This window comes from Haemophilus sp. SZY H35 (assembly GCF_018829705.1).
Classification (GTDB): Bacteria; Pseudomonadota; Gammaproteobacteria; order Enterobacterales; family Pasteurellaceae; genus Haemophilus; species Haemophilus haemolyticus_K.
Genome location: NZ_JAHKJZ010000001.1, coordinates 519,045 through 576,715 on the forward strand (window position 1 = coordinate 519,045; position 57,671 = coordinate 576,715).

A 57,671-nucleotide genomic window follows, 5' to 3' on the forward strand; every position below is an offset into this window, starting at 1 on the left:
CCAATCCATGGGTTATAATCTACAGAGCTGTTGTTAGTTGTTTGAGTACGGTATTTACCTACACGAGTTAACCATTGATATTCTAAACGAACTGCTAATTCTGGTAATACTGCATATTCTGCACCGACTGCGAATAAACCAGAGGTACGTAAGCTGTGACGACCTGCTTTGTGATCACGAGCGCCATTTTCTGTATTATAGAATTTATAGTCAGAACGTACTAAAGCAACGCCTGCTTTACCGTAAACATCTAAACCATTTAACACTTCATAGCTACCTTTTAAGCTTAAGTGAGTACCGTGGTTAGTGTGTTTTGCTGCTACTTTACCAGCCTCTTTGAATTTAACACGACCGAAATCATCGTAACCTAATTCAACCGCTAAACCTAAGTTATCACGATTTAAGATTTGGTAACCACCAAATACACCATAAGTGAAAGAATTACGGTTATAACCATAATCATTAACACCTAATAATTTGTCAGCGATAACACGGTTTTTGCTAATACCATCGTGGAAAGATGCTTGACCAGCTTTAACACCTGCATAGAAAGTGTTTTCTTGTGGAGCTGCTTGAGCTACTGAAGCTGCTGCTAAACCAGCAACTACTAATGCGATTGCAGTTTTTTTCATTTTGATGTCCTCTATTTAGTCATCGAATAGTAATAAAAAAAGTGTCCTTGTTTATACTGAACTTTTAATTAAAGTTACATTCTAAACAGTCGCTTAACTAGGGTTTTGAATTTGCCCTACTTTTTACCTTTTGACAAATTCAATTCCTTTGTTTACGCCAAAGGAACGTTCAAAAGTGCGCCTATTATCCTATAAAAATTGAAAAGATCAAATCCTTTTGAACTTTTTGTTTATTTTTTATCCAAAAACACGCTTTTCTTGACTAATTTACTCCATAAAACGCATCTTAAAAACGCTCAAAATCTAATTCGACATTGTGCGCACCTTAAGATATTATCGAGAACATCCAGCTATTTATGCCTTTAAATGAGTTAAATGCTATGTTGCCAAGTCTAAATCGCACGCCACAAATTGAACAAGATGTCCTTAACTATCTCCAAGCACTTAAAAAACAACATTTTGAAGGAGATATCGCTACAAATTATGCAGATAGATTAAGTCTTGCTACGGATAACAGCGTTTACCAACAGCTTCCTCAAGCAATTCTTTTTCCGAAAACTGTTGCTGATATAGTGCGTATAACAAAATTGGCAAATTTACCTGAATATCAATCGCTCAGCTTTACACCTCGCGGTGGAGGTACTGGCACAAATGGACAATCTATCAATAACAATATAATAGTAGATCTTTCTCGCCATATGACTGCTATTTTAGAACTCAATGTAAAAGAACGTTGGGTTCGAGTACAATCAGGCGTAGTAAAAGATCAACTTAATCAATTTTTAAAACCACATGGTTTGTTCTTTGCCCCAGAGTTATCCACCAGCAATCGAGCGACTTTAGGTGGAATGATTAACACCGATGCCTCTGGACAAGGTTCATTGCAATACGGTAAAACCTCTAATCACGTTTTGGCATTACGCGCAGTATTAATGAACGGTGAAATTTTAGATACAAGTGCGGTCAATTCTGTTGATGTTTTAGAAAACATCAATGCGCTTGAATTAAGTGAGAGTAGCAAAAGACTCCATCAAACCATTGCGCAACACTGTAAAGAAAAAAGACTGGCTATCATTAAAGATCTGCCACAACTTAACCGTTTTTTAACAGGATACGATCTGAAAAATGTATTTAATGAAGATGAAAGTGAATTTAATCTCACTAGAATTCTCACTGGTTCTGAAGGTTCTCTCGCATTTATTTGTGAAGCTAAACTCAATCTTCTGCCAATTCCTCAGTATCGCATACTTATCAATATTAAATATCGTTCTTTTGATGCAGCATTACGCAATGCCCCTTTTATGGTGAAAGCCAATGCGCTTTCTGTGGAAACCGTTGATTCCAAAGTCTTAAACTTAGCCAAACAAGATATTATTTGGCACTCTGTAAATGAACTTCTTACAGAAAATGAAGAAGATCCAATTCTTGGTTTAAATATTGTGGAATTCTCTGGTAACAATAAAGAAAAAATAGACAGCCAAGTTACCGATCTTTGTCGCTCACTTGATGAAAAAATTGAACACAATCAAGCTCACATTATTGGGTATCAAGTTTGTTCGGATTTACTTTCTATTGAACGTATTTATGCAATGCGAAAAAAAGCCGTGGGCTTACTTGGTAATGCAAAAGGTGCAGCCAAACCAATTCCTTTTGTAGAAGATACTTGTGTCCCCCCAGAAAATCTTGCGGATTACATCAGTGAATTTCGTGCTTTATTAGACAAACACAATTTACAATATGGCATGTTTGGGCACGTCGATGCAGGCGTGTTGCACGTTCGCCCTGCGCTTGATTTATGTGATAAAGAACAAGTGAAATTATTCAAACAAATTTCAGATGAAGTCGCAGAACTTACGATTAAATATGGTGGATTACTCTGGGGAGAACATGGAAAAGGCGTGCGTTCCCATTACGGCGAAAAATTCTTTACGCCAGAACTCTGGTACGAACTTCGTTATATCAAAACCTTATTCGACCCAAACAATCGCTTAAATCCCGGAAAAATCTGTACGCCTTTAGATTCCAAAGATGAACTTTATTCTATTCTTTCGCCGATGCGGGCTGATAACGATCGTCAAATTCCTATCCAAATACGAGATGAATTTAAGGGTGCAATGAACTGCAATGGAAACGGATTATGTTTCAATTTTGATGAACACAGCATTATGTGCCCATCGATGAAAGTCAGTAAAAACCGTGTATTTTCTCCGAAAGGTCGCGCAGCCATGGTTCGAGAATGGCTTCGATTGATGGCAAATGAAAATGTTTCCCCCGCACAATTAGACTTCCGTAAAACAGAAATAAAACTAACCGCACTTGTGAAAAAAGTAAGCAATACGGTTCAAAAATGGCGAGGGGATTATGATTTTTCTCACGAAGTGAAAGCTGCAATGGATACTTGCCTTGCTTGTAAAGCCTGCGCGAGTCAATGCCCGATTAAAATTGATGTACCAAATTTCCGCGCGAAATTCTTTCATTTTTATCACAGCCGCTACTTACGACCAGCAAAAGATCACATTGTCGCAAATTTAGAAATCACTGCGCCTTATATGGCAAAACAGGCAAAACTCTTTAATTATTTTACCAAGCTAAAAGTCACGCAAACATTAGTGGAAAAAACGCTAGGCATGACCGATTTGCCCTTGCTTTCTGAACCCAATTTGCAACAACAGCTAGTAGAAATTCATTATCAAGGCAAATCTTTGGAAGAATTGGAAGGTCTAAGTGCGGTAGAAAAAAACGATATTTTATTTATTGTGCAAGATCCTTATACTTCTTACTATGATGCAAAAGTGGTACGCGATTTTGTTATGCTTACGCAGAAATTAGGCTTCACACCAATTCTGTTGCCATTTAAACCAAACGGCAAAGCAATGCACATTAAAGGTTTCTTAAAACGCTTTAGCAAAACAGCACAAAACCAAGCCGAGTTTTTAAATCGAATGGCAAAATTAGGCATTCCACTTGTAGGCGTTGATCCAGCCATCGTGCTGTCTTATCGAGACGAATACAAGGAAGCGCTACAAGAAAAACGTGGTGACTTTCACGTTCTCACCGCACACGAATGGTTAAAACAAAGATTACAAAATGTGGCATTACAAGATAGACTGAAAAACATCGCCAAAACTGACCGCACTTCCGATTGGTATTTATTCCCGCATTGTACGGAATCTACTTTTATGCCGAACAGTCTAAAAGAATGGCAAGAAATTTTTGGAAGATTTGGACAACAACTTAATGTGGAAAAAGTCGGATGTTGCGGTATGGCTGGTGTATTTGGGCATGAAGTGCAAAATCAAAAAATGAGCCGAGAAATCTACGATGTATCGTGGCATAAAAAACTGCATGGAAAAGATCCACACTTTTGTTTAGCAACTGGTTATTCTTGTCGCAGTCAGGTAAAACGTTATGAACATGTGGTGCTAAAACACCCTGTGCAGGCATTATTAGAAATTTTAGCGTAATGAAAGGAACATCATGATTTGGCAAAAAAACTTCACGCTCGAAAACTTAAATCAACTTTGCTCCAACAGTGCAGTTAGCCATCTTGGCATTGAAATTTCTGCTTTTGGTGAAGATTGGATTGAAGCGACAATGCCTGTAGATCATCGCACAACTCAACCTTTTGGTCTATTACATGGCGGGATTTCTGTTGCTTTAGCAGAAACGATAGGTTCATTGGCGGGATACCTTGCAATAGAAGAAAATAAAATTTCAGTGGGACTTGATATTAATGCCCATCACCTACGTTCAGTAAAGCAAGGCATTGTTACAGCAAAGGCTACGCCTATTAGTTTAAATAGAAATATCCACGTATGGCAAATTGACATTCGTGATGAACAAGATAAACTTTGCTGCGTTTCTCGACTTACACTTTCTATTCTAAACTTATGATAGCAAATCAAAAAATAGGGATTATTTTAGCCAATTTAGGGACACCCGATGCGCCCACCTCATCTGCTATATCCCGTTATTTATGGAAATTTTTAACCGACCCAAGAGTAGTCGATTTATCTCCTTACAAATGGTATCCATTACTCAAGGCTGTTATTTTGCCATTACGTTCAAAACGTATCGCTAAAAATTACCAAGCAATTTGGACAGAGCAAGGTTCGCCTTTACTTGCCATTTCACGACAACAAAAAGATGCATTACAAGCTTATTTAGATAAGCTAAATATTGATGCTCAAGTAGAAATTGCAATGACATACGGCAACCCATCAATGCAAAGTGCGGTGAAAAATTTACTTAAAAATAAAGCTGAACGAATTATTATACTCCCCCTTTACCCACAATATTCTAGTACAACAACAGGCGCACTATTTGATTCCTTTGCTCATGCCCTTAAAGAAGAGCGGGGAATGGTGCCGTTTGATTTTATTCATTCTTATCATGTTGATAAAAATTACATTAACGCCTTAGCCGATTCCATAAAAGTGCGGTTGAAATCCGATGAATTTTTGCTATTTTCTTATCATGGTATCCCTTTACGTTATGAAAATATGGGCGATTACTACCGTGAACACTGCAAACAAACAACGCTTGCTGTTGTAGACAAATTGGGATTGACCGAAAACCAATGGGGAATAACCTTCCAATCACGTTTTGGACGAGAAGAATGGTTACAACCTTACACGGATAAATTTCTCCAAAATGCAGCATCACAAGGCATTCATAAAGTAGCCGTCATTTGCCCAGGTTTTTCGGTTGATTGTTTAGAAACTATTGAAGAAATTGATGAGGAAAACCGCGAGAATTTTCTCACTAATGGCGGACAATCTTACCAATATATTCCTGCACTCAATGCAGAACCGCAACATATTGAAATGATGGGAAAACTGCTCCTGACAAAAATCTTTCCCCCATTGAAAGAGTAAAACATTTCTAAAATCGACCGCACTTTGTTAAAATCAGCCATTATTTTTTCACAAGGATAAAACATGGCTGATTTTCCTTTTATCGTTGACATCAACGAACAAAATCTTACTGAAATACTGCAACAATCCTTAGAAAAACCACTTGTCATCAATTTTTATGCTCCAACGCATAAAGAGTCATCAGATTTCTTGGCTCTACTTGAGCTAGTTGCAGAACAATATCAAGGACAATTTGTTCTTGGAAAAGTAAATTGTGAAAAAGAGCAAATGATTGCCGCACAATTCCGCATCCAAGCATTGCCAACTACCTATTTGTTTAAAGAAGCCCAGGCATTAGATGCATTTCCAGGTGCGCTTGATAAAGCGTCATTAATCCAACGATTAAGCATTATTTTACCGAAAGAAGAAGATTTAAAATTCCAACAAGCATTAGATTTCTTGCAAGTAGAAAATTATGAGGCTGCATTGCCATTATTGAAAGACGCATGGGAACTTTCTGATAAGAAAAATAGTGATGTCGCCCTGCTCTACGCTGAAACCTATATTGCAATGAAAAAAACGGAGCCAGCACAGGAAATTCTAAAACAAATTCCATTGCAAGATCGTGATAGTCGTTGGCACGGATTACAAGCACAAATTGAGCTACAAATTCAAGCAGCCAATACACCTGAAATCCAACAATTACAGGACGATTATGCTAAAAACCCAACAGCTGAAATTGCAATAAAACTTGCTGTACAACTTCATCAAGCTGGACGAAATGAAGAAGCGCTGACACTACTTTTCGGTATTTTAAAAACTGACTTAGGCGCGCAGAATGGTGAAGTTAAACAACAATTTTTATCCATTTTAAGTGCAATGGGCAATGCTGATCCGTTAACAAATAAATTTCGCCGATTGCTTTATTCACTGCTCTATTAATCGAAAAGTTTATAATTGATAAGGTGTATGGAACAATTTCATACATAGCAATCATTAGAATAGGCTTGAATTTAATTAATTCTCTCTTTACGAAAAACAAGGATTCTTTATGTCAAATATCAAACACGCAAAACTTTTAATTTTAGGCTCAGGTCCTGCTGGTTATACAGCTGCCATTTATGCGGCACGTGCAAACTTAAAACCAGTATTGGTGACGGGTTTGCAACAAGGCGGCCAACTTACTACCACAGATGAAATCGAAAACTGGCCGGGTGATTTTGAGATGACTACCGGTTCAGGTTTAATGCAACGTATGTTGCAACATGCAGAAAAATTTGAGACAGAAATCGTCTTCGATCATATCAATCGCGTAGATTTATCTTCTCGTCCATTCAAACTTTTTGGCGATGTACAAAATTTCACTTGTGATGCGTTAATTATCGCAACAGGCGCCTCTGCACGCTATATTGGCTTACCTTCAGAAGAAAACTACAAAGGTCGTGGGGTTTCTGCTTGTGCAACCTGTGATGGTTTCTTTTATCGTAATAAGCCGGTTGGTGTCATTGGTGGTGGAAATACTGCGGTAGAAGAAGCGCTTTACTTAGCCAATATTGCAAGTACAGTGCATTTAATCCACCGTCGCGATAGCTTCCGTGCGGAAAAAATTCTTATCGAGCGTTTATACAAAAAAGTAGAAGAAGGAAAAATAGTTCTGCATACTGACCGCACTTTAGATGAAGTGTTGGGTGACAACATGGGCGTAACCGGATTACGTTTAGTCAACACAAAAACTGGGGAGAAAGAAGAACTCAAATTAGATGGCTTATTCGTAGCGATTGGTCACTCGCCAAATACGGAAATTTTCCAAGGGCAACTAGAATTAAATAATGGCTATATCGTTGTAAAATCTGGTCTTGAAGGAAATGCAACAGCCACCTCTGTGGAAGGCGTATTCGCAGCAGGCGATGTAATGGATCACAATTATCGCCAAGCCATTACCTCTGCGGGGACTGGTTGTATGGCAGCATTGGATGCAGAACGCTATTTAGATGCTCAAGAAGCATAAATTCTCTAACTAATTCCCCTCTTTTTAAAAGAGGGGAACTTTTTCTATATCACGATAAAACTATGAACAAACTTCGCCAAAAATATTTACAAAAATGGCTTCGCGCACAACAAGAACCTATCAAAAAATTAATGCGCGCAAACATTGTCCTAGCTACGCTTTCTGCACTCATTTTAGTCGCGCAAACTTATTTTCTTGCAACTTTGCTCGATAAACTGATTATGCAAAATGTGCCTCGTGATGAACTCATTCCTTATTTTCTCGGGCTAATTATCGGCTTCGGGATGCGTGCTATTATTTTATGGGCAAGAGAAAAAATTGGTTTCCGAAGCGGACAATTATTGCGCAACCATATTCGTCAAAAAATTCTGGATAAAATCCATCTTGTCGGCCCCGCAACAATCAATCAAAAACCAGCTGGAAGTTGGGCAAGCATTATGTTGGAACAAGTTGAAAATTTACATAATTTCTATGCCCGTTTTCTGCCACAACAAAGTCTTTCAGCCATTGTTCCAGTCGTTATTTTAATTGCTGTATTTCCGTTGAACTGGGCTGCAGGCTTAATCTTAATGATTACCGCACCGCTTGTTCCCGTCTTTATGATCCTTGTTGGTATCGCTGCAGCAGACAGTAGCCAAAAAAATATGGAAACACTGGCTCATTTAAGTGCACAATTTCTAGATCGATTACGTGGTCTTGAAACCTTACGTCTTTTTAACCGCACTTCTGAACAAACGGAGCATATTGAAAATGCCACTGAAGATTTCCGTGAAACCACAATGGATGTGCTAAAACTCGCTTTTCTCTCTTCTGCTGTATTAGAATTTTTTACCTCTATTTCCATTGCCCTCATGGCGGTCTATTTTGGTTTTAGCTACTTAGGTCAAATTGAATTTGGTACCTATAATGCACCGCTTACACTTTTCACAGGTTTCTTTTGTTTAATTCTTGCACCTGAATTTTATCAACCCTTACGCGATCTCGGCGCTTATTACCACGACCGCGCAGCGGGTATTGGTGCCGCAGATGCCATTGTTGATTTCTTAGAATCCGATTATTTAACCGTTCATCAAAATGAAAAAACAATTTCTTTGGAAAGTGCGGTTGAAATTTCTGCCGAAAATTTAGTGGTACTTTCGACACAGGGTTCTGCATTAACCAAGCCGTTAAATTTCCAAATTCCAGCAAATCACAATGTTGCACTTGTAGGACAAAGTGGCGCAGGGAAAACCTCATTAATGAATGTAATTTTAGGCTTTTTACCTTATGAGGGCTCTCTCAAAATTAATGGTCAAGAACTTCGCGAAAGCAATCTAGCTGACTGGCGCAAACATATTGCCTGGGTGGGACAAAATCCATTGTTATTACAAGGTACAATTAAAGAAAATCTTCTGCTTGGTGATATTCAAACAAGCGATGAGAAAATTCACCACGCTTTAAGCCAAGCCCAAGCCACCGAATTTACAGATAAACTCGGTTTAGATTATGAAATTAAAGATGGAGGATTAGGCATCTCTGTTGGGCAAGCCCAACGTCTTGCTATTGCACGTGCATTATTACGCAAGGGTAGCCTACTATTGCTTGATGAGCCAACAGCCAGTCTCGATGCCCAATCTGAAAATCTCGTCCTTCAAGCATTAAATGAAATGAGTTGTTACCAAACAACATTAATGATTACACACCGCATTGAAGATTTAAAACAATGTGAGCAAATTTTTGTCATGCAGCAGGGCGAAATTGTCCAACGGGGGATTTTTGCTGAATTACAAAATGAAGGTTTCTTTGGAGAACTTCTTGCACAACGAAAACAGGATATCCAATAATGCGCACATTACTTCCGTTTATACGTTTATTTAAATTCGCCAAATTTCCTCTTATTTTAGGCTTGGTGCTGATGATTTTAGGTTTGGGCTCCAGCATGGGCTTGCTTACCGTTTCAGGATGGTTTTTAGCCGCTACCGCCATTGCAGGACTAGGAACGCTATTTAACTTTTTCTACCCATCAGCCAGCGTGCGAGGTTTAGCTATCGGACGAACTGTCATGCGCTATTTTGAAAAAATAGTGACGCATGATGCAACATTCCGCATTTTGTCCAAATTACGCGTACAAGTATTTGAAAAAATCATTCCTTTAAGCCCAGCGGTATTAAATCGTTATCGCAACAGCGATTTGTTAAATCGTTTAGTGTCCGATGTGGATACACTTGATAGCCTCTATTTACGTTTACTTGCGCCATTTTTCACCGCTGCATTTGTAATCATTGCCATGACAATTGGACTTAGCTTTGTCAATATTCCACTCGCACTTGGTTTAGGTTTATTTTTGTTAATTTTATTAATGATTATCCCAACTGTTTTTTATCGACTAGGGCAGGATTTTGGCGAACAGTTAATCCAAGCACGCGCGACCTATCGAACCCAGTTTTTAGAATTTATCCAAGCACAAGCCGAGCTTTTATTATTTAATGCAGAGGATAAATTAAAAGAGAACATGTCAGCCACAGAAAAAACATGGCAGGAAGATCAAGCCAAAGAAGCAAAATTAAGCGGATTTTCTACCGCGCTTGTTCTGTTTTTAAATGGTTTGTTGATTTCTGGCATGCTATGGTTTGCAAGTAACGCCGATTTTGGCACAGATGAATACCGCACGGCTTATATTGCACTGTTCACTTTTGCTGCGCTTGCCGCCTTTGAGATCATCATGCCATTGGGTGCTGCATTTTTACATATAGGTCAAGTGATTGCTGCAGCAGAGCGTGTAACCGAAATCATTGAGCAAAAACCGCTTGTTGAGTTTAATGGTAACGAGGAATTTGAAACAAAAGTGCGGTTGATTTCTGCGAAGGATTTAAGTTTTTCCTATCCAGGGCAAGAAACGCTTGTATTAAAAAATCTTACATTAGATTTAGAACAAGGCCAAAAAATTGCTATTTTAGGCAAAACTGGAAGTGGGAAATCTTCACTTCTTCAACTTTTAGTTCGTAATTATGATGCGAATCAAGGTGAGCTTTTATTGGCAGAAAAACCCATTTCTGCCTATTCAGAAGAGGCATTACGCCGCCAAATTTGTTTTTTAACTCAACGTGTTCACGTATTTAGCGATACGCTTCGTCAAAATTTACAATTTGCAAGTACGGATGAAATTTCTGATGAACAAATGATTAAAGTGCTACATCAAGTTGGTTTAAGCAAATTACTTGAGCAAGAAGGGAAAGGTTTAAATCTTTGGCTTGGGGATGGCGGCCGTCCGCTTTCCGGTGGGGAACAACGCCGTTTAGGTTTAGCACGTATTTTACTCAATAATGCGCCAATTTTATTGTTAGATGAACCAACAGAAGGTTTAGATCGCGAAACTGAACGTCAAATTTTACGTTTAATTCTACAACATGCCGAAAATAAAACCCTAATTATGGTCACTCACCGTCTAAGTTCAATTGAACAATTCGATAAAATTTGTGTAATTGATAACGGAAGATTAATCGAAGAAGGCGATTACAATAGTTTAATCACCAAAGAAAATGGTTTCTTTAAAAGATTGATTGAGCGAGTATAAGAAAAGGAAGTTGGGCGGAAACCTTCCCAGCTTCTTCTCGGCACACAGTAATTCCGACTTTGGCTGCTTCCTTCCGGACCTGACCGAGTAAACCAGACACCGTTGCGAGAGACCGAGAAGGTTTCCATTGATATCGCAATGCGATTGCGCGCTATTATGCAGAAATTACTGCCGTATTGCAAAGACTAATTCAAAAGTGCGGTGAATTTGGCGAGAATTTAAGCCACATTTTCAGGATTTTTATGAAATGAACTACCTACAATACTATCCGACCGATGTGATCAATGGCGAAGGCACAAGATGTACACTTTTCGTCAGTGGATGTACGCATGCTTGCAAAGGTTGCTATAACCAAAAAAGTTGGTCATTTTCAGCAGGTGTATTATTTGATGAAGCAATGGAGCAACAAATCATCAATGATTTAAAAGACACACGCATTAAACGCCAAGGGTTGACGCTTTCAGGTGGCGATCCACTTCATCCCCTCAACGTAGAAACATTATTGCCATTTGTGCAACGCGTAAAACGAGAATGTCCCGATAAAGACATTTGGGTTTGGACGGGTTATAAGCTGGATGAACTAGACGAACAACAACGTGCTATGTTGCCTTATATTGATGTGTTAATTGATGGGAAATTTATTCAAGAACAGGCTGACCCAAGTTTAGTTTGGCGGGGTTCAGCAAATCAGGTTATTCATCGATTTAAACTATAATATTACCGATACGCCATTATTGCGTCTTTTTATTTCGCTCTAAAGATTTATGCTGAATCTGCACTATTTTTCCTTTTGCCTGAAAATATTCTCCAAGTTGTTGTGCTATATAAACAGAGCGATGTTTCCCACCAGTGCATCCAATAGCAATAGTTAAGTAACTTCTATTATTTTTTTCTAAAAGCGGCAACCATGTTTCTATATAATTTCGTGTAAGATAAATAAATTCATTCACTTCTGTATGACTATTTAAAAATGCCGCCACAGGCGCATCTAATCCTGTCATTGGGCGAAGTGCCGGATCCCAATGTGGATTGGGTAAGAATCGCACATCAAAAACATAATCTGCATCAAGCGGAATACCATATTTAAACCCAAAAGATTCTATAATAATTTTAAGTTCTTTTTCGCCATACCCACAAATAAACTCTCGTAATTTTTCTGCAAGCGTATGTGTCGAAAGATGTGTCGTATCAAGAATGAAATTAGCATGTTGGATTAGTGGCTCTAAATATTGATATTCTGCATCAATCGCAACTTCAAGGGACAGATCTTGAACAGAAAGTGGGTGTAAACGCCGAGAATCACTATATCGACGAATCAACGTACTGCGATCCGCCTCTAAGAAAATAATCTTAACCTGATGATGATTTTGTAATGTTGAAAGTGTTTGCTCTAACGTCGTCGCAGAATTTGGAATATTACGAATATCTAGACTAATCGCTACTGAAGATTGTGACTGAGAAAGAATCTGAGTTAATTGAGGTAGTAAATCAAAAGGGATATTATCCACACAATAATAGCCCATATCCTCCAAAGCGCGTAGTGCCACAGACTTTCCCGCACCAGAACGTCCGCTAATAATGATAATATCCATATGCCCTCCCACTCTTTATTTCTTATTCATTATTCTCAAAAGAGATATTTTCTGAGCTATCTGAAATTTCAAAAACCTGCCAAATTTCCTCTGCACTTTTTGCTGAACGTAACTGCTTCAAAAGATTTTTATCCGTTAGTCTTTCAGTTAAGAAAGATAAAATTGGCATATAGGTTGCGCACTGATTTTCAGGTACCAATACCGCAAATACAAGATCAACAAATTTACCATCTGATGAATCGTAATCAATCGGTGTATCTAATTGCATAAATACAGCTATTGCTTTGTCTGATAATGTTACAGGAATTTTAGCTTTAGGCATGGCGATACCATTTCCTAAACCTGAATTACCTAATTTTTCCCGTTCAAAAAGACATTCCAAACAAACTTGTTCACCTTTCTCATCATTAACTTGCTCAATGACAAAATGCGCAATAGATTCAAATAATCGTTTTTTACTGGAAAAACTTACCCCCTGACGAATATTCTCAGGGCTTAATAACTCGGTAACGTTCATCTTTATAACTTAAACTGATCACCAAGATAAACACGTTTAACATGCTCATCATTCATAACAGCCTCAGGCGTACCTGTCGCAATAATTTTACCTTCTCCAACAATATAAGCGCGTTCACACACATCTAAAGTTTCACGTACATTATGATCAGTAATTAGCACACCTAATCCGCGATTACGTAAATCAGTAATAATTTTCTTAATATCAGATACTGAAATAGGGTCAACACCAGCAAAAGGTTCATCTAATAAAATAAATTTAGGATTAGCGGCTAATGCTCGAGCAATTTCTACACGACGACGTTCCCCACCAGATAAAGATTGGCCGAGACTATCTCTAATATGACTAATATTAAATTCTTCGATTAATTCATCCGCTCTTTCACGGCGTTGCTCAGCGGTTAAATCTTTACGAATTTCTAAAACGGCCATCAAATTTTCATAGACGGTTAAACGGCGAAAAATAGACGCCTCTTGGGGTAAATACCCAATACCTCGCTGGGCGCGATTATGCATTGGAAGTAAACTAATATCCTCACCATCAATCACAATCTTACCTTGATCTTGGCGAACGAGTCCCACCACCATGTAAAAAGTCGTCGTTTTTCCCGCACCATTCGGCCCAAGTAATCCCACAATTTCATTTGAATTAACTTGAAGACTAACATCAGATACCACTTTACGGCTTTTATAGCTTTTCGCTAAATTCTCAGCAATCAAAACTGACATGATTACTTCCCTTTCGCTTTTTGTAATTGAGACGGAATTAACACTGTAGTCACTCGTGATTTCGCACCGCCATTTGCTCTAAGTTGCTGTTTCTTCACATCATAAGTGATAAGTTCACCATTAATTTTGCTATCTAATTGTTTCAACTCAGCATTGCCTGTCAATGTTAAAAACTCCGTACCAAGATCATAGTGCACCTTGTTAGCCTTTCCATCAACCGGTTTCCCATCGTCAAGTAATTGATGAAATGTAACAGGGCTACCAAAAGCATCAACAGTTTCTTTTTTACCTGAGTTTTCTGGTGGACGTGTAATCACAACCTTGCTTGCTTTAATTAAAATCGACCCTTGAGTTATCACAACATTATCCGTAAAAGTCACTACACTCTTTTCCATATCCAACGCTTGATTATCCGAAACGATATTAATCGGTTGATTTGTATCATCTTTAAGCGCAAAAGCCGATATGGATGTCATCATTAACGTTGTGAGTAAAAATATTTTATTATTTACGAACTTCATAATATGTTTTCACCTGTTCTTTTAAAGTAGCAACTTGTTGACGTAAATTGCCAACCATTTTTAATCCTGTTGAACTAAAATTTTGTCCATTAATCTTGACCATTGAGTCTGATGTCATATCCTGTGTTTTCAAATTGACAATTGCCATCTGAGTTTCTACACGCTGCAAATGAGAAGTTGGTTCCAAACTTTCCGCCACAACATCTCCCTCTAAATACAGCATTTCATCTTTTGTGAGCTTGGCTTTTTTAGCACTCAATTTCCAACTCTGTGATACCAAAGCATGAGCAACATCCTTTGCTTGACTAGTATTAGATGAATTAACATCGAATAAATAGACTAATGGCATCTCAAAATCAGTATGTCCATCTACAGTATAATGTTTCACATTATCCGCAAGAGAAACATATTGTTTTTTCCCTTCTGGTGAAAACACTGTTGTTTCCATTTTATTGCCAATATAATCGGGGCTATCTGGCTTTTTCACCAAATTTGATAAATCAGGTGCATCCCGATTCAGTGAATAAAACCAACCTAGTAAACAAAAAGCAATAATACTTAAAATTACATTCCAACGAATATTCATTTTTTCTACTTTATTATCTGGATAAGTGCGGTTAAAAACGTTGATAGCACTTGCTTGAGTCTCACAAAGCTAATCTTCCAGCATCAATGATTTCAGCATTTGATAAATATCTCGATATGCTTTCGAAGGTTTATTTTGTTCCCGCTCTTTCTGTGCAGAACGAATCAAATTACGTAATTTCTGGCGATCAGCTTCTGGATAATTATTTAATAAATTCGTCAATGCTATATCACCATTTTCGATCAACTCATCACGAATTTTTTCAATTTTATGTAACATCGCTTGCTGCTGATTATGCTTATTTTCGATTTTATCTAACGCTTCACGAATTGGGGCAATATCAATACCACGAAATAATTTTCCAATATATTGTAACTGACGACGGCGCGCCTCTTTTTGTAAACGCTGAGCAAGCTCAATGGCATCAAGCAAAGATTCATCAAGGGGAATTTTAGCTAAATTTGCTTTGGTTAAATTCACAATTTTTTCGCCAAGTTGCTTTAAATCTTCCGCATCTCGCTTAATTTCACTTTTACTTACCCAAATAATTTCTTCTTGCGCCTCATCTCCCCAATCAAAAGCTTCTTTTTTCTTACGTTTCGCCATTTTTTGTCCTTTATAAAAATTGGGGCGCATTTTACCATAAACTTTGAAAATAAGATAAAATGTTGCAAATTTTTAACAGGAAAAAACAATGAAAGCACCCGAAAATCAAACCGCACTTTTAAAAGCGCAGGAGCAAGGATTACGTCACGCTGTTAGTTTTGCAGTTGAATTAGCCCAAAAAGCTGGAGCCAGTGCAGAGGTGGCTGTAACCAAAGTAAGCGGCTTATCTGTTTTAACACGATTGCAAGATATTGAAAATGTGGAATTTACCAATGATGGAGCACTAGGTATTTCCGTTTATTTAGGACAACAAAAAGGTAATGCTTCTACCTCTGATTTAAGTGAAAATGCCATTAAAAATACTGTAGAAGCGGCACTTTCTATCGCAAAATATACATCACCCGATGATTGTACAGGACTTGCTGATGAGCAATTAATGGCCTTTGATGCGCCTGACTTAGCACTTTACCATCCTGCTAATATTGATGTAGAAAAAGCAACAGAACTTGCTCTCCGTACAGAAAAATCTGCTCTTGAAGCAGATAAACGAATCGTAAATAGCAATGGTGCAAGCTTTAATTCTCACACAGGTGTAAAAGTATATGGTAATACCTACGGTATGTTACAAAGCTATTTATCTAGTCGCTATTCATTATCTTGCTCAGTCATTGGGGGCGTAGAAGGTGCATTAGAAAATGACTACGAATATACAATTTCCCGTGAGTTTGATCGACTTCAATCACCGACTTGGGTCGGTGAAACTTGCGCGAGAAAAGTAGTTTCACGCCTAAACCCACAAAAGCTTAATACATGTGAAGTACCCGTCATTTTTTTAAATGATGTTGCAACTAGTATTATTTCGCATTTAGCGGCATCAATAAGTGGCGGTAGTTTATACCGAAAATCAAGTTTTTTACTTGATAGACTAGGAACATCCGTCTTACCTGAATGGTTTAATATCAGCGAACGCCCCCATTTATTACGTGCACTTGCTTCAACGCCTTTTGATAGCGAAGGAGTCCGCACACAAAATCGTGAAATTGTTGAGAATGGTATATTACAAACCTATTTATTGACCAGTTACAGTGGAAAAAAACTCGGAATGCCAAGCACAGGTCATGCAGGCGGGATTCACAATTGGCTTATTCAACCAAATTTAACGGGAGGATTAACCGCACTCTTACGTAAAATGGATAGAGGTCTATTAGTAACGGATGTTATGGGACAAGGAGTAAACCTTGTGACTGGTGATTATTCTCGAGGCGCATCAGGATTCTGGGTTGAAAACGGTGAAATTCAGTACCCTGTCGCTGAAATTACAATTGCAGGTCAATTACAAGATATGTTGAAAAACATTGTTGCTGTATCAGATGATATAGAACATCGTTCAAACATACAAACCGGCTCAATTTTATTAGAAAAGATGAAAATTTCTGGAAATTAAAAAATATTTAATATTGATAATTATTCTTATTGACAGAAATTAAAATTCTGATAAGATACCTGCCATCTGTTAAGCGATTGCAGGTTGCTCCAACAGGTAGAGTAGAAAGTAAATTCGTTAGGGTTCAAAAGGCTGAAGATTAATCTTCAGCCTTTTTTATATTTCATCTTCCATCTCTAAATCTATCTTAAAAGAATTCAAGTTATTTATATTGAAATATGGAATAACACTCAGCGAGAAATTCTGATACACATGGCATAACGATCAATTTTTTTGTAGAATGGCAAACGATTACATTCCTTTTAAATTCACAAGGACATTTTATGAAAAAACACCATGTTGATGTTTTAATTGCAGAAAGCGATGTTCACTCTCGTATTGCAGAGCTTGGGGCCGAAATAACAAAACATTATCAAGAAAAACAAGTCAATAACCTTGTTGTTATCGGACTTTTACGTGGCTCATTTATGTTTATGGCTGATATTGTACGCCACATTCATTTACCTGTAGAAATTGAGTTTATGACTACTTCCAGTTATGGAACAGGGATGACAACAAATCATGATGTGCGTATCACAAAAGATCTTGATGGCGATATTAAAGGTAAACACGTATTAATCATAGAAGATATTATTGACACGGGTTACACGCTTGAAAAAGTACGTGATATTTTGAATTTACGTGATCCTGCAAGTCTTGCTATCTGTACCTTGCTTGATAAACCCTCTCGTCGCGAGGTTGAGGTGCCGGTAGAATGGATAGGTTTTGAAATTCCAGATGAATTTGTGGTGGGATATGGTATCGATTATGCACAACATCACCGTAATTTAGGCTATATTGGCAAAGTGGTTTTAGAAGAGTAATGCTCATCAAACAAGTGCGGTCAAAATTTATAATGAATTTTGACCGCACTTGTTTTTAACGTTTCGCTTTCTTAATAAACTTCATCAAACGTTTACGCTTACGCAATTGGTTTGGAGTAAGTTTATTTTTACGCCCTGCAAATGGGTTCGAACCTTCTTGGAAAAGAAGACGAATTGGTGAGCCAATAATTTTCAAACTCTTACGATAATAATTAGATAAATAACGTTTATAAGAATCGGGTAATTTATCCATTTGGTTACCGTGAACCACGATAATCGGCGGATTATAACCACCCGGATGGGCATATTTTAATTTAATTCGACGACCGCCAATCATCGGAGGTTGGTGCTCATCGGTTGCCATTTGCAAAATACGAGTTAAAAGCGAGGTCGTCATTTTCTGAGTCGCACAAGCATAGGCTTCTTTAATCGAATCAAAAAGATTACCCACACCACTACCATGCAATGCGGAAATAAAATGCACACGAGCAAAATCAATAAAATCTAAACGACGGTCAAGTTCAGATTTAACGCGGTCTTTCACATCTTGATCTAAACCATCCCATTTATTCACGACGATCACTAAAGAACGACCTGAATTTAAAATAAAGCCGAGTAAAGATAAATCCTGATCAGAAATGTTCTCTCTCGCATCAATAGTCAGTAATACAACATTAGCATCTTGAATCGCTTGCAAGGTTTTAATCACGGAGAATTTTTCCACAGCTAAATGCACCTTACCGCGTTTACGCACACCAGCCGTATCAATCAACGTATATTGCTGCCCATCACGCTCCATTGGAATATAAATACTGTCGCGTGTCGTGCCCGGCATATCGTAAACCACCACACGATCTTCACCTAAAATACGATTGGTTAAGGTGGATTTACCCACATTTGGGCGGCCAACAATGGCAATCTTAATATTTTTATCTTGCTCTTCTTCCGATTCCTCTAACGCCTCATCAAGTAAGGCTGTATCTTCTTCTGAATCAAAATCGAATTCTTGTTCCCATTCGTCTTGTTCTTCCTCAGAAGTACGGTCATTTTCATCGGAGTTTTCCATTTGTTCCGCAAAAGGCGCAAGAACTTGTTCCATTAACTGAGTGACACCACGACCTTGTGAAGCAGCGATTTGCTCAATTTCCCCTAAGCCTAATTGATAAAATTCAGCACAATGAGAATCCGCATCAATACCATCGGTTTTATTTGCCACCACAATCGTCGTTTTGTTTTGACGTTGACGTAAGTAATTAGCAATACCAATATCAGCTGCAGTTAAACCCGCTCTAGCATCCACAAGGAAAAGAACAATATCGGCTTCATCAATAGCAAGCAAAGATTGCTCCGCCATTTTTTCTTCTACGCCCTCTTCTGTTCCATCAATACCGCCAGTATCAATAACAATAAACTCATAGCCAGCAATATGAGCATGGCCGTATTTTCTATCACGAGTTAGACCAGGAAAATCAGCGACTAACGCATCTCTTGTACGAGTAAGGCGATTAAATAATGTGGATTTTCCCACATTCGGGCGACCAACAAGGGCCACAACTGGAGTTGCCATAAAAAATCTCTTATTTTGTCAAAAATGACGGCCATTATATCGGAAGTTAAAGGATTGGTAAAAAATGATTTCAACAAGGAAAAGAAAAAGCCACAGGATACAATCCTATGGCTTTCTAAACACTGTTTATTTATATATAACTTATACGTTATAATAATCTCGCTTTCAAGGATTCAGCTTGAAAGCGAGTGTTGCGCTTTTTCGCAACGTTTGAAGAGGATAAGAAAATGATTAAACTCATTATCCTTGTCGTACTACTATTATTAGTGAGTTTACCGGCTTACTAATAACACGACATACTAGGGAGTGACAGATCCCTAGTTCTTCAAATCTTAAAAGTTTACTTTATTTTTGTCAAGGATGAAGCAAATTTCACATACAAAAAAAGCACCCTTAGGTGCTATCTTTATTTATCTTAATTGGCGGAATGGACGGGACTCGAACCCGCGACCCCCTGCGTGACAGGCAGGTATTCTAACCAGCTGAACTACCACTCCGAGATAAGATATTAATTTTAAATTGGCGGAATGGACGGGACTCGAACCCGCGACCCCCTGCGTGACAGGCAGGTATTCTAACCAGCTGAACTACCACTCCGCTAAGTGGTGCGTATCATAATGACGAACATAAATCTCGTCAATCTTTTTTTATAATTTTTTTATTGTATGATTAAATCCTAAACGATTAGTGAATACCCTCTTTGTCTAAACGTTTATCCCATAAACAATTATCACCGCTTTTTTTATTAATCATTTTAATAAATTCTAAATGCGCCAATAATTCATCTTCACTCGGTTGTAATACTTTCAAATTATGCGAAACATTCACCGCACTTCGTAAAGCTGAATCTTTATTACCTGACATGGTTCGAATAAAATGTGATTCATTCACATCATTTTCATCAAACAAACTGGTTTGACCGCCTGTCATTGCCAAATAAACATCAGCTAAAATTTCAGCATCTAGCAACGCCCCGTGTAGCGTACGTTTACTATTATCAATATTCAAACGGTCACAAAGTGCATCTAAGCTATTACGCTTGCCTGGATACATTTGACGCGCCATCTGTAGCGTATCTGTGACTAAGCAAATTTCATCAGTTTTCACATTAAGATTCAACTTACGAAACTCATAATCCATAAACCCCACATCAAAGGGCGCATTATGAATCAATAATTCTGCGCCTTTAATATAATCCAAAAATGGCTGTGCAATCTCATTAAATGAGGGTTTATCTGCCAACATTTCATCTGTAATGCCATGAACTTTAATTGCTTCAGGATCAACAGGACGATCAGGCTTAATATAAAAGTGAAAATTATTGCCAGTATAACGACGATTAATCATTTCTACCGCACCAATTTCAATAATACAATGTCCTTCATAATGCGCCCCTAACTGATTCATCCCCGTTGTCTCGGTATCCAGTACAATTTGACGATTTGGATTAACCATTTGTTCAACCTATTTCTTTCCTTTAAAATGAGGGTCATTTTACACAACAACCCTTTTGTTATGCAAAAACAGATTGAAATTTTTACTGACGGCTCCTGCTTGGGCAATCCTGGACCGGGAGGAATTGGCATTGTCTTACGCTATAAGCAACATGAAAAAACCATTTCCAAAGGCTACTTCAAAACTACAAATAATCGTATGGAACTTCGTGCTGTCATTGAAGCACTGAATATTTTAAAAGAGCCCTGCCAAATCACACTTTACAGTGATAGCCAATATATGAAAAACGGGATCACGAAATGGATTTTCAATTGGAAAAAAAATAATTGGAAATCAAGTCAAGGCAAACCTGTAAAAAATCAAGACTTATGGCAAGCGCTGAACGAAGCCATTCAACATCATCGAATCAATTGGCAATGGGTAAAAGGCCATGCGGGACATCGTGAAAATGAAATCTGTGATGAATTAGCCAAAAAAGGGGCTGAAAACCCAATATTAGAAGATGAAGGATATTTTGAAACCTCAATATAAATACACAGCTTCAATGTATTTTTATACCACTTTACTTAAGCAAACGATTACGAAAGCATTCACCTGAACACAAAATAAACAAAAATAGATGAAAAATGTGATCCTGATCAGATTTTTGGAAATTAAGCCTATAGGAGTGATTGACACAAAAAATGGAATTTGCAATGATTTGCGCGTCTATTTAGGCGGTTGGACTGCCATATAAGGAAAAAGTTCAATCATAGATAGTAAAACAACCATAAGGAATACAAATTATGAAAAAAACACTTGCAGCATTAATCATTGGTGCATTTGTAGCTTCAGCGGCGAACGCGACAGTAATCTATAATAATGAAGGTACTAAAGTTGAATTAAACGGTTCTTTACGTATCAACTTAGAAAAATCTAACCAAGATGGTATTAATAAATCAGGGAACTTAAAACGTCATACTCATTCAGGATTGAAAAATGATGGTTCTCGTTTTGAAATTAAAGCACGTCATGATTTAGGTGATGGCTATTACGCATTAGCACGTACTGAAGTACGTTTTGATGGTGATGAAAAAGGTCTTAAAAAGAAAGACAACGATGGTTTTGGTAATTTAACTACGAAACGTGCTTATGTTGGTTTAGGCCACAAAGAATTTGGTCAAGTAACTTTTGGTCGTCAAGTAACTATTGTTGATGACGTAGTGACAGCAGAAGACAAAACATACGGTCTAATTGAACAAGGTGATTACGTATCAAAAGAAGGAAAATCTGTTGTTCGTTACGACTACTATGGTATTGAAGGTTTACAATTAGGGGTTGGTTACCAATTTGCAGAACAACGCAAAGATAATAATGAAGTACTTGAAGGTTCTGTTCAAAACTCAAACCAATTTGGTGCTTTATATGAAAAAGATGGCATAATTGCTAAAACTGCGTTTGGTAGAACAAATTACAAAACTGGCAATACAGAAACTAAAGAACATAGAGATGGCGTTGTTGCTAGCTTAGGTTATGAGTTCAATGGTGTAACTCTTTCTGTGGATGGTGGTTACGCAAAAACCAAATTTAAAGATACCGATAAAAAAGAAACTCGTTTCTTTGTATCACCAGGTTTCCAATATCAAATTACTGACTTAAGTAAAGTATATGGTAACTATAAATATGAACAAATTAAAGGCACGGATAGTTCTAAAGATAAACAACACGGTTTCTTACTAGGTATTGACTATAAACTTCATAAACAAGTAGTAACCTACTTAGAAGGTAAATATCAAGTTACTAAATCTTATGACGAAGATGGTAAATACGTAGACGATAGCAAAGTTAAAGATAAAGCTATTGGCGTAGGTATCCGTGTATACTTCTAATTAGTTGATTAAAGACTACTGTATAAAAGGCGAATCAAATGATTCGCCTTTTTACTTATTACATGTAAACAAAATCTAGTCATAACGAAGTACGGTAATAAAAATAGCATTTTATTACCGCACTTTTTCTTATATGTTCACAGGCTTAACAATTTCGCTCGGATAGCACCCTAAAATCTTTAAATAATTACTATAATTTTTCAGCTCTTCTAAGGCTTGTTGCGTATCGGGATGATGAATATTCGCCTCAATTTCTAAATAGAACATTTCTTCCCATGGTTTACCATAGATTGGACGAGATTCTAATTTTGTCATATTAATGTGGTGTTTTTTAAATACCAATAAGGCATCGACTAATGATCCCACCTGTTGTGAAGTCGTCATCAACAATAAGGTTTTTGTTGGGATCTGAGAAGAAACCTCTCGAGGTGTTTTAGCAACCACAATAAAACGTGTAATATTATTTTCTTGATTAGCAATATTCGTTTTCAGAACATTCAAACCATATAATTTTCCACCGTCTTCATTACCCAATGCCGCGATATTAGGTTTATTCAAACTTGAAACTAATTGCATAGCATGGGAACTACTTTCGCAATATTCAATATGAACACGTTCAAGACTATGAATAAATTGGCTACATTGTTGAATAACTTGAGGATGGCTATATAAGGTATCAATTTGGCTTAAATCTGTCATATCATTGACTAATACGCAATGTTTAATTGGATAAGCCAACTCTCCCACCAATGAAAGCTCTGTATGTTGAAGTAAATCATAAACTTCATTAATCGCACCCGAAGTAGTATTTTCTAAAGGAAGGATACCAAAATCAGCCTCACCATTTTGTACTTTTTCAAATACTTGCTCAAAAGATTGACAGCCTAATTCAATAAATTGTTTTTGGTAACGTGCCGCATAATTCCTTGCCGCAAGATTAGAATAAGATCCACGTTTCCCTAAAAATGCAATATGTAAATTTTGGCTACGCTGTTCATTTAATTTATTTTGTAGGTAAACTTGCTGCGTTAATACTGAATCTTCAATGATTTTTTGAAAAATTGATGTGATATATTGAGCCTCAAGTTGATAGTTCTCATTTTCAGCAAATTGAATCAATTCTTGCAAAAGCGCTTGTTCACGCTCAACATCTCGTAAAGCCTTTTGAGTGACTTCTTTGCTTCTTACAACATCAAAAGCTAAGCGATGACGTTCTGACAGCAACTTCAACAAACTACGATCAATTTGTGTAATTTGTTGCCGAATTTCTGATAATTCTAATGCCATAATGTTTTCCTATAAAATCTTCCCGAAATTAACCGCGCTTTTGCGCTTTACAATTAAAATACGTACTAAATAAAAAAGCTATACTTCTTATCAGAAATATAGCTTTTTCAACAAAAAAAGAATTAAATCAATACTTGAACAGGCGCTACATACCCTTGCGGTACTTGAGCTTTATCTTCAAAGGTGACAAATTCCCATGCTTCTTGATTAGCTAAAACGGCGCGAAGCAATTTATTATTCAAACCATGTCCTGATTTATAAGCTTTGAAATCACCAATGATATTATAGCCTGCCATGTAAAGATCGCCGATCGCATCTAACATTTTATGGCGTACTAATTCATCTTTGAAACGTAATCCATCCTCGTTAAGAATACGATAATCATCTAACACGATAGCATTATCAAGGCTACCGCCTAATGCCAAACCTTGAGATTGAAGATATTCAATATCTTTCATAAAACCAAAGGTTCTTGCTCGGCTTATTTGATGAACAAATGCTTGAGCCGAAAATTCCATGTCATAATTACGCACGTTTTTACCAATCGCAGGATGATCAAAATCAATAGTGAAATTTAAGCGGAAACCATTATAAGGCTTAAACTCAGCCCACTTATCACCGTCTTCTACACGTACATATTCTTTAATACGAATAAATTTCTTCGCTGCGTTTTGTTCTTCAATACCCGCATCCAGTAACAAATAAATAAATGGGCTTGCACTACCATCCATAATAGGAATTTCTGGAGCATCGACTTCAATAATAATATTATCAATACCAAGGCCTGCTAGTGCAGCATTTAAATGCTCAACTGTTGAAATACGCACACCTTGCTCATTTATTAAGGCAGTACAAAGCATAGTATCACGCACAGAATTAGGATCAGCAGGAAATGCCACAGCTGGATTTAAATCTGTACGGTAATATACAACCCCTGTATTTGGCATTGCAGGACGTAAAGTTAATGTTACCTTTTTGCCACTATGCAAGCCTACACCAGTGACCTTAATGCTTTGTTTTAATGTTCTTTGTTTAATCATATTATTTACCCTTAATTTCAGGCAATACTACATCAATTTGATGAATTTTCATCACGTTGTGCTGCAGGGTTAAAGAAAGCATTGTTTTTAAACATATCTAAACGATCTGTAATAGGTTTATCAAGCGGACGATGATATTCCTCTTCTACTGTTTTAGTTTCTTCAACCGGTTCCGGACGACGAATATCTGGCACAATACTTACATCTTGTGGCTGGCGTACGGGGCGAACAACTTGAATTGGCTCATTAACTGAGATATCTCCCAATCCTGTTGCAACAATAGTCACTCGGATTTCGTCCGTCATTTCAGGCACTAAGCTGGTACCAATCACGACAGTAGCATCTTCAGAAGCAAAACTACCCACCGTTTCACCGACAATATTAAATTCTTCGAAAGAAAGATCCATACCCGCAGTGATATTCACCAAAATACCTTTTGCATTTGAAAGATCGATTTTCTCTAATAAATCATTACGTACGGCAATACGAGCGGCTTCTTCAGCACGCCCTTCACCCGCAGAACCAACAGCAGAACCAAAGCCAATCATTGCTTGTCCCATTTCTGACATAACAGTTCTTACATCAGCAAAATCTACGTTGATTAAACCTGGTGAGGTAATCATATCTGAAATACCCATTACAGAATTACGTAATACATCGTTTGCTGCAGCAAATGCATCAATTAATTTAGCGTTTTTAGGGAGAACTTTTTGAATTTGTTGATTTGGGATAATAATCATTGAATCAACATATTGCGCTAAATCTTTAATACCCAATTCAGCAAATTGCATACGTTTTTTGCCTTCAAAAGCAAACGGCTTAGTAACAACCGCTACAGTTAAAATACCTAATTCTTTTGCAATTCTCGCTACAACAGGCGCAGCACCCGTACCTGTACCGCCCCCCATACCAGCTGCAATAAAGACCATATCAGCACCTTCAAGCATTTTACGGATTTCTTCTTGATCATCTTCCGCTGCTTTACGGCCAATATTTGGATTTGCCCCTGCACCTAAACCTTTAGTCGTCTCTCCACCAATTTGTACAGTTTGTTGAACATGGCTTTTACGTAGAGCTTGTGCATCAGTATTTACTGCATAGAAAATAATGCGGCCATGCTCTTCCGATGTTAATGTGCTTTCCCCTAAGTAGGTACCACCCATTTCTTGTTTCACCATATTCATAACCATATGGTTGACGGCATTACCGCCACCGCCTCCCACACCTACGACTTTAATCAGTGCACCGGACTCGTTAAAATTGTCGTACTCAGGGTACTCAGGGTATAGCATTGATGTTCTCCGTTATGATCAGACAAACTGACCCAATATATAAAACCTAAATTCTCTTTATTGTAGATGAAAAATCAAAATAATCAAAATTCTGACCGCACTTTATTGACAATTTTTTTAATTCCTTGCCAAATTGGCTGCCAAACACCACTCTCTGAATCATCACTACCCGAAATTAAATCATCATCACTATTGCTTTGATTATATTGTAATAATCCTACTACTGTAGAATATTGTGGACGACTCACATAATCCGTTAAACCAGTAATATTTAATGGGCTACCAATACGTACTTGGCAATTAAATACATCTGAAGCACATTCTTTTAAATCTTCAATTTGTGCGCTACCACCGGTAATCACAACACCTGCAATTAATTCAAATTTAATATGTTTTGCTTCTAATTCTTTCTTTAATTTATCTAATTCATCTTTTACTACACCTAAAAGTTCAGTATAACGCGCAGATGTAATTAAGGATAAATCACTTTTAGTTAAAGAACGAGGTGCTCGACCACCAATACTTGCCACTTCAATTTTTTTATCGCCATGTAAACGTGCTGGATAAAATGCACTTGCATAATTAACTTTAACACGCTCAGCTTCTGCACGTGAAATGGTACAAGCGTGTGCAATATCATTTGTCACAATATTCCCAGCATAAGGAATTACCTTACTAAAACGCAAAGCACCATTAGTATAAACCATCACATTCATTGTACCTGCGCCAAAGTCAATTAAGCATACCCCTAAATCTTTTTCATCTTCAGTTAATACTGAATGGGTAGCAGCAAAACCAGAAAATACAACTTTATCAACCTGTAAACCACAACGTTCAACAGCTTTTTTTAAGTTATTTTGCCAATCTTGATGGCAAGCAATTAAGTGCACTTGAGCTTTTAATCGAACACCTTGTAAACCAAGAGGATTCTTGATATTAAATTGACGATCTACTGCATATTCTTGTGGAATAATATGTAATAAAGATAATCCTTCTGGCAATTTAATCGAACTTGCAGTGTGAAGTGCCGCATCAATTTCATCTTGTGTTACTTCGCGATCAGAAATAGGTACAAAGCCGCTTTCATTTAAGCTTTGAATATGCTCACCTGTAATTGCTAAAGTCACACTCATAATTTGGCAGTCTGCCATGGATTCAGCGCCTTCAATCGCACGTTGAATCGAATTGACGACAGCATCAAGATCAGTAATACTGCCACGATCAATACCTTTTGATGGGCAACTTCCCATCCCAAGAACATTTACCACACCATCAGGGAAAACTTCCCCAACAACTGCGACAACTTTTGACGTGCCAACTTCTAATCCTACAATCGTTTTTGCTTCCACACCTTTAACCATTTTTACACCTAGTTATTTTTATTTATCTGCCATACCTACAGCAGCACCTGCCGTATATCGTAAATCTACATAATCTATTTTTTTATTTTCTGGTACATCAATTTGTGGATAAATCGTTACAAAGCGCTCCAGTTTCGATTTCCACTCACCTCTGCCTAATCTTAACACAATATCATTATCAAGCGTAACCTGCCATGCACCACGCTCATCAATTGTCATGCCTTTTGCCATTAAATTCTTGGCTTTAAAATCAGCATAAATTTGATTCCATGCCTCCAAAACTTTTAAGCTTTGATAATCTGGCCCTCCTAAATAAGGTAACGTTTGCTTATTCAACCTTTCAAAAGGAAGCTGAAATACAACACCATCTTGTGTAACTAACTGGTTATGATTCCAAAATGCTACAGGCTGATATTCAGTTACCCAAATGCTTAAACGATTTGGCCATATTTTCCGAACAACTGCATTCTTAACCCAAGGCAAAGCTTCTATTTGAGCCTGAATAGGCTCAACATCCTGTCCCCAAAAGCCTTTTAATGATCCCATTTTTAATAGGCTTTCTTTTATATCTGCATCTGTCGTAAATGTTTTCTGCCCCATAAGTGCAAATGCCCCCATGGGTTTGTCATCCATTTTTTCTAAAAGTGTTTGCCAATTAATATATACGCTAAACACAAGCAAAGCGCCTAACAAAGCAAAGAAAGCCCAGATGTGAAAATAATACTTGGACTTTTTTTCGCCAAAACGAATATTCTGTGGTGTATTCCCTTTCAGAATGTTCATATTATGCACTTAACTCCAAAATTTTCACGACAAGTTGCTCAAAAGAAATCCCGACTGTCGCAGCTGATTTAGGAAATAAACTATGACTAGTCATACCAGGGTTTGTATTCACTTCCACTAAACGGAAATTGTCTTGTGAATCACACATGACATCAATACGGCTCCAACCACGACAACCTACTGCATCATAAGCACGTTTCACTAATAACGCTAATTCTTGTTCACGTTCAGGCGTTAAGCCTGCAGGACAAAAATATTGTGTATTATCTGAAATGTATTTTGCCTGATAATCATAAAACTCACCTTCAGGTACAATATGAATAGCAGGTAAAACCTTTCCATCTAATACCGGTACAGTTAACTCATCTCCAGCAAGCCACTCTTCAATTAAAATTGTATTATCAAATTTAAGGGCAAATTCTACCGCACTTTTTAGGGCTTCTACGGTTTTCACTTTTGTTAATCCCACACTAGATCCTTCTAAAGACGGTTTTACCATTAATGGTAAGCCCAGTCTTGCCACAACCTCTTCAGAATTAAGATTATTAAAAGTTTCACGCGTAACCACTTCCATTTCAGCGACAGGTAATCCAAACGCCTTCCATAGCATTTTTGTACGCATTTTATCCATCGTCAACGCAGAAGCCATCACGCCACAACCAGTATAAGGCAAACCAATTTGCTCTAATAAACCTTGCATTGTGCCATCTTCACCACCACGACCGTGTAAAATATTAAATACTCGCTCAAAACCATCATTTTTAAGATTTGCAACAGGGTATTCTTTGGGATCTATTGGATGAGCGTTATACCCCTGATTCAACAAAGTTTCTAATACGGCTTTCCCCGATTGAAGAGACACTTCACGCTCAGCAGATGTACCGCCTAGTAATACGGCAATTTTTTCTTTTTTTAAGTTCATTTTTTATCCTGTTCGTCATTACCTAGGGAAAATATATCCTAGATTTCTTTCTATTCTATTTCATGGGAAATATAGCTGTTCCTCAACAGAGGATGATTATAAATAACCAAGAGCCTATATTAATTTTTCCAAGATTCAGCCAAACCACGAGAAATTTTACTCACACTTCCCGCACCTTGCGCTAGAATTAAATCACCGTCTTGAATAATTTGATCAAGCACATCGCCTAATTGTGATGTATCAGAAACTAAAATTGGATCAACTTTTCCCAAATTACGAATAGAACGGCAAAGTGATTTACTATCCGCACCGACAATTGCGGCTTCCCCTGCTGCATAAACATCAAGCATAATTAACGCATCAACTTGAGAAAGTACCTGAACGAAATCATCAAATAAATCTCGAGTACGAGAATAACGATGAGGTTGGAAAATCATCACAATTCGTTTATCGCCCCATCCTTCTCGTGCAGCTTTAATGGTTACACCAACTTCTGTTGGGTGATGGCCATAATCATCTACTAAACGTACTTTTCCATTAGGGCGAATAAATTCACCTAATTGATCGAATCGGCGGCCAGCCCCTTGGAAATCGGCTAATGCTTCTAAGATAGCTTCATTATCAATACCTTCTTCTTTCGCTACCGCCAATGCTGCCGTTGCATTTAAGGCATTATGTTTACCTGGCACATTTAATAATACATTGATACGTTCACCATTTGGACAAATCACTACATAATGCCCTTGGAAACCAGTCTGTTCATAATCTTCAATGCGATAATCCGCATGCTCACTGAATCCATAGGTAATTACTTGACGACCAACTTTTGGCACAAGTTCCATTAATACAGGATCATCTGCACACATCACGGCTAAACCATAGAATGGTAAATTATGTAGAAACTTCACATAGGTGGCTTTCATTTTCTCAAAATCGCCTTCATACGTATCCATATGATCGGGTTCCATATTAGTCACCACTGAAACCATAGGTTGCAAATGTAAAAATGAAGCATCACTTTCATCCGCCTCCGCAATTAAATAGCGACTCGCACCAAGATGCGCATTTTTACCCGCAGATTTTACCAATCCTCCATTTACAAAGGTTGGATCAAGTTTTGCCTGGGTATAAATCATGGAAATCATAGCAGTAGTAGTCGTCTTCCCGTGTGTTCCTGCAACAGCAATACCATGACGAAAACGCATAATTTCAGCTAGCATTTGTGCGCGTTGAATAACTGGGATACGTTTCTCCTTAGCAGCAATAAGCTCAGGATTATCTTCATGAATCGCACTTGACACAACAACAACGCTTGCGCCTTCTATATTCTCTGCGGCATGACCAATATAAATTTGCGCCCCAGCCTGCACTAAACGTTGAGTAACAACGCCATCGGCAATATCTGAACCAGAGATTTGATAGCCCTCATTTAATAAAATCTCAGCGATACCACTCATTCCCGCACCACCAATACCAATAAAATGGATTTGTTGTACACGGCGCATTTCAGGAATAATTTTTCTAATTTCTTCGTGGGAATGTTTCATTTATATTTCCTTTTTGACCTATTGGCAAAATACTAAAGTGCGGTTAAAAACTCACAATATTTTTGTTATTACTTTGAATTTTCAATGATTACATCTGCAACTCGTTGCGCTGATAATGGTGTTGCCATTTCTTTTGCTTTGATTGCCATTTGCAATAAATTTTCACGTGAGAAATTTTTTAAATAGTTCACCAAAATATCAGGCGTTAAATCAACTTGCTCCACAATTTTTGCGGCACCAACATCAGCCAAATATCTAGCATTCAAATATTGCTGGCGATCTTTATGTTGGAAAGGTACAAAAATGGCTGCTGCACCAACTGCGGCAATTTCGCAAACCGTTAATGCACCTGAACGACAAATCACCACATCCGCCCAAGAATAAGCTTCTGCCATATCATCAATAAACTCTGTTATTTTAACTCGATGAGCATTTTCTGCATAAAGCGCTTTCACTTCATCTACTGCACCTTTCCCTACTTGATGGCGAATATCTAATTTATTCTCGAGTTTAGAGAAAACTTTTGGTAACGTATGATTCAATACCCTCGCCCCTTGGCTTCCCCCTACAACTAAAACACGTAATTTATCTCCACGTTCAGAAAAACGAATTTCAGGATTAGACATCTGAAATAAATCTTGTCTAACAGGATTCCCAACAACCTCTGCATTTGGAAAAGCCGTTGGAAAAGCCTGCAATACACGCTTCGCAATTTTAGCTAACCACTTATTCGTTAATCCCGCTATCGCATTTTGCTCATGCAAAATAACTGGTACACCACAAAGCTTCGCGGCAATACCACCAGGACCTGACACATACCCTCCCATGCCAAGCACGGCATCAGGTTTCTCATGTTGAATAATTTTTTTTGCTTGTAGAATTGCGCGTAAAATAGCAAAAGGTGCAGTAAGTAAGGCTTTTAAGCCTTTACCACGCAATCCTGAAATTTGAATAAAATAAATTGGAATACCGTACTTGGGTACAAGCTGGGCTTCCATCCTATCTTTTGTACCTAACCAACAAATATCCCATCCTTGTTTCTGTAAAGTTTGTGCGACAGCTATTGCTGGAAAAACATGTCCGCCAGTCCCACCGGCCATTACTAATAATTTTTTATTTTTCATCTTTATGTCTCTAATCATCACGCAAACGTGCTTGGCCAGCTCGGAGTAGGCGATTTTCATGATCTATACGTAATAAAATACCAATCGTTGCTGACATAATAATAATACTAGAGCCACCATAGCTGACAAGAGGGAAAGTTAAACCTTTAGTTGGTAACATGCCAAGAGCCATACCTAAATTGACAAATCCTTGGAAAAAAATCCAAAAGCCAATTCCTAATGCAAAAAAACCTCGAAAACGTTGCTCTAATATCAAAGACTCTTTACCAATTTTCAATGCACGAAATATAAGTAATCCCAATAAAGTGACAACAATAATAATACCAATCAAGCCAAACTCTTCGCCAATAATCGCCATGATAAAGTCTGTATGCGCTTCGGGTAAATAATCTAGTTTTTGAATTGAATTACCTAACCCCTCACCAGTAATCTCACCTCGACCAAATGCCATAAGAGAATTGGTTAATTGGAAACCCGTACCGTATGGATCTTTAAAAGGATCTAAAAAACCTGTAAATCGTTTCAAACGATAAGATGCTGAAATAATCAACCATGCGCCTAGTAAAACCCCTGTAGCTACTAATAAAATAAATTGAAAAAAGTGTGCGCCAACAATAAATAGCATACAGAAAGTTATTACAAAGAGCACCACGGTACTTCCCATATCTGGCTGAACCAATAGGAACATCCCCATTACGCCCATAACAATAAATGGCTTCACCGCACTAAATTTGCGACCACGTACTTCATCATAACGACGAGTAAAATAGCTTGCTAAAAAACAAGTTAGAGCTAATTTTGCAAATTCTGCTGGCTGGAAATTCAAAATACCTAAAGAAATCCAACGTTTAGCACCGTTTACCGAAGTGCCAATAAATAACACAGCTACGAGCAATGCTACCGCAACCCAGAAAATTTTTGCATGCCATCTTTCTAACCTTTCAGAAGGTAAATACAACATACTGTAGCAAGTTGCTAAAGATAAGCAGACATAGAGTGCATCACGTTTGGCAAAGTAAAACGGATCATTAAATAGTCGTGAGCTATAAGGAATGGAAGCAGATGTCACCGCAATAAGACCAATCAAAAGCAAAATTACAAATAGCCAGAATAGAGCACGATCATATAATAGTCCTTGCGGGGTAATACGAGTCCACTCATCGTAACTTTTTTTGAACTTTTGTAATAATTCCATCTTATTCTATACGTTATTAAGTTGAGCCAAACGAGTAAATTCTTCACCGCGCTTTTCAAAAGAGGCAAACTGATCGAGGCTTGCACAAGCTGGCGACAATAATACCATATCTCCGCTTTGCAATGTTGGGCGTAAAAATTCTATCGCTTGCTCCATTGTATCGAACAAATAACTTTGCGATGAAAGCTTAGCGAGTTGTGCACCATCTCGACCAAAACAATAACAAATAATATGTGATTGATTAATTAATTCAGCTAATTCTGAAAAATCAGCCCCTTTTCCATCACCACCTAACAATAAGTGCAATTTGCCTTCAACATAAAGGCCTGCTAATGCGGCAACTGTACTCCCCACATTTGTTGCTTTAGAGTCATTAATCCAACGAATGCCATTAGCTTGATGTGCTAATTGAAAACGATGATCTAACCCTTTGAAATGACGAAGTGCGGTACGAATTGAATCTAAATTAATACCGACAGCTTGTGCCAATGCCGTTGCCGCCAAAATATTCATATAATTATGGCGTCCGACTAATGTTGCGTCTTCACAAGGTAAAATTACTTCATCTTTTGCCATTAAGTATTGCTTGCCGTTTTCCGTTTTTAGCCAATAATCTGCTGTATTTTCCGCAAAAGAAACGTTTTGTTTCGCTTGATTTTCACCTTCACCAAAAGTCAGCTTATCCTCATTATTCAAAACGCCGACCTCAGCATTATGATAAATGCGTAATTTTGCTTGACGATAATCTTCTAAATCCACATAGCGATCCATATGATCTTCAGTCACGTTCAAGACAGTTGCAGCCGCAGCTTTTAAGCTGTAAGTTGTTTCAAGTTGAAAACTAGACAGCTCTAATACATAAAGTTCGCAATCTTCATTCAATAATGACAAAGCGGGAATTCCAATATTGCCCCCCATACCAACTTTCATGCCAGCAGCTTTCGCCATTTCATAAACTAAAGTAGTAGCAGTACTTTTTCCATTTGAACCGGTAATCCCCACAATTGGCTTCGTCGCCGCGCGGCAGAATAATTCAATATCACCGATTACTTCTACGCCAGCTTTAAGTGCGGTTTGAATTTCAGGTGTTTTTACCGCAAGCCCTGGGCTGATAACAATCATATCGCTTTCAAGTAACCATTCCTGATTTAAACTACCAGTATGAAGAGGGATATTTTGAGGAAGTTTATCAACACCAGTAGGATTTTTTCGGGTATCAATCACACGAATATTAGCCTGTTGGGATAAGAGATAATCCACGCAAGAAAGACCTGTTTTACCAAGCCCGATGATAGTAATATTTTTGTTTTGATAGGCGTTCATTTTCTTTCTTCTTAATTGCTATAAATTTTAAAAATTATATTATTGATGGAAATATAAATTTCCTTTACTAACGTAAAAAAGGTCGCCCTTTCAAAAACTGAAAGAGCGAGCCTAGCTATATTCATTAACGCAACTTCAAGGTAACCAATCCCATCAACACTAACATTAAGGAAATAATCCAAAACCGAATAATCACTCTTGGCTCTGGCCATCCCTTCAATTCAAAATGGTGGTGAATCGGTGCCATTCTAAAAATGCGTTGTTTGCGTAACTTATAAGACCCTACTTGCAAAATAACAGAGAGCGCTTCAACAACAAATACCCCGCCCATTATCACAAGCAAAAATTCCTGACGAACTAGAATCGCCACGACACCAAGTGCTCCGCCTAACGCAAGGGAACCTACATCGCCCATAAAGACTTGTGCGGGATAAGTATTGAACCATAAGAATCCTAACCCTGCACCAACGATGGCGGTACAAAATACAACCACCTCAGAACTATATTTAATGTATGGGATGTGTAAGTATTCTGCGAAATTCACGTTACCTGTTGCCCATGCAATTAATGCAAATGCGCCTGCAACAAGCGCTGTTGGCATAATCGCCAATCCATCCAAACCATCTGTTAAATTCACCGCATTACCCGTTCCAACAATCACAAAGTAAGACAACACAATATAGAACAAACCTAATTGAGGCATAATGTCTTTAAAGAATGGAATCACTAAACGGGTTGCATCAGTATCATGTCCAAGCCAATAAAGCCAAAGGATTGCCACTAATGCCACAATAGACATCCAGAAATATTTCCAACGAGCAATCAAACCATCTGTATTTTTACGGGTAATTTTACGGAAATCATCCACAAAACCAATTGCACCATATCCAAATAATACAAATAAGCAAACCCAAATATAAGGATTTGCGAGATTTGCCCATAATAACGTACTTACGCCAATAGAGAATAAAATCATCACACCGCCCATAGTAGGTGTGCCTTTTTTAGCAAAGTGACTTTCAGGACCATCATTTCGCACTTCTTGACCAAATTTTAAGATCTGTAAACGTTTGATCACTTTTGGGCCAATCCAAAGTGAGATAAAAAGTGCGGTTAATAATGCAAGAATTGCACGGACGGTAATATAAGAAATCGCATTAAAAGCGGTTTCATAACGAACAAGATATTCAGCAAGCCAAACTAACATTTAATTTTATCCTTTAATGAATAGATCACATCTTCCATTTTCATTGAGCGAGAGCCTTTTCCTAGCACCACGACTTTGTTATTTTGTTGTAATTGGGTTTCAATCAATGGTACAAGAAAATCAACCATTTCCACCTTATCAGTAAAATGCTTACCCGAAACAGCCTCAGAAATAACCGCACTTTCGTTGCCATAAGAACAAACTAAATCTAAATTTGCCGAGTTGACATGTTGTCCTACTTCATGGTGGATAGCGAGAGAGTTTTCGCCTAACTCTTTCATATCACCAACACACAAAATACGGAAAGCATCATAACTTTTTAAAACATCAATGGCAGCACAGAGAGAATCCTTATTCGCATTATAAGTATCATCTAATAACACTAAATTAGTCATTACTTGAATCGGGAATAAACGCCCTTTCACTTGAGAACGTTGTTCTAATCCAGCTTTTACATCTGTAAGAGTGGCACCAACATTCATCGCAAGTGCGGTAGCTGCCAAGGCATTTTTTACATTATGCGCACCAAGGTAAGGCAAGTTAATCTCAATTTCACCTTGTGGGGAAATAAGTGTAAAAGTAGAACCTTGATCAGTATGATGAATATTTTTTGCAGAATAATCTTTACCGTTGAAATATTGAATTTCATGTTCACCAATTTCTTTTTGCCAAACATTTAAATGATTATGTTCTGCGTTAATAATCGCCACACCATTCGATGTTAAACCACGATAAATTTCACCTTTAGCTTGTGCTACGCCCTCTAAAGAACCAAAGCCTTCTAAATGCGCGGGAGCAATATTATTAATCAATGCTGCATCAGGTTGAGCTAATTTTGTGGTGTAATCAATTTCACCTTGATGATTGGCACCAAGTTCGATCACTGCGAAACGATGTTTTTCTGTTAAGCGAAGAAGGGTTAAAGGAACACCAATATCGTTATTAAAATTGCCATTGGTAAAAAGTACCGCGTCAGAATCACCCGCAGTATGTTGCAAAATACTTGCCGTCATTTCTTTTACCGTGGTTTTACCAGAAGACCCTGTCATCGCGACAGTACGCGGATTAATTTTCTCGCGTAACCATTTTGCAAGTTCACCCAAGGCAATACGAGTATCTTTAACCACAAATTGTGGAACAGAAATGGAAAAATTTTCTTGCTGAACAACAACAGCTACCGCACCTTGTGCTACCGCTTGTTCAAGATATTGGTGGGCATCAAACTTTTCGCCCTTCAAAGCAAAAAATAAACTATTTGATACACTTTTTCGAGTATCTGTATTAATTTCTTCAACTTGCACATTTTTATCGCCAATTAATTTAGCTTGAAGAATCTGTGCTAGCTGTTCAGTAGAGAGTTTAATCATAATTTAATTGTTATTATTTTAAAAAATCATGTGCTACATCTTGATCAGAAAATGAAATCACTTCATTACCAATAATTTGATAATGCTCATGACCTTTACCCGCAATTAAAATCACATCATTTTCAATAGTACTTTCAATTGCAAATTGGATAGCTTGTTCTCTATCAGGAATAATACCCACTTTATCCATATTAATAAAACCAGAAACAATATCATCCTCAATTTGTTTATAAGGCTCTGATCGCGGATTATCTTTTGTCACGATAACTTTATCAGCAAATTGTTCTGCCACTTTTGCCATTAATGGACGTTTACCTCGATCGCGATCACCGCCACAGCCAAAAATGCACCATAATTCACCTTGACAGTGCTCCCGTGCTGCAAGTAATGCCTTCTCTAATGCATCGGGGGTGTGAGCATAATCAACGATGACCGTTGGCTTGTTTGGATACTGAATCATTTCCATTCTTCCACATACTCCTTTCAAAGATTTCGCCGTAGCGAGTAAATTTTCCAATGGGTAACCAAATGATAATAACGTGGTCATTACTAATAACAAATTGCTTACATTGAAAGCACCGATTAATGGACTATGCAATACGCCATTACCCCAGCTAGATTCAAAAGTAATCTCTGCGCCTTGAGCGTGATAGTGGATATTTGTTGCCTTCATCCATTGATGAGAGTTTGCTTGGAAATCAGTGCCTGTACTAACCGCAATTGCATCAGGCAATTCACTTAACCATTGACAGCCAATCTCATCATCAGCGTTAATCACTTTAATTTGCGTATCTAATTCGGTGAATAAACGTTTTTTAGCAGAAGCATAATTTTCCATTGTTTGGTGATAATCAAGATGATCACGAGTTAGATTTGTAAAAATAGCGGCCTTAAAATGTAATGCTTCTACTCGATATTGGGCTAAACCATGTGATGAAACCTCAATTGCAGCGAAATCGGCTCCATCTTGTCTAAATTTGGCAAGGGAAGACTGAAGTTCTACCGCAGACCCTGTCGTATTCTTAGCCTCAACTACGGCACCTAAAAGTCCATTACCAATTGTTCCCATTACTGCTGCACGATGGCCTAATAGCTCCGCCCATTGTGCTAATAATTGAGAAATAGTAGTCTTGCCATTTGTCCCTGTTACGCCAACAAGCGTTAATTTTTTAGAAGGCGAATCATAGAAAATATCTGCCAACGACGAAAGATGGCGTGCAAGTTGATAAAACTTAACTACTGGCACATTCCCAATAAATGTTACTGTTAAATGCTCGCTAGATAATTCTGTCTCAGAAATCACCGCACTTGCACCAGAGTGAATAGCCGAATCAATAAATTGATTTCCATCGACTTGATGTCCTTTTATTGCGACAAAAAGATCCCCTGTTTTAACTTTACGGCTATCCAATACCATATTATGGAGTTCTATCTCATCCTTTAATGCAGGTAAATCAAAAAGTGCGGTGAGTTTTTTCATTATTTTTCCTTAATTCATTTTTTCATTCTTACGCTCACCAACATATACAATGCGTTTCGCACTTTTCATTGTTTTTTCTGTTGGTTCCGCATCTTGTGGAATTCCGTTAGCACGTAATGCATAACCCATAATACTAGAGAACACAGGAGCTGAAACCGCACCACCATAATATTCCCCAGCTTTTGGATCATTAATCAAAATGACTAAGGCATAACGTGGATCACTAATTGGTGCAATCCCCGCTGTGAATGCAACGTATTTATTCACATAATGACCATTCTCTAATTTACGTGCTGTACCCGTTTTTACACCAACACGATATCCTTCAACCATCGCTCGCTTATTTTTAATCGCTACTTTTTCTAAAATACCGACAATATCCTTCGTGATTTTTTCAGAAAAAACTCGTTTCCCAATTACAGGTGGATCAACTTTTGTAATAGAGAGTGGACGATAAATACCGAAGCTACCAAGCGTTGCATAAGCCCTAGCTATTTGGAGTGGTGTTGCAGTAATACCATAACCATAAGAAACCGTTGCACGTTCAATATCCGCCCAACGTTTACGATTGGCATTTAAAATCCCGGCCTGTTCACCAATCAATCCCAAATCTGTCGACTTACCTAAACCTGCATTTTGATAGGTTTCCATCAAAGCACTAGGCGGCATACGTAACGCAAGGCGACTTACACCACGGTTACTTGAATTAATTAATATTTCATCTAATGTTTGTTGCGCACGTGGTGCTACGTCTACAATTTCTTTTCCACTTACTGTAAAAGATCCCGTATTAATAACTTCATCGCGACGAACTACACCACGTTGAAGTGCAGTTAACACAACTAAAGGCTTTACAGTAGAACCTGGCTCAAAGGTATCCGTAATAGCACGATTACGCATTAATTCTGATTTAACACCAACACGATTATTCGGGTTATACGATGGCGCAGTAGCCATGGCTAATACTTCTCCTGTACGAACATCAACTAATACAGCCGTACCTGATTCAGCATTATTTTCTGATACCGCTTTTTTAATTTCACGATACACCATAGATTGTAATTTTTCATCAATACTTAACGTAACATCTTGCGCATCATATTTTTTTTCATCAGAAATGTGTTCAACAATGTTACCTCGCTTATCTTTACGTACTGTGCGTGAACCATCTTTCCCCACAAGCATGGTATTAAAACTTTTCTCTATCCCTTCTATACCATTCCCATCAATATCAGTATAACCAACTAAATGTGCAGCTTCTTCTACACGTGGATAAAAACGACGATGTTCAGTTTCTAAGAAAACGCCTTTAACGTTTAATTTTTTAATATAATCTGCTTTATTTGACTCTACTTGACGAGCCAAATACAAATAACCTGATTTTGAATTTTTCTCAATTTTTTTAATCAAGTCATTGCTACTCATTCCTATCTCTTGCGCTAATGCATTAATACGCTCTTTATCCGCTAAAGCATCTTCTTTTAACATCGTTTTGGGATCAGCTACTATTGCACTCATCGGAACACTTACCGATAATAATTGCCCATTACGATCTAAAATTGAACCACGCACTGAAAGAATTTCATCTTTACGTAACGAACGTTTATCTGCCTCGCCAGATAAGGTATCAGCATTAATAGATTGGACATAACCGGCGCGAGCTACCAATGCACACAAACCAAGAAAAACAAAAAATACCGAAATAATATAACGTCCACGCATAAAACATTTATCAAACACCATTTTCGGTTTGTTATGTTTCACGGCTTCAGGTGCGGTTAATTTTCTAATTGTTTTTTTAGACTTATTTGATTTACGAGAAGAATTGAATTTAACCATCTTTTTACCTATTATTCTCTAATCTCAACTTCTTGTTCTGTCGTTAAAGGTTTCATTTTTAAAGTACCTACAGCAATAGATTCTACTCTTGTGCTATCCCCTTCAGTCGCTTCCTGCACCTGTAAATTTCGATATTCATTTTCAAGCGCTTGCCGTTGTAAAATAAGTGCACCATTTTCAGAAATTAACTGACGTGTTTTATGCGTCACCCAAATAGCGCCCATTGCGGATACCAAAATTGCTATTAATAAGAAAACAATTAACTTATTTGAAGAAAATAAATCTTCAACTAAAATCTGCTGTAACGGATAACGAGGTTTATTATTTTCAGACATCACTAAATTCTCTCCGCTACACGCAATACTGCACTTCTTGAACGAGGATTTGCTTGAATTTCCGCCTCACTTGGTTGAATTGCTTTACCAATTAGTTTTAATTTCTGATTACGTTGAATTTGGTCTTCTCGCAATGGTAAACCTTTAGGGATATCCTCACCTTTACTTTGTTTTTTCATAAAATGTTTCACCATTCTATCTTCCAAAGAATGGAAACTAATAATTGATAAACGCCCTTCTGGCGCTAACATGTCTAAAGCAGAATTGAGTACACTTTCCAATTCGTCTAGTTCTGAATTGATGAAAATACGAATGGCCTGGAAACTACGAGTCGCAGGATGTTTATGTTTATCTTTAAAAGGTACCGCTTGTGAAATAAGCTCAGCTAATTGACTAGTACGTGATAAAAATTCTGTGCCATTTTTGGCCGCACTTTTGTTGTAATCAACAATAGCAGTGGCAATACGTTTAGCAAAACGCTCCTCGCCAAAAGTTTTCAAAACCCAAGTTAAATCCTCAACCGATACTTGTTTTAACCATTCTGCTGCTGATAAACCTTGAGTCGTGTCCATACGCATATCAAGTGGGCCATCTTTCATAAAACTAAAACCACGTTCTGCTTCATCAAGCTGGGGAGATGACACGCCAAGATCAAGCAAAATACCATCAATTTTGCCAACCAAATTTAATTTTTCACAAATTTCAGGAATATGAGAAAAGCTGTTATGTTCAATCTGAAAACGTGGGTCTTGAATTTTTTGAGCTTCAGCAATGGCTCTAGGATCGCGGTCAACGCCAATAAGACGACCATTTGGGGATAATTTAGAAAGGATTAAGCGAGAATGTCCACCACGGCCAAAAGTACCGTCAATATAAATTCCATTTTCCTTCAATGCCAAGCCATTCACGGCTTCGTGAAGTAAAACTGTGATATGTTCAGGTGAAGAAAAGGAATTTTCGGTATCCATAAATACAATATAAAAGTAAAAAACGGTGAATCATTTTCTATAATGAGAAATCTTTCAGAGCCTCAGACGCAAAGTCTGCACTTGAACCAATTTCCATATCTTCTTCAATTTGAGCATGCCATTCTACAGCACTCCAAATTTCAAATTTATTAAGTTGTCCTACTAACATTAAACCTTTTTCTAATTTTGCATGTTGGCGTAATGGTCCACTAAGCAAAATACGGCCCTGAGCATCCATCTCACATTCAGTGGCATGACCAAGCATTACTCGTTGCAAACGGCGTTGGGTAGGATCAAAATTAGAAAGTTCGAGAAGTTTTTGTTCGATTTTTTCCCATTCATCAAGGGGATAAAGTAAAAGACAAGGTTGGCGAATATCGACGGTACAAACCATTTGCCCTTGGTTCTTTTCAAGAATTTCAGAGCGATAGCGGGTTGGGATCGCTACGCGTCCCTTAGAATCTAAATTAACCGCTGTTGCACCACGAAACATATTACGCCTTCAAAATTAAACTTATTTTGAGAAATTTTTCTAAAAATCTCCACAAAACACCACTTTTCTCCACATCTACGTAAGTTTATAATTTGTTTGCTTAAGTTGCAAGCGATTATCCCTGATATAACCCTATTTTTTATCAAAATAAAAAGCCGTTTGAGAAAATATCCCAAACGGCTTTTTTCAACCAGATGTTCTTAATTAATTATTCACATAAGCTTCTTCGTCACGATCACCGAATGGTTTAAGTAACGTAAAGAATAATATGATACATACTACTGTTGTTGCCAAACCTAAATATACTGACAATTGATAATCTAAGTGGAAACCAATTGGATTGTAATATAAATAAGTTGCACACACTGTGGTAATAAACCAAGCAGGAATAGACGCAACCCAATGGAATTTATGATAACGATATAAATATGCAGCTGCTGTCCATAACATTACCATTGCTGTCATTTGGTTTGCCCAAGTGAAATAACGCCATAATACGCTAAAGTCAATGGTTGAAACAAAATAGCCTAATACGAATAGTGGTACAGCAATTAATAAGCGTTTAGATAATGAACGTTGGTCAATATGGAAAATTTCCGCTAATTGTAAACGAGCAGCACGGAATGCGGTATCACCAGAAGTGATAGGTAAAACAACCACACCTAACACAGCAAAAATACCACCAACAAAACCTAAGAAATGTAATGAACTGTCATATACAACTTTAGATGGTGATCCTGCAGAAATTGCATCTTGTAATGCTTGTGGATTTTCATAGAATGCGAGACCAACCATACACCAGATTAGCGCAATTACACCTTCAGCAATCATTGCACCGTAAAAGATAAAACGACCTTCTTTTTCATTTTCAGCACAACGCGCCATTAAAGGAGTTTGAGTTGCGTGGAAACCAGATAATGCACCACAAGAAATAGTTAAGAACAACAATGGCCAAATTGGAACATCACCCTTCACTTGGAAGTTTTGTGTGAATTTCTCTAAAGTTAAACCTTGACCATCTGCATTGATAGTACGGAAGAACTCAATAGGATCAACAGCACTAAAGTGTGCAGAAACTAAGCCATACACCATACCCACAGACATAAATAGCAATAATGCGCCAAAAAGCGGATAGATTCGACCGATAATTTTATCGATCGGTAATAAAGTCGCAAGAATATAGTAAGCAAAGATAATAATCGTCCAAACTGCAACAACAGTTGCTTTATCCATTCCCCATACTTTGATACCACCGGCTTCAACTGCATGATGAACAGCTTCAGCATCACCTAATTGTAACGCTCCTTGAGATGCGCCCAATAAGTCCATGGTAATCGTACCCATTAATTGAGCTGGGCTTGATACAAACACAACACCTACTAATAATAAAAGTACAAGCGCTAATGTGTTAATAAATACTTTTACAGGGCGACCTAAGAATTTACCGGCTAAATATGGCATTGTTGCACCACCATGACGGATACTCAACATACCGCAGAAATAATCATGTACTGCCCCAGCAAAAATACAGCCTAGTACAATCCATAACATCGCGACAGGTCCGTATAATGCACCAAGAATAGGGCCAAAAATTGGGCCAGTACCAGCAATATTCAACAATTGAATTAACCAAATCTTAGTTTTTGACATTGGCATATAATCCACACCATCATTTATTTGATAGGCTGGTGTTTGACGTTTTGGATTAATGACAAAGATTTTTTCGATAATTTTTCCATAAATAAAGTAACCAAGAATAAGAATGGCTACACAAAAGAAAAACCACAACATAGAAATACTCCTCAAAAGATGGGTAATAATATTTAGATATACTCTAAATTAGCGGCCGTATTCTATGTCAAATTGATAGAAATCAAAAATTGAATTTAAGAGTTTTTTTAAAATTTGTGACTTTTATCACATTTATTAATAACACTATTTACATTAAAAGAATAAAACAGATTGATACTCTCAAAGTTAAATACACCCTCCACAGCTCCCGCAGCGCCAATCGGCCTGATTTACTGCTTGATAAAATGCTCTCATTATATTTTCCTCTAAAGGAATATTATGCTCAATAAATACATCAGAAAGCCATTCAATATTTTCAACAATCCAATCATCCTCACCCAATCCCTCGCGATAAAGCTCATCTTCAGGATCCATAAAATTATAAATATTTTCTGTTCCCATATCTTTATCTTGGCGCTCTCGAGGTAACACGACGGGTAAACCAAGATATTTAATTTCCCAATGTCCCAAACATAATGTATGTCCCTTAGATGACCAGTTAACTTGGAATGGATTATTATTCATGTTGAATTTTTATAGAAAAAGTTGAAATGTGTAATGAGTATAGAATGAAGTAAAGAAAATTCCCATACTAAGTACCGGGTATTATTTCAACTAAAATTCACTTATAAATGACACTTAGGCTAATATTTTGCCCAAAACAAAGTGCGATTAAAAATATTTCTTTTTTAACCGCACTTTGATCTTATGAAATTATCGTTTAAACATTCCGCCTAAACCACCAAGACCGCCCAAGCCTCCGCCCATTAAGCCTTGCATTCCACGCATCATTTTAGCCATGCCACCTTTACGCATTTTCTTCATCATACGTTGCATTTCATCGAATTGTTTAAGTAATTTATTGACATCTTGCACTTGAGTGCCAGAACCTAATGCAATACGACGACGGCGAGATCCTTTGATAATATCTGGGTTGGCACGTTCTTTTAAGGTCATAGAGTTAATGATTGCTTCCATTTTGACAAACATTTTGTCATCCACTTGATTTTTAACGTGATCAGGCAAATTTTTTGCGCCCGGTAATTTCTCAAGCATAGACATCATACCGCCCATTTTTTTCATTTCGATCAGCTGTTCGCGGAAATCATCTAAAGTGAAATCATCGCCTTTCTTGAATTTCTGCGCCATTTTTTCTGCTTTCTCACGATCAACAGAACGTTCAAGATCTTCAATCAGTGAAAGCACATCGCCCATGCCCAAAATACGAGAAGCGACACGGTCTGGATGGAACGGCTCAAGTGCTTCTGTTTTCTCGCCCACACCCAAGAATTTGATTGGTTTACCTGTGATTTGACGAATTGATAACGCTGCACCACCACGCGCATCACCGTCCACTTTCGTCAAAATAACACCGGTAAGCGGCAATGCTTCATTAAAGGCTTTTGCCGTATTGGCCGCATCTTGACCAGTCATCGCATCAACAGTGAAAAGAGTTTCAATTGGATTTAATGCTGCATGGACTTGCTTGATTTCGTCCATCATTTCCGTATCAACGTGTAGGCGACCTGCCGTATCCACAATCAACACATCGTAGAATTTCAGTTTTGCATCCGCAAGCGCCGCCTTAGCAATATCAACTGGATTTTGTTTAACATCCGATGGGAAAAAATCCACGCCAACGGATTGAGCCAAGGTTTCAAGTTGCTTAATTGCAGCTGGGCGATATACGTCGGCAGAAACCACTAACACTTTCTTTTTATGGCGTTCACGCAAGAATTTTGCCAATTTACCCACGCTGGTGGTTTTACCCGCCCCTTGTAAACCCGCCATTAAGATAACCGCTGGTGGTTGGGTTGCTAGGTTTAAACTCTCATTCGCTTCACCCATGGCTTTTTCAAGCTCACGCTGAACGATTTTTAAGAACTCTTGCCCTGGCGTTAAACTTTTATTGACTTCTTCCCCAAGCGCGCTTTCTTTTACTTTTGTGATAAATTCACGCACCACAGGTAAAGCAACATCTGCTTCAAGTAATGCCATACGCACTTCGCGCAAGGTTTCTTTAATATTATCTTCCGTTAAACGGCCTTTTCCCGTGATATTGCGTAAAGTTTTAGAAAGGCGATCCGATAAATTATCAAACATGACTCGTAATCCTGTTTTTTTCTAAAAAAATTGCCTTGATTATACCGAAATTTAGGCGTTTTTCATCATTTCAAATAAATTTATAGCGAATTGTGTGTGAGAACGATAAAATACGAACTATTCCCAAACAGAGAAAAGAAATTATGTGGTTTGCTATTTTTTCGATTTTATTTTATCTAATTAGTGTGTTGATGATCGCTCCTTTACTTACGTCCGTAGAAAACACACAACATTCTCCGAAAAAAGCACCGTTGTTTTTTACCGCACTTTTTGCGATAGCATTACACGGTATTACGCTTTTCCCTTCCTTAAAAGAATTAGCTGAAGAGCATACATTCACATTAATTCAAATTAGTTCATTAATGAGTGTTAGCATCTCTGCCCTTGCAGTATTTGCTATTTTATCAGTGAATTCTATCTGGTTCGTTTTGCCTATCGTCTTTGCCTTTTCAATTTTTAACTTAATTTTGGCAACATTTATACCAAGTCATTTTATTCAATTACTCAATCAAGATTCTGCGATGTTATTTCATATAGGCTTATCAATATTTACTTATGCCGTATGCTTTATTGCCATGCTTTATGCAATCCAACTCAATTGGATTGATCGTTCATTAAAAGCCAAAAAAACGAACTTTTCTCCGATTATACCTTCTTTAATGACCGTTGAACGTCATTTTGCAAGGGTATTTGCTTTTGGTGAATTATTATTAACACTGACATTAATTTCAGGTATTTATCATTCTATCAATGCATTAACTGCGGAAAATATTCACAAAGCACTATTTTCATTTTTTGCTTGGATTGTCTTTGGCATCGCACTTTTTGGTCATTGGAAAAAAGGATGGCATGGAAAAAGGATGATAATTTATGCAATTTCAGGTATTATCTTACTCACGATTGCTTATTTTGGCAGTCGGCTGATTTAAAAATAAGGGCGAATTCAAGTTCGCCTTTATTATTCCATAGGGCATAACTTATTACATAAACTTAATTAGCTCGACTAATTTATGCTTCAATAAATTACGCCCTATGATGTGATTAACGAACAAAAGGATTTTCCCTTGGACAGTATTCCCCTTAGTACTTTATTGATTATTCTCATTATCTGTTTAGTGTTATCTGCATATTTTTCTGGTTCAGAAACCGGGCTACTCTCTCTCAATAAATATCGTCTTCGTTTTCTATCCGAACAAGGTAATAAAGGCGCACAAAAAGCAGAAAAACTGCTAGAAAAGCCAGATACCTTGTTAAGCTTTATTCTTATTTTTAATAACCTTGTGAATATCAGTGCATCGGCGATTGCGACCATGATTGGTATGCGTTTATACGGTGATGCCGGCGTGGCGATTGCAACGGGTTTGCTCACTTTCGTGATGCTTGTCTTTTCTGAAATTTTCCCCAAAACGGTGGCTGCGATGCACGCGGAAAAAGTCGGTTTTGTGTCTAGCCATATTCTGACGGTATTACTTAAAATCTTCTATCCGCTAGTTTGGTTGATGAATATTTTTACCAAATCATTAATGCATTTGGTGGGATTAAAACCCGATATGCAAAAACAAGTAATTAGCCGTGAGGAACTTCGTAGTATCGTATCAGAAGCGGGTGAAGCGACACCTGATGAACAACATCCACAAATGTTGCTTTCTATTTTAGATATGGAAACTGTCACCGTTGATGACATTATGGTTCCGCGCAACGAAATTGGCGGCATTGATATTGATGATGACTGGAAAGCCATTATGCGCCAGCTCAATCACGCAGCACATAACCGCGTTGTGCTCTACAAAGGCAGCCTTGATGAACAAGTGCTTGGTATTTTGCGCGTGCGTGAAGCATTCCGCTTACTGCTTGAAAAAAATGAATTTACCAAAGAAACCTTAATTCGTGCCGCTGATGAAGTGTATTTCATTCCTGAAAGCACGCCATTAAAAACTCAACTTGCGAATTTCCGTGCAAATAAAGAGCGCATTGGCTTAGTGGTGGATGAATACGGCGATATTAAAGGGCTTGTAACTTTGGAAGATATTTTGGAAGAAATCGTTGGTGATTTTACCACTTCCACCGCCCCAAGCATTGACGAGGAAGTAACTCAACAATCCGATGGTTCCATGATTATTGATGGCTCTGCCAACCTACGCGATCTCAACAAAATGTTTAACTGGGAATTGGATACTGAAGATGCCCGCACGTTTAATGGTTTAATCCTAGAACACTTAGAAGAAATTCCCGATGAAGGCACAGTTTGCGAAATTGATGGCTTGCAAATTACCATTCTTGAAGTGGGCGATAATATGATTAAACAAGCGAAAGTCGTCAAACTTTAATCATAAAAACTCAGACAAATTGAACCGCACTTAGAGTTAAATATCTCTCAAAGTGCGGTTTGTTTTTAAAACGTTTTTTCAAATTTCAATACCACTTCATTCTGTTTATAGCGATATAACATTTCTACGTTACTCTGATGATTTGTATGAATAAAATTGATACTAGGCACAATATCGTAAAATTTGAATTTAGGAATAGCAAAGGTAAACAGATATTTTTGTTCATTATCTTTTCTTGTTTTTCCTAAAAGGGCATTATAATCTTGATAATCTATTTTTCTAAAAATACCTTGCGCAGTAATATCAATTCCGCTTTCAAAACTTTTATTAATACCTATTCTAATCCCCTTTCTAGCATATTGATCAATTTTTGATTCTGTTGAAAACTTTTTCGCATAATCCAATCCACCAAATAAAATCCAATCATTTGGTAAGCTATAAACTAAAGTAGAAAAGAAAGAGAGAATTTTTCCATCTTGATAAGATAAATTACGATCTTGATATTTTTCCCATTTATATTCTGTTTGCAAAGAAAAGTATAAATTCGGATTAAAAATCTTTGAATAAGAAATATTAAACCCTTTTCTCTCGCTATACCAATGATGATAGGCTCTTGTTTTTTCAATTAAAGGATAAAGATCTAATTGATTTTTTTGATCTTTAAAACGGTATCCTAATCCAAGTGAAATATTATGTTCCGTAAATTCTGATTTTTTAGGGTAAAACTCACCATAAGCTAATCCTTTAAAAATAATACCTTGATTATTTAATATTTCAGTATATTTATTTAATACAGCTTCATAACTAAATCCTGTGCTTTTTTGAATAGTTGGTCTAGTTCGTGTAAATTCTAATGTACCAAGATAAGGATTTTCGACAATTTCTTTACTAGTTTCATTTCCAGATTGATTTAAATTAGAATTATAAATTGTGCCAAAAGAAAAGGAACCTTGCCACGATTGGCGATAATCAAGTTGTGATAAATATTGGTTAACACGTGCCATTACATTTGGTTGTTGTGGCAATGCTATCTGATTAAAAAGAATTTTAGATTGATTGTTTTGCCAGTTTAGAAAATAGAGTTTAGCTAAATCTAATTTTCCGCGTGTGAAATCAGGTTCTTGTTGAACAAGTTGCTCGTAAAGTTGAATGGCTTTTTTGGTATTTCCTTGATTAAATGCAATATTCGCTTCTGCAAATAAAATCATTCCTTGTTCTGCTTGCGGAAATTGTTTATAACGGATTAATAAATGTTCAATATCATTCGTTTGTTTGTGATTAATTGCAAGAAAAAGAGCGGTCATTATTTCTTCTATATTATCACTCACATCAAATTCTTGGTTGTTTATTGTTAATGTAGTAAAGAATTTATCTTGTTGAATAAATTGTTGTTCTTGTCGTTGTTGATTTAATTGAGATTGTTGCTGTAAGCGGAAATCTTTTTCTTGATTTTCAGCAAGTACCAAAAAAGGAATAAAAAGAAAGATAAAAGGGAATTTCGACATAAAACATCCTGTTTACAGTAAGGCTTGCTTTCGCAAGCCTTTTGTTTATTAAACTTAATTTTTAGTACCGCCAAAGGCTGTGTTGTATTCAGGTTTTGAAGCAAATGTTGCCATGCCTGCTAAGCCTTCAGCTTTCGCACCATAGAAACGTCCTTCTGATTTACCAGTGATACCTTCTGCTGTAGCTTCCCCCTCAAAAGTGGCTTTAGATTTATTGATTTCGCTTTCAATATGGATGGTAAAATTAGTTTTACCTAAATGACCTTCTATAAAGCCATCATCAAAATCGACATCAAATCTACCTTTCATCAATTCTTTATTGAAATCAGTGTATTTATTGATACCTTGAACATTATAAGTCACTTTTCCACTAGGCAATTTTGTAGTTGGGTTTGAACCTACGTAATAAACACTAACATTTTTTTCTTTTGTGTTGCTTCCTGCTACGTTTTCCCATTCACCATAGTAAGTATCCATATTGCCAACTTGTTTAAAGGACAATCTTCCTAATCCAGTATGATCTGGCATAATTAAAGTCAATTTAGGCATATTTTGCATTTTAGCAACAACTACGCCATTGGAATCTTTTTTAGCAACGCCAGTAATATGCGAAATCCATTTGTCTGCACGCTCAGCCATTAAAGCCATTGATTGACCTTTATTATTTGCTGTTTTACTTAAGACAGCGGGATCATTAGGAATACTACTGTCATATATTTCAACGCCAGCCTTTCCATCTTTTTCTCCTGCCTTGATTTTTATATATCGAGTTTGATTTGTATCAGTTGATACATTTCCCACTACCTGTGCTTGTGTAAAACCAACAACCCCACAAGCCATTACTGCTACTGCAATTTTACTTAGTTTTTTCATAATAATTTCCTTATTATAGAAGGTTTATAAAATCAAGACATTAATCGTCTTGAACCAAAGTCATCATATCACAAAAACAAATATGATAATTATTTTCATTTAAAATTTTGCGGTGAAACCTAATTTGATCGTTCTTCCTGGTGCAGGCATACTAGAACGTGTGAGTGGATCAAGATAATAACGATCAGTAATATTTGTTCCCACCAATTCTAATTGAAGGTTTTCATTTACTTTATAGGAAGCATAAGCATCAACCACTAATACTGGATTCCAGCGGTTGGTTTCAGTGCTTCCTAAGAAGCCCGCATCTCTTAATGATTTTGCACGGCTGTCTTTTACTTGAGAATGATAAAGCCAGCGAGTACCTAATTCTAAGCGCTCATCTAAAGCACGGATGCCAAGGTTAGCCGTGATGGAATATTTTGGTGCTATCGTATGTTTTAAATAGCCTTCAGCATTGCCACCATTTACGCATTCTGGAAGAGCTCTTGGTTTTTTTACATTTCTACCATAATCCCAAATACCTCGATCAAGTATTGCTGAATTTTTATCGCAGAATTTATTTTTAAGGTTATAAACGATACCTAAATCAGCAAAGAAATTACCTTGATCATATCGAGTTTGAAACTCTAAGCCAGATAACATTCGTTTATCAAACTGTTTCATTTCATAATTCACATCACGATCAAATACATTTTTCGTTAAATTATGGAAATAATTTAGACGAATATCAGCACGTCGTGCATTGGGTAATAAACCTCGCAAATCCTGCACATAACCGATCTCAATATTTTTGCTATGTTCAGGTTTTCGATCATAGAATGGATGAAGTTCAGTAATGGAATAACCAATAGTATCTTCAAAAATACTTGGCATACGTTTTGTTTCTGTATATCTCGCATAAATACGAATATTGTCAGTAACAAGTACAGTCGCCCCAAAAGCAGGAGCCCAAGCGTGGGCTGTTCGTTTTGCTTTTTTCATTTTTTCCCATTGTTCTTCCGTTGGGTTGCGTTTTTCTAATTGGGAAAAATTGGCACTAATATACTGAATTGTTTTTTCAGTTTGGTTAGTTGCTGGATTAAATTGCTCTTCTTTCAATTTATCATCTGTAAAATACTTATTAATAGGCGAATTATCTAAATTAAAGTTTCCATATTGATCTCTTTCCCAATAAATTGTTTTTTCCTCTCCACTTAATCCGTTTCTTTCTTCTAAAATTTTAGCTATGTGAGAGTCTTCATCTGTAGGTTTAGATAAGTTGCTTTCTATTAATTTTGCATTAACATATTCCCTTCTATTTCTACTCCATATTTTTCTATCCTTAAACCATTCTCCTGATGTATTATAGTTACTTCTTTTGGGTTCTGGATTACTTTTTGAGAATTCATTTTTGAACTCTTCTTCTTTAATACCAAAGTTCTTATAGTTATTATATTTTTTTATCATGTCTTCAGTAATATTTGGCAGCTCTCTATAATCAAAGCGAATAGCCGCTGGATACAACACCTCTTCCCTTTGCTTATCCTGAATTTGCTTTCTCAACCCATCATCACGTGATTTATAGTGCGTATATTTTGCACCAGCATCTAAAACTAACCAATCCACAGGGCTATATTGGAAATTAAAGCCTACATTTAATTCTTTGCGTTTTCCGTGACGTTCGCCACTCATATGGTAATCCCAGCTTGGGCAATAAATATTACTGCCTAATTTATCGCCATGACCCCAACCACCACATATCTCGTTTGCAAGTGGCGTGTTTTTAGTAAATTCATTTTCAGAATTTAGATTCTCCCATTTGTAATTACTCATGACATCAAAATTTAATTTTGGAGTAACTTCAAAACGGTTGCTGGCATAAACACCATAATGATTATCTTTCGACCATTGTGCTTGCGCTTCTTTGGTATCAAAAACCCCCTTAATATTTGGTGTTTTATCATGGGAATTAGCGTATTCTTTCCATTTTTCACGTATTTGTTTTATATATTCGGCTTTTTTTATTAAATATTGTTCATAACCTTCGTCCCCTGGTTGTTTAATTTCAGGTGCAGCAAGATCAGTTCCTACAGAATTAAATCCCATATCATCAAAAATAATATCGGAAGGGCTTCCGCCTGAAGTATTGGTTTTGGCATGATTAAATACAGCATAGGCTCCAAGGCGCAAATTCACCCATTTATTATTTTCAGGGTTATATTCAAAATCTGTATTCACTGCGGTTTGTTTTACATTGGCAAGCGGCCATTGCAACACTGTGCCTTGTTGATAGCTGGTTTGCCATAAACGGGAAGGCATAATTTCACCATAATGCATATCGCTATGGCGTAAGCCAAATTTTAATTTAGTGTGATCGTTAAACTTAATGGTCGCTTTGCCTAAATAAGATTCGGATTCAAAAGATGTGTTAGGAACTTCTTTTTTCGGATGATAAACAATGGCAATCCAAGGAATGTAAGGATCATCGGTGGAATAATAATTCGGATTGAAGTTTTCTTGATTTGCATATTCATCCAAAGTTTTTCCTTCTCCATAATTATGTCCACCTTTTGAACCCGCAAAATAATTTCCTTTATTGCGATAAGCATAAGCAACTAAACCTTCAAAATGCTCATCTTTTGTTGCGATGGCTAAGCGATAGGCATTGTCATTAAAGAATTTATTTCTACCATGAGAACGAGCAGGATAACGATCAGATGTTCTAAAATAAGCTGAAATAGAACCTAAGCCCATATCTTCAGGGTGATTAAGTTTACGGAAATCTTGACCAACAGGAATAGGATAACCACGTTGCTTAATCGAATTATTAGCTGTTTCAGCTTTAAATTCGATACCAAATTTTTCACCTTTTTTAATAATGTCATCAGGTTCTAATGTGCTTAAACGAATAGTGCCCGCTGCGCCACTATCTAAAGTGCGGTTCAAATTTGGGCCTTTTTCAACAGAGACACTACTAATTAAGAAAGGATCAAGATAGTTACGGTTGCTCACACCCGCAAAACCACGCCAAACAGTGATAGCTTGTTCTGTGCCATCAACTAAAACAGGAATTCGACCTTGCCCCTGTACACCACGAATATTTGGATCCAACGCACCGCTATTGCGTGCATCACCACTATATACGCCCGTTGTGCCTGTCAATAAATCCGCTACAGAATGTCCTTTGTAAGTTTCAATTTCTTTTTTGCTTTTATATTCGGTTACTTGGTTTTCTGAAAACATTTTATCTTTACCTGCTTCGGCCTTACTTTCAGAAGTACCTAAAACAGAGATCGTATCAAGCTGATTTATTTGTGGGGAAGCATAGATAGTTTGATGAATAAGCAAGGTGAGTGGACATAGCATAAAGGAAAATTTATGTTTCATTTTTTTAATCTCCATATCAAACGATAACAATTATCATTTAAATGATAGTCCTATTTTTTTGTATCAGCAAAGAAAAATTGTTTATTTTGTGATCGATGTAACAAAATTTTTCACTAAAAAGTTTTGACTTAAATCACAAGTGCGATTCTTTTTTGCGCATTTTTCAGAAAAGATTTTTATAATTCTTTCTAGGTATATTTTGATAGAAGAAGACAGATATGGAGCACGAATATCAACGAAAGGTGACTCGCGTGTGCGTACAAACAGCACTGCTCTTGTTACAACATGGGGCTGAAAGCACTGTTGTGGTGCAAATGGCGCAACGTTTAGGCATAGCACTTGGCGTAGAAAGCGTAGAATGTGCGCTTACGGCAAATGCAGTGGTGCTGACGACCTTATCAGATAATCATTGCATTACCACCGCACGAAAAAATACGGATAAAGGCATTAATATGCAAATGGTTACTGATGTTCAGCGCATTGTGATTGCCGTTGAACATCATTTGTATGACTTAGAAATCGCACAAAGAAAACTGGATCAATTAAAACCGCTTAAATATAACCGCTGGTTAGTAGTGTTTATGATTGGCTTATCTTGTGCGGCATTCGCCCATTTATCAGGTGGAGACTGGGTGATTTGTGGCATCACCTTTGTTGCAGCAGCCATCGCAATGTTTGTGCGACAAGAATTTTCTAAACGGCACTATAATCCCCTTATCGTCTTTTCCATCACCTCTTTTGTCGCCTCGCTGATTTCTGGCGTGAGCTTAAAATATAACTTAGGTAACGATCCTCAAATTGCCTTGGCATCTAGTGTGTTATTACTTGTGCCAGGGTTTCCGCTGATTAATTCTTTGGCGGATATATTAAAAGGTTATGTCAATATGGGATTAGGCCGTTGGACGATTGCAACTATTCTCACTTTTGGCGCATGTCTTGGCATTGTATTCGCGTTAAGTGTATTACATATCACAACTTGGGGGCATTAAAATGTTATTAGACATCACAATATTTATATTGAAATTGCTCGATGATATGTTATTTGCCGCAATTCCAGCGGTGGGCTTTGCGTTAGTCTTTAATGTGCCGCCAAAAGCCTTAAAATATTGCGCAATTTTAGCCGCACTTGGGCATGTTACACGCACATTATTACTGCATATTAATATGCCTATTGTATTTGCCACCTTCTTTGCCACTTGCGTAATTGGATTTTTAGGCGTGCATCTTTCCCATCGTTATTTAGCCCATCCTAAAGCCTTCACCGTTGCCGCTATTATCCCCATGATCCCTGGCGTTCATGCCTATAAAGCAATGATTTCAATGGTACAAATTCATCATTTCGGCTTTTCTGATGCTTTATTTGAACAAATGATTAGCTCCTTTATTAATACCAGTTTTATCCTAGGAGCAATAGTATTTGGATTAGCTTTGCCTGGATTATTGTTTTATCGACAAAAACCTGTGGTGTGACACTAAAATAGTTCAACAAAAAACCGGCCTAAGCCGGTTTTTGTACTATTCTTGTGATTTTTTCTTAAGGTATTCATAAAGCTCATCTTTAATCCGTAATTTTTCTTTTTTCAAAGCCTCAATTTCCATATGAGTGGCGAGCTGAATGTTTTCCTGCATATTCTTAATTTCATGATCTAATTCGTTATGCTTTTCAAAAAGACGATCGAAATAAGCATCATTACTTTTAAGTTTGGTGATTAATTCTCGGTATTCGGGAAACATAGCATTGCTCCTATAGTGGTTTTAACTGGTTTCAGTTTACTACATTCGCCCCAAATAAACAGAAAACAATCTTAAAAATTTGACAACGATCACAAAATTTATTTTTCTCAAATAATCCTTTACTCTTTTGCTTTTTTATTTCTTCCAGCACCTAAAATCAGCATCGCTAACAAACTAAGGATAATTCCCAAACCAGCACCAATACCCGTTGAGATAACATAAGGTTTCTCTGCCATCACAAGATTAGGCTGTTGAACAAAATGAAATGCCACCAAATTATTATCTAACGGTTGAACAGATTGCATCATTTTCAATTTGTTTTCCCAAGAAACATCAATTTTGGCGTCGGCAGCATTTTTCACTTGTTCGAATAACGATTTCCATTTTGTAATCAATTCATTATTTAATGTTTGGCGCGCTTGATTATTCACATAACGAATATATTCCACAAAAAGTTGATCTACTTCTTCACGCTCAAAAGAAGACAGGGTTAATTGATCAAGATTATTTTCTTGGGAAAATTTAAAATGTGAGGCAATTTGCTGAATCGTTTGATTTTCAACTTTAGCTCTTGCTTTCACAAAATCAGATTGATTTAAAAACGCCATTAATTGAGCGGGAGAACTCAGAATTTTTGTAAATTCATGATAGGCAGAATTGGTCGCTTTGCGTTCAATCTTTGTGGCATCCACTGCATCCGCATCACCGCTAACTAAACTATATGTAGAAAAAAGAGAAAAATAATTACCCAATTCACTCATTTTTGGTGTTTCAAATTGCGCACTAACCTGCCATTTTGTCGGATGAAAATGAGCCCCAGCAAAACCAAGCCCACCACCAATAATCATAAATAGAAAAGAAAGAATAAATTTTCTCATAACCCACCTAAAAATTTGATTAAATTAGCGCGAATTTTAGCACAAAGTGCGGTGTATTTTTCTTTATTTTCAGAATCTCGCTTTTCACTAGGCTTTTAACTGGTTTATTTCAACAACGTGCGATAGAATAAAACCATTTTCATTTCAACGAAAAAAGTAAGGAAATACCATGATCGATCCAAATTTACTCCGTAATAATTTAGCGGAAGTCGCAGAAAAATTAAAAATAAAACGTAACTTTATTCTTGATACAGAAAAACTCACCTCATTAGAAGAACAACGCAAGAACTTACAAGTCACCACAGAAAACTTACAAGCTGAACGTAATACTCGTTCCAAAGCCATTGGCGCTGCTAAAGCACGCGGTGAAAATATAGAACCATTATTGGCTGAAGTGGATAATATGGGCAACCAATTGACTGAAGCAAAAGCACAACTAGATGCGGTACTTGCGGAAATCAATCAAATTGCATTAAGTATTCCAAATCTACCAGCAGATGAAGTGCCATTAGGCAAAGATGACACCGAAAATAAAGAAATCTTACGTTGGGGTACACCGCGTACATTTGATTTTGAAGTGAAAGATCATGTCACTTTAGGTGAAGAAGCAAATGGCTTAGATTTTGCCGCAGGGGCTAAATTAGCGGGCGCTCGTTTCGCTGTGATGAAAGGTCAAATCGCCAAAATGCACCGTGCATTAGCGCAATTCATGTTAGATCTTCATACTGAACA

General features: G+C 37.2%; 51 protein-coding genes, 2 tRNA genes and 1 other RNA gene (2 of these 54 cut by a window edge). 17 read left to right on the plus strand and 37 right to left on the minus strand.

Annotation, left to right across the window (positions count from 1 at the left end; all coding sequences use genetic code 11):
* Window positions 1-632 carry the 5' portion of a porin OmpA gene (ompA, locus tag KP710_RS02375; protein WP_111407222.1) on the minus strand. The gene continues 454 nt to the left of window position 1, outside the view, so only the first 632 of its 1,086 coding nucleotides appear in the window; it begins with the start codon at window positions 630-632; its stop codon lies off the left edge, out of view.
* 380 nt (window positions 633-1,012) lie between these two features.
* On the opposite strand from ompA, the gene ydiJ reads away from it, so the two are divergent.
* The 7 genes from ydiJ to cydC all read left to right on the plus strand — a co-directional run bounded on the left by ydiJ (window position 1,013) and on the right by cydC (window position 11,049).
* Window positions 1,013-4,096: a D-2-hydroxyglutarate dehydrogenase YdiJ gene (gene ydiJ, locus KP710_RS02380; RefSeq protein WP_111407221.1), complete on the plus strand. Its 3,084-nt coding sequence runs from the start codon at window positions 1,013-1,015 to the stop codon at window positions 4,094-4,096.
* Window positions 4,097-4,109: 13 nt separating this feature from the next.
* On the plus strand, window positions 4,110-4,526 hold the full coding sequence (locus tag KP710_RS02385; RefSeq protein WP_215770891.1) for a hotdog fold thioesterase: 417 nt from the start codon (window positions 4,110-4,112) through the stop codon (window positions 4,524-4,526).
* Window positions 4,523-5,509: a ferrochelatase gene (gene hemH, locus KP710_RS02390; RefSeq protein ID WP_111407220.1), complete on the plus strand. Its 987-nt coding sequence runs from the start codon at window positions 4,523-4,525 to the stop codon at window positions 5,507-5,509. Before KP710_RS02385 ends, hemH begins: the two co-directional genes overlap by 4 nt.
* Window positions 5,510-5,572: 63 nt before the next feature.
* Window positions 5,573-6,430: a co-chaperone YbbN gene (locus KP710_RS02395; RefSeq protein WP_111407219.1), complete on the plus strand. Its 858-nt coding sequence runs from the start codon at window positions 5,573-5,575 to the stop codon at window positions 6,428-6,430.
* A 109-nt stretch (window positions 6,431-6,539) separates the two neighbouring features.
* Window positions 6,540-7,496, plus strand: a complete 957-nt coding sequence (trxB, locus tag KP710_RS02400; RefSeq protein ID WP_111407218.1) for a thioredoxin-disulfide reductase — start codon at window positions 6,540-6,542, stop codon at window positions 7,494-7,496.
* Window positions 7,497-7,558: 62 nt separating this feature from the next.
* Window positions 7,559-9,319, plus strand: a complete 1,761-nt coding sequence (gene cydD, locus KP710_RS02405; protein WP_111407217.1) for a heme ABC transporter permease/ATP-binding protein CydD — start codon at window positions 7,559-7,561, stop codon at window positions 9,317-9,319.
* A complete protein-coding gene (gene cydC / locus KP710_RS02410; protein WP_111407216.1) occupies window positions 9,319-11,049 on the plus strand; it encodes a heme ABC transporter ATP-binding protein/permease CydC in 1,731 nt (576 codons plus the stop codon). Before cydD ends, cydC begins: the two co-directional genes overlap by 1 nt.
* Window positions 11,050-11,069: 20 nt before the next feature.
* Here the strand turns inward: cydC and ffs are convergent.
* An RNA gene (gene ffs, locus KP710_RS02415) (signal recognition particle sRNA small type) lies at window positions 11,070-11,168 on the minus strand.
* A gap of 128 nt (window positions 11,169-11,296) precedes the next feature.
* Between ffs and nrdG the strand changes: the two genes are divergently transcribed.
* Window positions 11,297-11,764, plus strand: coding sequence for an anaerobic ribonucleoside-triphosphate reductase-activating protein (nrdG, locus tag KP710_RS02420; RefSeq protein WP_111407215.1), 468 nt, complete (start codon window positions 11,297-11,299; stop codon window positions 11,762-11,764).
* 16 nt (window positions 11,765-11,780) lie between these two features.
* Here the strand turns inward: nrdG and rapZ are convergent, their stop codons facing one another.
* The 6 genes from rapZ to yjgA form a co-directional block, all read right to left on the minus strand.
* Entirely contained in the window at window positions 11,781-12,641 is an 861-nt protein-coding gene (gene rapZ, locus KP710_RS02425) for an RNase adapter RapZ (RefSeq protein WP_111407214.1), read from the minus strand.
* A 22-nt stretch (window positions 12,642-12,663) separates the two neighbouring features.
* On the minus strand, window positions 12,664-13,158 hold the full coding sequence (gene ptsN / locus KP710_RS02430; RefSeq protein ID WP_048954105.1) for a PTS IIA-like nitrogen regulatory protein PtsN: 495 nt from the start codon (window positions 13,156-13,158) through the stop codon (window positions 12,664-12,666).
* Between the two features lie 2 nt (window positions 13,159-13,160).
* Window positions 13,161-13,886, minus strand: coding sequence for an LPS export ABC transporter ATP-binding protein (lptB, locus tag KP710_RS02435; protein WP_106013390.1), 726 nt, complete (start codon window positions 13,884-13,886; stop codon window positions 13,161-13,163).
* Between the two features lie 2 nt (window positions 13,887-13,888).
* A complete protein-coding gene (gene lptA, locus KP710_RS02440; RefSeq protein ID WP_048954107.1) occupies window positions 13,889-14,407 on the minus strand; it encodes a lipopolysaccharide transport periplasmic protein LptA in 519 nt (172 codons plus the stop codon).
* Window positions 14,391-14,993, minus strand: coding sequence for an LPS export ABC transporter periplasmic protein LptC (gene lptC / locus KP710_RS02445; protein WP_111407213.1), 603 nt, complete (start codon window positions 14,991-14,993; stop codon window positions 14,391-14,393). Before lptC ends, lptA begins: the two co-directional genes overlap by 17 nt.
* Window positions 14,994-15,062: 69 nt before the next feature.
* Window positions 15,063-15,599 carry a ribosome biogenesis factor YjgA gene (yjgA, locus tag KP710_RS02450; RefSeq protein WP_065264580.1) on the minus strand — a complete coding sequence of 179 codons (537 nt, stop codon included), beginning with the start codon at window positions 15,597-15,599 and terminating at the stop codon, window positions 15,063-15,065.
* Window positions 15,600-15,687: 88 nt separating this feature from the next.
* Between yjgA and pmbA the strand changes: the two genes are divergently transcribed.
* Both pmbA and hpt read left to right on the plus strand, forming a co-directional pair.
* The gene (gene pmbA / locus KP710_RS02455; protein WP_215770892.1) at window positions 15,688-17,043 is read left to right on the plus strand and encodes a metalloprotease PmbA; all 1,356 of its coding nucleotides are present in this window, start codon (window positions 15,688-15,690) and stop codon (window positions 17,041-17,043) included.
* Between the two features lie 323 nt (window positions 17,044-17,366).
* Entirely contained in the window at window positions 17,367-17,906 is a 540-nt protein-coding gene (hpt, locus tag KP710_RS02460) for a hypoxanthine phosphoribosyltransferase (RefSeq protein WP_111407211.1), read from the plus strand.
* A 55-nt stretch (window positions 17,907-17,961) separates the two neighbouring features.
* Here hpt and der read toward each other — a convergent pair whose 3' ends face one another.
* From der to dnaQ, 4 genes are all read right to left on the minus strand, one after another.
* Window positions 17,962-19,473, minus strand: coding sequence for a ribosome biogenesis GTPase Der (der, locus tag KP710_RS02465; protein ID WP_111407210.1), 1,512 nt, complete (start codon window positions 19,471-19,473; stop codon window positions 17,962-17,964).
* A 420-nt stretch (window positions 19,474-19,893) separates the two neighbouring features.
* A tRNA-Asp gene (locus KP710_RS02470) sits at window positions 19,894-19,970 on the minus strand.
* Window positions 19,971-19,993: 23 nt separating this feature from the next.
* A tRNA-Asp gene (locus KP710_RS02475) sits at window positions 19,994-20,070 on the minus strand.
* A gap of 87 nt (window positions 20,071-20,157) precedes the next feature.
* Window positions 20,158-20,928, minus strand: coding sequence for a DNA polymerase III subunit epsilon (dnaQ, locus tag KP710_RS02480; protein ID WP_111407209.1), 771 nt, complete (start codon window positions 20,926-20,928; stop codon window positions 20,158-20,160).
* A 60-nt stretch (window positions 20,929-20,988) separates the two neighbouring features.
* Here dnaQ and rnhA point away from each other — a divergent pair, with 60 nt between their 5' ends.
* Both rnhA and KP710_RS02490 read left to right on the plus strand, forming a co-directional pair.
* Window positions 20,989-21,459 carry a ribonuclease HI gene (gene rnhA / locus KP710_RS02485; RefSeq protein ID WP_111407208.1) on the plus strand — a complete coding sequence of 157 codons (471 nt, stop codon included), beginning with the start codon at window positions 20,989-20,991 and terminating at the stop codon, window positions 21,457-21,459.
* 254 nt (window positions 21,460-21,713) lie between these two features.
* The gene (locus tag KP710_RS02490; protein WP_215770893.1) at window positions 21,714-22,796 is read left to right on the plus strand and encodes a porin; all 1,083 of its coding nucleotides are present in this window, start codon (window positions 21,714-21,716) and stop codon (window positions 22,794-22,796) included.
* Between the two features lie 129 nt (window positions 22,797-22,925).
* Here KP710_RS02490 and KP710_RS02495 read toward each other — a convergent pair whose 3' ends face one another.
* The 20 genes from KP710_RS02495 to ffh all read right to left on the minus strand — a co-directional run bounded on the left by KP710_RS02495 (window position 22,926) and on the right by ffh (window position 46,253).
* Window positions 22,926-24,083 (minus strand): chorismate mutase, encoded by a 1,158-nt coding sequence (locus tag KP710_RS02495; protein WP_111407207.1) that lies wholly within the window; start codon window positions 24,081-24,083, stop codon window positions 22,926-22,928.
* A 122-nt stretch (window positions 24,084-24,205) separates the two neighbouring features.
* The gene (lpxC, locus tag KP710_RS02500; RefSeq protein WP_048954116.1) at window positions 24,206-25,123 is read right to left on the minus strand and encodes a UDP-3-O-acyl-N-acetylglucosamine deacetylase; all 918 of its coding nucleotides are present in this window, start codon (window positions 25,121-25,123) and stop codon (window positions 24,206-24,208) included.
* A 32-nt stretch (window positions 25,124-25,155) separates the two neighbouring features.
* Window positions 25,156-26,415 carry a cell division protein FtsZ gene (ftsZ, locus tag KP710_RS02505; RefSeq protein ID WP_139990268.1) on the minus strand — a complete coding sequence of 420 codons (1,260 nt, stop codon included), beginning with the start codon at window positions 26,413-26,415 and terminating at the stop codon, window positions 25,156-25,158.
* An 83-nt stretch (window positions 26,416-26,498) separates the two neighbouring features.
* Window positions 26,499-27,776, minus strand: coding sequence for a cell division protein FtsA (gene ftsA, locus KP710_RS02510; protein ID WP_215770894.1), 1,278 nt, complete (start codon window positions 27,774-27,776; stop codon window positions 26,499-26,501).
* A gap of 18 nt (window positions 27,777-27,794) precedes the next feature.
* The gene (locus KP710_RS02515) at window positions 27,795-28,559 is read right to left on the minus strand and encodes a cell division protein FtsQ/DivIB (RefSeq protein ID WP_215770895.1); all 765 of its coding nucleotides are present in this window, start codon (window positions 28,557-28,559) and stop codon (window positions 27,795-27,797) included.
* Window position 28,560: 1 nt separating this feature from the next.
* Window positions 28,561-29,481: a D-alanine--D-alanine ligase gene (locus KP710_RS02520; RefSeq protein ID WP_215770896.1), complete on the minus strand. Its 921-nt coding sequence runs from the start codon at window positions 29,479-29,481 to the stop codon at window positions 28,561-28,563.
* A gap of 119 nt (window positions 29,482-29,600) precedes the next feature.
* Window positions 29,601-31,028 carry a UDP-N-acetylmuramate--L-alanine ligase gene (gene murC / locus KP710_RS02525; protein ID WP_204714179.1) on the minus strand — a complete coding sequence of 476 codons (1,428 nt, stop codon included), beginning with the start codon at window positions 31,026-31,028 and terminating at the stop codon, window positions 29,601-29,603.
* A 68-nt stretch (window positions 31,029-31,096) separates the two neighbouring features.
* The gene (gene murG, locus KP710_RS02530; protein ID WP_215770897.1) at window positions 31,097-32,152 is read right to left on the minus strand and encodes an undecaprenyldiphospho-muramoylpentapeptide beta-N-acetylglucosaminyltransferase; all 1,056 of its coding nucleotides are present in this window, start codon (window positions 32,150-32,152) and stop codon (window positions 31,097-31,099) included.
* Between the two features lie 10 nt (window positions 32,153-32,162).
* The gene (ftsW, locus tag KP710_RS02535) at window positions 32,163-33,347 is read right to left on the minus strand and encodes a putative lipid II flippase FtsW (protein ID WP_215770898.1); all 1,185 of its coding nucleotides are present in this window, start codon (window positions 33,345-33,347) and stop codon (window positions 32,163-32,165) included.
* A 6-nt stretch (window positions 33,348-33,353) separates the two neighbouring features.
* A complete protein-coding gene (gene murD / locus KP710_RS02540) occupies window positions 33,354-34,670 on the minus strand; it encodes a UDP-N-acetylmuramoyl-L-alanine--D-glutamate ligase (RefSeq protein ID WP_215770899.1) in 1,317 nt (438 codons plus the stop codon).
* Window positions 34,671-34,794: 124 nt separating this feature from the next.
* A complete protein-coding gene (gene mraY, locus KP710_RS02545) occupies window positions 34,795-35,877 on the minus strand; it encodes a phospho-N-acetylmuramoyl-pentapeptide-transferase (RefSeq protein ID WP_118867835.1) in 1,083 nt (360 codons plus the stop codon).
* Window positions 35,871-37,244, minus strand: coding sequence for a UDP-N-acetylmuramoyl-tripeptide--D-alanyl-D-alanine ligase (murF, locus tag KP710_RS02550; RefSeq protein ID WP_140583657.1), 1,374 nt, complete (start codon window positions 37,242-37,244; stop codon window positions 35,871-35,873). The genes mraY and murF overlap by 7 nt, the downstream gene beginning before the upstream one ends.
* 13 nt (window positions 37,245-37,257) lie before the next feature.
* A complete protein-coding gene (gene murE, locus KP710_RS02555) occupies window positions 37,258-38,724 on the minus strand; it encodes a UDP-N-acetylmuramoyl-L-alanyl-D-glutamate--2,6-diaminopimelate ligase (protein WP_215770900.1) in 1,467 nt (488 codons plus the stop codon).
* Between the two features lie 9 nt (window positions 38,725-38,733).
* The gene (locus KP710_RS02560; protein ID WP_048954128.1) at window positions 38,734-40,563 is read right to left on the minus strand and encodes a penicillin-binding transpeptidase domain-containing protein; all 1,830 of its coding nucleotides are present in this window, start codon (window positions 40,561-40,563) and stop codon (window positions 38,734-38,736) included.
* 11 nt (window positions 40,564-40,574) lie between these two features.
* Complete coding sequence (gene ftsL, locus KP710_RS02565) at window positions 40,575-40,898, minus strand: cell division protein FtsL (RefSeq protein ID WP_048954129.1); 324 nt, start codon at window positions 40,896-40,898, stop codon at window positions 40,575-40,577.
* A 2-nt stretch (window positions 40,899-40,900) separates the two neighbouring features.
* Window positions 40,901-41,866, minus strand: a complete 966-nt coding sequence (rsmH, locus tag KP710_RS02570) for a 16S rRNA (cytosine(1402)-N(4))-methyltransferase RsmH (RefSeq protein ID WP_048954130.1) — start codon at window positions 41,864-41,866, stop codon at window positions 40,901-40,903.
* Between the two features lie 37 nt (window positions 41,867-41,903).
* A complete protein-coding gene (gene mraZ / locus KP710_RS02575; RefSeq protein WP_048954131.1) occupies window positions 41,904-42,359 on the minus strand; it encodes a division/cell wall cluster transcriptional repressor MraZ in 456 nt (151 codons plus the stop codon).
* Window positions 42,360-42,563: 204 nt separating this feature from the next.
* A complete protein-coding gene (locus KP710_RS02580; RefSeq protein ID WP_048954132.1) occupies window positions 42,564-44,150 on the minus strand; it encodes a carbon starvation CstA family protein in 1,587 nt (528 codons plus the stop codon).
* 186 nt (window positions 44,151-44,336) lie between these two features.
* The gene (locus KP710_RS02585; protein ID WP_048954133.1) at window positions 44,337-44,675 is read right to left on the minus strand and encodes a PM0253 family protein; all 339 of its coding nucleotides are present in this window, start codon (window positions 44,673-44,675) and stop codon (window positions 44,337-44,339) included.
* 189 nt (window positions 44,676-44,864) lie between these two features.
* The gene (gene ffh, locus KP710_RS02590; protein ID WP_140523112.1) at window positions 44,865-46,253 is read right to left on the minus strand and encodes a signal recognition particle protein; all 1,389 of its coding nucleotides are present in this window, start codon (window positions 46,251-46,253) and stop codon (window positions 44,865-44,867) included.
* 143 nt (window positions 46,254-46,396) lie between these two features.
* Here ffh and KP710_RS02595 point away from each other — a divergent pair, with 143 nt between their 5' ends.
* Together KP710_RS02595 and KP710_RS02600 are read left to right on the plus strand one after the other, a co-directional pair.
* Entirely contained in the window at window positions 46,397-47,182 is a 786-nt protein-coding gene (locus tag KP710_RS02595; protein WP_140523107.1) for a cytochrome C assembly family protein, read from the plus strand.
* A gap of 135 nt (window positions 47,183-47,317) precedes the next feature.
* A complete protein-coding gene (locus KP710_RS02600) occupies window positions 47,318-48,580 on the plus strand; it encodes an HlyC/CorC family transporter (RefSeq protein ID WP_005638729.1) in 1,263 nt (420 codons plus the stop codon).
* 65 nt (window positions 48,581-48,645) lie between these two features.
* Here the strand turns inward: KP710_RS02600 and KP710_RS02605 are convergent, their stop codons facing one another.
* From KP710_RS02605 to KP710_RS02615, 3 genes are all read right to left on the minus strand, one after another.
* Window positions 48,646-50,085, minus strand: coding sequence for a porin family protein (locus KP710_RS02605; protein ID WP_140523102.1), 1,440 nt, complete (start codon window positions 50,083-50,085; stop codon window positions 48,646-48,648).
* Between the two features lie 54 nt (window positions 50,086-50,139).
* Window positions 50,140-50,958 (minus strand): Slam-dependent surface lipoprotein, encoded by an 819-nt coding sequence (locus KP710_RS02610; protein ID WP_140523098.1) that lies wholly within the window; start codon window positions 50,956-50,958, stop codon window positions 50,140-50,142.
* A gap of 99 nt (window positions 50,959-51,057) precedes the next feature.
* Window positions 51,058-54,327, minus strand: coding sequence for a TonB-dependent receptor domain-containing protein (locus tag KP710_RS02615; protein ID WP_252346353.1), 3,270 nt, complete (start codon window positions 54,325-54,327; stop codon window positions 51,058-51,060).
* Window positions 54,328-54,545: 218 nt separating this feature from the next.
* Between KP710_RS02615 and KP710_RS02620 the strand changes: the two genes are divergently transcribed.
* Complete coding sequence (locus KP710_RS02620; RefSeq protein ID WP_140523090.1) at window positions 54,546-55,316, plus strand: threonine/serine exporter family protein; 771 nt, start codon at window positions 54,546-54,548, stop codon at window positions 55,314-55,316.
* Between the two features lies 1 nt (window position 55,317).
* Window positions 55,318-55,797, plus strand: coding sequence for a threonine/serine exporter family protein (locus KP710_RS02625; protein WP_005628250.1), 480 nt, complete (start codon window positions 55,318-55,320; stop codon window positions 55,795-55,797).
* A gap of 45 nt (window positions 55,798-55,842) precedes the next feature.
* Here KP710_RS02625 and KP710_RS02630 read toward each other — a convergent pair whose 3' ends face one another.
* Complete coding sequence (locus KP710_RS02630) at window positions 55,843-56,061, minus strand: HP1242/YdcH family protein (protein ID WP_005628252.1); 219 nt, start codon at window positions 56,059-56,061, stop codon at window positions 55,843-55,845.
* A 119-nt stretch (window positions 56,062-56,180) separates the two neighbouring features.
* The gene (locus KP710_RS02635; RefSeq protein ID WP_048954138.1) at window positions 56,181-56,939 is read right to left on the minus strand and encodes a hypothetical protein; all 759 of its coding nucleotides are present in this window, start codon (window positions 56,937-56,939) and stop codon (window positions 56,181-56,183) included.
* A 169-nt stretch (window positions 56,940-57,108) separates the two neighbouring features.
* Here KP710_RS02635 and serS point away from each other — a divergent pair, with 169 nt between their 5' ends.
* Window positions 57,109-57,671, plus strand: the start of a protein-coding gene (gene serS / locus KP710_RS02640) for a serine--tRNA ligase (RefSeq protein WP_048954139.1). Its footprint extends 727 nt past the window's final position; 563 of the gene's 1,290 nt are visible here — the first part of the coding sequence; it begins with the start codon at window positions 57,109-57,111; its stop codon lies off the right edge, out of view.

Bases quoted from the DNA above. Each gene is read 5' to 3' on its own strand.
- KP710_RS02395 (WP_111407219.1), top strand. From the start codon at position 5,573: ATGGCTGATTTTCCTTTTATCGTTGACATCAACGAACAAAATCTTACT.
- rnhA (WP_111407208.1), top strand. From the start codon at position 20,989: ATGCAAAAACAGATTGAAATTTTTACTGACGGCTCCTGCTTGGGCAAT.
- murG (WP_215770897.1), bottom strand. From the start codon at position 32,152: ATGAAAAATAAAAAATTATTAGTAATGGCCGGTGGGACTGGCGGACAT.
- KP710_RS02585 (WP_048954133.1), bottom strand. From the start codon at position 44,675: ATGAATAATAATCCATTCCAAGTTAACTGGTCATCTAAGGGACATACA.
- cydD (WP_111407217.1), top strand. From the start codon at position 7,559: ATGAACAAACTTCGCCAAAAATATTTACAAAAATGGCTTCGCGCACAA.
- nrdG (WP_111407215.1), top strand. From the start codon at position 11,297: ATGAACTACCTACAATACTATCCGACCGATGTGATCAATGGCGAAGGC.
- KP710_RS02515 (WP_215770895.1), bottom strand. From the start codon at position 28,559: ATGAACATTCTGAAAGGGAATACACCACAGAATATTCGTTTTGGCGAA.
- KP710_RS02580 (WP_048954132.1), bottom strand. From the start codon at position 44,150: ATGTTGTGGTTTTTCTTTTGTGTAGCCATTCTTATTCTTGGTTACTTT.
- ptsN (WP_048954105.1), bottom strand. From the start codon at position 13,158: ATGAACGTTACCGAGTTATTAAGCCCTGAGAATATTCGTCAGGGGGTA.
- murF (WP_140583657.1), bottom strand. From the start codon at position 37,244: ATGATTAAACTCTCTACTGAACAGCTAGCACAGATTCTTCAAGCTAAA.
- mraZ (WP_048954131.1), bottom strand. From the start codon at position 42,359: ATGTTTCGTGGTGCAACAGCGGTTAATTTAGATTCTAAGGGACGCGTA.
- KP710_RS02605 (WP_140523102.1), bottom strand. From the start codon at position 50,085: ATGTCGAAATTCCCTTTTATCTTTCTTTTTATTCCTTTTTTGGTACTT.
- murE (WP_215770900.1), bottom strand. From the start codon at position 38,724: ATGAAAAAACTCACCGCACTTTTTGATTTACCTGCATTAAAGGATGAG.
- murD (WP_215770899.1), bottom strand. From the start codon at position 34,670: ATGAACGCCTATCAAAACAAAAATATTACTATCATCGGGCTTGGTAAA.
- ftsW (WP_215770898.1), bottom strand. From the start codon at position 33,347: ATGGAATTATTACAAAAGTTCAAAAAAAGTTACGATGAGTGGACTCGT.
- ffh (WP_140523112.1), bottom strand. From the start codon at position 46,253: ATGTTTGATAATTTATCGGATCGCCTTTCTAAAACTTTACGCAATATC.
- yjgA (WP_065264580.1), bottom strand. From the start codon at position 15,599: ATGGCGAAACGTAAGAAAAAAGAAGCTTTTGATTGGGGAGATGAGGCG.
- KP710_RS02385 (WP_215770891.1), top strand. From the start codon at position 4,110: ATGATTTGGCAAAAAAACTTCACGCTCGAAAACTTAAATCAACTTTGC.
- KP710_RS02630 (WP_005628252.1), bottom strand. From the start codon at position 56,061: ATGTTTCCCGAATACCGAGAATTAATCACCAAACTTAAAAGTAATGAT.
- cydC (WP_111407216.1), top strand. From the start codon at position 9,319: ATGCGCACATTACTTCCGTTTATACGTTTATTTAAATTCGCCAAATTT.
- murC (WP_204714179.1), bottom strand. From the start codon at position 31,028: ATGAAACATTCCCACGAAGAAATTAGAAAAATTATTCCTGAAATGCGC.
- KP710_RS02595 (WP_140523107.1), top strand. From the start codon at position 46,397: ATGTGGTTTGCTATTTTTTCGATTTTATTTTATCTAATTAGTGTGTTG.
- KP710_RS02620 (WP_140523090.1), top strand. From the start codon at position 54,546: ATGGAGCACGAATATCAACGAAAGGTGACTCGCGTGTGCGTACAAACA.
- hpt (WP_111407211.1), top strand. From the start codon at position 17,367: ATGAAAAAACACCATGTTGATGTTTTAATTGCAGAAAGCGATGTTCAC.
- KP710_RS02625 (WP_005628250.1), top strand. From the start codon at position 55,318: ATGTTATTAGACATCACAATATTTATATTGAAATTGCTCGATGATATG.
- ydiJ (WP_111407221.1), top strand. From the start codon at position 1,013: ATGTTGCCAAGTCTAAATCGCACGCCACAAATTGAACAAGATGTCCTT.
- KP710_RS02495 (WP_111407207.1), bottom strand. From the start codon at position 24,083: ATGGCATTAGAATTATCAGAAATTCGGCAACAAATTACACAAATTGAT.
- hemH (WP_111407220.1), top strand. From the start codon at position 4,523: ATGATAGCAAATCAAAAAATAGGGATTATTTTAGCCAATTTAGGGACA.
- KP710_RS02615 (WP_252346353.1), bottom strand. From the start codon at position 54,327: ATGAAACATAAATTTTCCTTTATGCTATGTCCACTCACCTTGCTTATT.
- trxB (WP_111407218.1), top strand. From the start codon at position 6,540: ATGTCAAATATCAAACACGCAAAACTTTTAATTTTAGGCTCAGGTCCT.
- ftsA (WP_215770894.1), bottom strand. From the start codon at position 27,776: ATGGTTAAAGGTGTGGAAGCAAAAACGATTGTAGGATTAGAAGTTGGC.
- KP710_RS02520 (WP_215770896.1), bottom strand. From the start codon at position 29,481: ATGAACTTAAAAAAAGAAAAAATTGCCGTATTACTAGGCGGTACATCT.
- lptA (WP_048954107.1), bottom strand. From the start codon at position 14,407: ATGAAGTTCGTAAATAATAAAATATTTTTACTCACAACGTTAATGATG.
- ftsL (WP_048954129.1), bottom strand. From the start codon at position 40,898: ATGTCTGAAAATAATAAACCTCGTTATCCGTTACAGCAGATTTTAGTT.
- pmbA (WP_215770892.1), top strand. From the start codon at position 15,688: ATGAAAGCACCCGAAAATCAAACCGCACTTTTAAAAGCGCAGGAGCAA.
- KP710_RS02610 (WP_140523098.1), bottom strand. From the start codon at position 50,958: ATGAAAAAACTAAGTAAAATTGCAGTAGCAGTAATGGCTTGTGGGGTT.
- lpxC (WP_048954116.1), bottom strand. From the start codon at position 25,123: ATGATTAAACAAAGAACATTAAAACAAAGCATTAAGGTCACTGGTGTA.
- KP710_RS02490 (WP_215770893.1), top strand. From the start codon at position 21,714: ATGAAAAAAACACTTGCAGCATTAATCATTGGTGCATTTGTAGCTTCA.
- rapZ (WP_111407214.1), bottom strand. From the start codon at position 12,641: ATGGATATTATCATTATTAGCGGACGTTCTGGTGCGGGAAAGTCTGTG.
- KP710_RS02635 (WP_048954138.1), bottom strand. From the start codon at position 56,939: ATGAGAAAATTTATTCTTTCTTTTCTATTTATGATTATTGGTGGTGGG.
- rsmH (WP_048954130.1), bottom strand. From the start codon at position 41,866: ATGGATACCGAAAATTCCTTTTCTTCACCTGAACATATCACAGTTTTA.
- lptC (WP_111407213.1), bottom strand. From the start codon at position 14,993: ATGAATATTCGTTGGAATGTAATTTTAAGTATTATTGCTTTTTGTTTA.
- KP710_RS02560 (WP_048954128.1), bottom strand. From the start codon at position 40,563: ATGGTTAAATTCAATTCTTCTCGTAAATCAAATAAGTCTAAAAAAACA.
- der (WP_111407210.1), bottom strand. From the start codon at position 19,473: ATGGCAACTCCAGTTGTGGCCCTTGTTGGTCGCCCGAATGTGGGAAAA.
- mraY (WP_118867835.1), bottom strand. From the start codon at position 35,877: ATGTTAGTTTGGCTTGCTGAATATCTTGTTCGTTATGAAACCGCTTTT.
- dnaQ (WP_111407209.1), bottom strand. From the start codon at position 20,928: ATGGTTAATCCAAATCGTCAAATTGTACTGGATACCGAGACAACGGGG.
- lptB (WP_106013390.1), bottom strand. From the start codon at position 13,886: ATGTCAGTTTTGATTGCTGAGAATTTAGCGAAAAGCTATAAAAGCCGT.
- ftsZ (WP_139990268.1), bottom strand. From the start codon at position 26,415: ATGCTATACCCTGAGTACCCTGAGTACGACAATTTTAACGAGTCCGGT.